We start from the raw sequence: 57,416 nt of genomic DNA on the forward strand, positions 1-57,416 counted from the left end.
TTCCCCGCCGGGTGGTTGGTGTTGTTGGGTGAGTCTGTGTGGGGTTGTTTAAAAACATACACATCCCCCAACACCCCCCCACCCCCCGGGGGGGGGGGGGGGGGTGTGGTGCCCCCCCCCCCCCCCACTTCAGGTGCCGGTAACAGACGCAGCGCCTGTTGATCTACTACTGGTCGCGGTACATCTCGGCGACGAGGAACGCCAGGTCAAGGGACTGGCTGCGGTTCAGACGGGGGTCGCAGGCCGTCTCGTAGCGCTGGTGCAGATCGTCGACGAAGATCTCGTCGCCGCCGCCCACGCACTCGGTGACATCGTCACCGGTGAGCTCGACATGGATGCCGCCCGGGTGTGTGCCGAGACCCTTGTGGACCTCGAAGAAGCCCTTGACCTCGTCGAGCACGTCGTCGAAGCGGCGGGTCTTGTGGCCCGAGGCGGCCTCGAAGGTGTTGCCGTGCATCGGGTCGGTCACCCAGGCCACGGTCGCGCCGGAGGCGGTGACCTTCTCGACCAGCTCGGGCAGCTTGTCGCGGACCTTGTCCGCGCCCATCCGCACGATGAAGGTGAGGCGGCCCGGCTCGCGGTCCGGGTCGAGGCGCTCGATGTACTGGAGCGCCTCCTCGGCCGTCGTCGTCGGGCCCAGCTTGATCCCGACCGGGTTGCGGATCTTCGACGCGAACTCGATGTGCGCGCCGTCCAGCTGGCGGGTGCGCTCACCGATCCACACCATGTGGCCCGAGACGTCGTACAGGTGGCCCGTGCGCGAGTCGACGCGGGTCAGCGCCGACTCGTAGTCGAGGAGCAGCGCCTCGTGGGAGGCGTAGAACTCGACGGTCTTGAACTCCTCCGGGTCGGTGCCGCAGGCCCGCATGAAGTTCATCGCGTTGTCGATCTCACGCGCCAGCTGCTCGTAGCGCTGACCCGACGGGGACGACTTCACGAAGTCCTGGTTCCAGGCGTGCACCTGGCGCAGGTCGGCGTAGCCGCCGGTGGTGAAGGCGCGCACCAGGTTGAGCGTGGAGGCGGACGCGTTGTACATCCGCTTCAGGCGCTCGGGGTCCGGAATGCGGGACTTCTCGTCGAAGTCGAAGCCGTTGACCGAGTCGCCCCGGTACGTCGGCAGGGTCACGCCGTCGCGGGTCTCGGTGCCCTTGGAGCGCGGCTTGGAGTACTGGCCGGCGATGCGGCCGACCTTCACCACAGGCACCGAGGCGGCGTACGTGAGGACGGCGCCCATCTGGAGCAGGGTCTTGAGCTTGTTGCGGATGTGGTCGGCCGACACGGCGTCGAAGGCCTCGGCGCAGTCGCCGCCCTGGAGAAGGAACGCCTCTCCCTTGGCGACGGACGCCATCCGGGCGCGCAGCTGGTCGCACTCGCCCGCGAAGACGAGCGGCGGATACGACTCGAGGTCCGCGATCACATCGCGCAGAGCCTCGGCATCGGGGTACTCGGGCTGCTGCGCCGCGGGCAGGTCTCGCCAGGTGTTGCCAGCGCTCGCGCTGGACTTAGCGTTCACGGTCACCCCCACAACATTACGGGGTCGTGTCGGGCGTCCATTCCCTTGCTCATCAATTGAGACGAACCGCGCTCGATCGACACCTCTCCGGGCGACGGTACGGCGCGTCGCCGGGGCCGCCCGGAGGGGGAAGACCGCTAGTCCACTAGTCCACGTCGAGGCGGTCGCGGTCGATGGAGATCTTCACACCGCCGTGGGTCTCGGTCGTGTCGCCCACGTACTGGTGGATGCGCTGGTGCTTGCCCCACAGCGTCGAGGGGATCGAGGAGTCGGACGTGCTCGACGCGCCGTTCCAGCGGGCGAAGTGGATCACGTCGGGCAGAGTGACGTCCCCCCGGTTGGCGATCAGGTCGGACACCAGGGACGAGGTGTTGCCGTACGCGCCGGAGCGGTAGCCGAGTGCGTGCAGGCGCACGGTGTAGGCGTCGAGGTAGGCGAGCACCTGGTCGGTGATCTTGCCGCCGGGCTCGTAGTGCTCCAGGTCGTTGTAGATCACCGTGCCCTTGCCGAAGCCCAGCGCGGCGGCCTGCTTGACCGCGTCGTCGGCCGCCGCGGTGCCCTGCGGCACCGGGCTGGTGATGGCCGAGCAGCCGCCACCGCAGCTGCCGCCGTCGGCGGAGGGCTGCCGGCCGACGTACAGCGGGAAGAACCGCCAGCCGTGCGTGTACTGCGTCCGCACCCAGTCCGCGGTGAGGTGCTGCTGGGCGCAGGCGCGGTTGAGGCCGCCGATGTAGACGCCGATGGCACCGTACGGGGAGTCGTCGCGCCAGGCGTCCATCGCCGACTGGCTCGGGGCGGTGCAGGCGTCGAAGCCCTCGCCCCGGTAGGAGGTCGCGTCGGTCGGCAGCGCGGCCGCCGCGGGCCGCTCCGCGGGCTCCTCGAGCCGTGCGGCGGCCACGGGCAGTCCGGCGCTGCGCAGGACGTCCTGGATGCGGGTGCGGTCGTATCCGTAGGCGGCGGTGACGGCGATGCGGTCGCCGGTGGCCCGGTAGGTGCGGGCCGTGGGGTTCTCGGTGACGGTCCGGTCGGCGGTGGGAGCGGGCTGGACGAGCAGTGCCTCGGTACGTCCACTGGCCCTGGCCGGGCAGTTCTGGTCGCTGCCGGGCGTGCCGAGGTAGACGGCGTGCCGGTCGAAGCGGACGCAGGTGTCCGGATGTTTCTTCAGGTCCACGATCTGCCAGGAGGCGGGAACGGTGAAGATGTGGCCGCGGTAGGCGACCTGGGTCAGGTCCTCGGAGTCGCTCGGGCGCGGGGCCGAGCTCGCGGGGCCGAGCGGCCCGGCGGCGAGGGCGGCCGCCGCTAGGAGCACGGTCAGGGCGCGGGCGCCGGTCCGGCGGGTCTGGGGCGAACGGGCTGCGTGCATGGCTCTCGTTTCCACGGTGGGTTCGGACTGTCCGGCCGTCCGCGGCCGGTGATCTGTCTGGCCATCCATGGCCGGTGACCGGGCGGTCGGAACGCCATGCGGGGACGGTTCACGCTGTTGCGCACCCCTCACGTCGGGTAATGTGCGGCGCATGTTCGCGCATTCGAACCAGAACTGGTGGTGGACCGCACATCCGGCGGCCCACTGACTGCGCGTAGACAAGACTTCGCGAAGGCCGCCCGAGGGGCGGCCTTCGGTGTTTGCGGACCCGGGTCGTTCCTCTCCGAGATGCACGATTCGAGAGAAGGACCGCACCGATGAATCTGCTCGACCTGCTGGACGATCCCCGTCCCTTCGCCCTCCTGCGCCGCCGGACTCCGGGCCGCGACCACGATGTGGTGGAACTGCTGCTGGGGCCGGTGCGCGAGGTGGAGCGCCTCGCCGACATTCCCGACGAGGGCCTCGCGCTGATCCCGTTCCGGCAGATCCGGGAGCGCGGCTTCGACGTCCGTGACGACGGCACCCCGCTTTCGGTGCTCGTTCCCGAGGAGCGTCACGAACTGCCGCTCGGACAGGCGCTGGAGCAACTGCCGGCGCACGACGTCCGGGTCGAGGGCGGCGGCTTCGACGTCGGCGACGAGGAGTACTCCGGGATCGTCGAACGGGTGCTGCGCGAGGAGATCGGGCGCGGCGAGGGCGCCAACTTCGTTATCCGGCGGACCTACGAGGGACGGATCCCGGGGTTCGGACGGGCCGACGCCCTGGCGCTGTTCCGCCGGCTGCTGATCGGCGAGCGGGGCGCGTACTGGACGTTCGTCGTGCACACCGGGGAGCGGACGCTGGTCGGGGCGAGCCCGGAGGTGCATGTCCGGATGTCCGCCGGGACGGTCGTGATGAACCCGATCAGCGGCACGTACCGCTATCCGGCCGGGGGGCCGACCCCCGAGGACCTGCTCGCGTTCCTCGCCGACGGCAAGGAGATCGAGGAGCTCTCGATGGTCGTCGACGAGGAGCTCAAGATGATGTGCACGGTCGGTGACATGGGCGGGGTGGTGATCGGGCCGCGGCTCAAGGAGATGGCCCATCTCGCGCACACCGAGTACGAGTTGCGGGGCCGTTCCTCGCTGGACGTACGGGACGTGCTGCGGGAGACCATGTTCGCGGCGACCGTCACCGGCTCGCCGGTCCAGAACGCCTGCCGGGTCATCGAGCGCCATGAGGTCGGCGGGCGCGGCTACTACGCGGGCGCGCTGGCGCTGGTCGGACGGCAGCCGGGGGACGGGCCGGACCCAGAGGCCGGGGCGCAGACCCTCGACTCCCCGATCCTCATCCGGACCGCCGACATCGACGCGGCCGGCCGGCTGCGAGTGCCGGTCGGCGCCACCCTCGTACGGGGATCGGATCCGGCGGGCGAGGTCGCCGAGACACATGCCAAGGCGGCGGGTGTGCTGGCGGCGCTGGGGGTGCGGCCCGGCAGGCCGCGCCCGGACGGCGTACGGCCGAAGCTGGGCGACGATCCACGGGTGCGGGCGTCGCTCGACGGGCGGCGGGCCTCGCTGGCGCCGTTCTGGCTGCGGATGCAGGAGCGTTCCCGGGAACTCGCCGGGCACGCGCTGGTCGTGGACGCCGAGGACACCTTCACCGCGATGCTGGCGCATCTGCTGCGGTCCTCCGGACTCGACGTGACCGTGCGCCGCTACGACGGGCCGGGGCTGCGCGAGGCGGTCCTCGCGCACGAGGGGCCGGTGGTCCTCGGCCCCGGTCCCGGGGACCCCTCCGATCCGGCGGACCCCAAGATGCGCTTCCTGCGGGCGCTCACCGCCGAGGTGCTCCGGGGGCACCGGCACGGCGTCCTCGGTGTCTGCCTCGGGCACGAGCTGATCGCGGCCGAGCTGGGGCTGGAGATCGTCCGCAAGGACGTCCCGTTCCAGGGCGCGCAGACCCGCATCGACCTGTTCGGGCGGGCCGAGACCGTCGGCTTCTACAACAGCTTCGCGGCGCGCTGCGACGACGAGGCGCTGGCGGAGCTGTCCGCGCACGGCGTCGAGGTCAGCCGGGCCGCGAACGGCGAGGTGCACGCGCTGCGCGGCCCCGGCTTCGCGGGCGTGCAGTTCCACCCGGAGTCGGTGCTGACGCTGAACGGCGCGGCGGTCGTACGGGAGCTGGCGGGTCAGCTGCGGGGCACCAGCACGTTCTCCGAGCGGCGGCCCTCGGTGTAGTCGAGGACGTTCCTGACGGTGGCGTCGACGATCTGGCCCACGGCGTCGCCGGTGTAGTACGCCTGGTGCGAGGTGACCAGGACGTTCGGGAAGGTGACCAGGCGGGCCAGGGTGTCGTCCTCGACGGTTTCGAGGGACTTGTCGAGGAAGAACAGCCCGGCCTCCGCCTCGTACACGTCGAGGCCGACGCCCGTGAAGCGGCCCTCGCGCAGCTGGGCGACGAGGGCCTGGCTGTCGATCAGACCACCGCGGCTGGAGTTCACCAGGATCGCGTCGTCCTTCATCGCGCGCAGGGCGTCCGCGTCGATGAGGTGCTGGGTCCCCGGCATCAGCGGGACGTGCAGGGTGACCAGGTCGGACTCGGCGAGGAGGCGCTCCTTGGAGACGTAGTTCATGCCGAGTTCGACGCAGGCCGGGTTCTCGGTGATGTCCCAGCCGAGGAGGTTCATGCCGAAGCCGTGGGCGATCCGGGTGAAGGCCTCGCCGATCTTTCCGGTGCCGATGACGCCCGCGGTGCGGCCGTGCATGTCACGGCCCATCAGTCCGTCCAGGCGGAAGTCGAAGTCTCGGGTGCGGTTGGCGGCGCGCACGATACGGCGGTTGACGGCCATGCCGAGGGTCCAGGCGAACTCGGCGACCGAGTAGGGCGAGTAGTACGAGACCCGGGCGACCGTCATGCCGAGGCGCTCGGCGACCTCGAGGTCGATGTTGTTGAACCCGGTGGAGCGCTGGGCGACGAGCTGGGTGCCGCCGGTCGCCAGGGTCTGCAGAACGCGGTGTCCCAGGCCGCAGTTGACGCTGGTGGAGACGGCCTCGTAGCCGGCCGCGATGGGCGCGGTGTCCTCGGTGAGGAAGACGCCGAGGCAGCGGACCTCGTGGCGTCCCGCGAAGGCCTTCTCGATCAAGGGCTTCTCGTCGGACTGGACGCCGAAAGCCAGAATCTCCACCGGTTTCTCCCGTTCTGGGGTATGGGCCGGACATACGACCCATACCCCGGAGCCGCGGAGGAGCCGCCGTCAGCCGAAGAAGACCCCGACCTCTTCGTACAGCTTGGGGTCGACCGTCTTCAGCTTGGCGGTGGCCTCCGAGATCGGAACGCGGACGATGTCCGTGCCGCGCAGGGCCACCATCTTGCCGAAGTCGCCGTCCCGGACGGCCTCGATGGCGTGCAGGCCGAAGCGGGTGGCGAGCCAGCGGTCGAAGGCGCTGGGCGTCCCGCCGCGCTGGACGTGCCCGAGGACCGTGGTGCGGGCCTCCTTGCCGGTGCGCCGCTCGATCTCCTTGGCCAGCCACTCGCCGACGCCGGAGAGCCGGACATGCCCGAAGGAGTCCAGGGTGCCGTCCTTGAGGACCATGTCGCCGTCCTTGGGCATGGCACCCTCGGCGACGACCACGATCGGCGCGTACGACGCCTTGAAGCGCGAGGTCACCCAGGCGCAGACCTGCTCGACGTCGAAGCGCTGCTCGGGAATGAGGATGACGTTCGCGCCGCCGGCCAGGCCCGAATGGATGGCGATCCAGCCCGCGTGGCGGCCCATCACCTCGCAGACGAGGACGCGCATATGCGATTCGGCGGTGGTGTGCAGGCGGTCGATGGCCTCGGTCGCGATGTTGACCGCCGTGTCGAAGCCGAAGGTGTAGTCGGTGGCGGAGAGGTCGTTGTCGATGGTCTTCGGTACGCCGATGACGCGGATGCCGTACTCGTCGCCCAGTCGCGCGGCGACGCCCAGGGTGTCCTCGCCGCCGATCGCGACGAGGGCGTCGACCTCCTGCTTGGCGAGGTTCTCCTTGATCCGGCGGATGCCGTTCTCGTGCTTGAGGGGGTTGGTGCGCGAGGATCCGAGGATGGTGCCGCCGCGCGGCAGGATCCCGCGCACGGCGGGGATGTCGAGCTGTACGGTGTCGCCTTCGAGCGGCCCCCGCCAGCCGTCCCGGTAACCGACGAAGTCATAGCCGTACTCCTGCACGCCCTTGCGGACGATGCCCCGGATGACGGCGTTGAGCCCGGGGCAGTCGCCGCCTCCGGTCAGTACTCCGACCCGCATGGAAAGTCCCTTCGCCATGGGTGGCTGTCGGACTCACGCTAATAGTGATCCAGGTCACTTCGGCATGGTGCGGATGGTCTATTCCGGTGAATTGTCGGCCAGTTGATCAACGCAGATCACCCGAAGGGGGGCCACTGTCCGGGTCAGGCCTCGTCCAGCCCGCGCTCTATGGCGTAGCGGACCAGCTCGACGCGGTTGTGCAACTGGAGCTTGCCCAGGGTGTTCTGCACATGGTTCTGGACGGTGCGGTGGGAGATGACCAGGCGCTCGGCGATCTGCTTGTAGCTCAGGCCCTTGGCGACGAGGCGGAGCACCTCGGTCTCACGGTCGGTCAGCTGCGGGGCCCTCGGCTCGCCGGCGCCCGTGGCGGTGACCGGCTCCGAGGCCAGCCGGCGGTACTCGCCGAGGACCAGGCCCGCGAGGCCCGGTGTGAACACCGGGTCGCCGACGGCCGTCCGGCGCACCGCGTCGGTCAGCTCCTCCGCGGACGCCGACTTCAGGAGGTAGCCGGTCGCGCCGGACTTCACCGCCTCCAGCACGTCGGCGTGCTCGCCGCTGGCCGACAGGACCAGAACGCGCAGGGCCGGATTGGCGCCGACCAGTTCCTTGCAGACCTGGACACCGGGCTTGGCGGGCAGGTTCAGATCGAGGACGAGGACGTCGGGCGCCGCCGCCAGGGCGCGGCGCACGGCCTGTTCGCCGTCGCCCGCCGTGGCGACCACGTCGAACCCGGCGGCCGCCAGGTCACGGGCCACGGCGTCGCGCCACATGGGGTGGTCGTCCACCACCATGACCCTGATGGGGTCCTCGCCCGCCCGCGGCTCCGCCGCCGTCCCGCCCGTCATCGCCGTACCGTCGCCTTCGTCATCGCGTCTTCGCCTTCCCCCGCACGTCCTTCGGCACCTTCAGCTCGACCTCCGTGCCCTGCCCCGGGACCGAGATCAGCTCGGCCGCGCCGCCCAGCTCGCGCAGCCTGCCGCGGATCGACAGCGCCACCCCGAGCCGCCCCTCGCCCTCGGCCTGGGCGAGCCGCCCCTCCGGGATGCCGGGGCCGTCGTCGCGCACCGTCACGATCACCTCGTCGGGTTCGTCCTCGACCAGGATCCAGGCACGGGCGTCCGCGCCCACGTGCTTGCGGACATTGTCCAGGGCGGCACCGACGGCAGCGGCCAGTTCCCGCGCCACGGGCGTGTCGAGCGGCACCGGCGCGCCGGGCTCGGAGAGGGTCACGCGCGCGGTGGCGTACGGGGCGAGCAGGGCGCGCAGGTCGACGGGGCCCGCGGGATCCTCGTCGGGTTCGTCGACGGCCAGCACGACCGCGCCGAGCGCGGCGTCCTCCGACACCCGTGAGACGGGCACCAGACCGCCCGACACCAGCGTGCGCAGCGCGGCCTCCTGCTCACCTGCCATCCTGCCGAGTTCCGCGGCCTCGCCGCCGAGCGCGCTGCCACGCCGCTGCACCATGGCGAGGACCTGGAGCACGCCGTCGTGGATGTCCCGGGCGAGCCGCTCGCGTTCGCGGGTGGCGGCCTCGATCTCCAGGGCGCGGGCGAGGGTGCGCTCGGAGGCGCGGGCGACCTCTACGACGTAGCCGATGGCGATGGAGGCGACCCAGACGAGGATCACGTTGTGCACGGTGTCCCGGGCGAGGCGCTCGCGTTCGATGAGGTTGGCCGCGGCGACGAGCGTGGAGGCGAAGGCCGCCCACCGCCAGCCGCCCTTGATCGCGAAGGCGAGGACGGCGCCCGCCGTCCATATCGACGGCAGCGTCGGGCCGCCCGAGTCGATGCGCGAGGCCGAGTCGGCGACGCGGGTGAGCATGATGCCGGCCAGCGCGATCGTGAGGTCGGCGGCGAGGAACCGCTTGGTGCAGTTGGCCGCGCCGGAGACCCTGCGGAGTGTGGCCAGCGTCCAGACGAGCAGGAACGCGAAGAACGCGACGGCCACCCAGGGGCGGGCGAACGTGTCGTACGCGGTGGCGAAGAGCCCGATCGCGTACAGCACGGTCAGCACCCGGTACCCGGCCAGTGCACGCCACAGCGGCTGCTCGACCGACATCCTCATGACTCTCTCGCGCTTGGCCATGCCCCCCACCCCACACTGCCGACGTCCCTACGGACGCTTCTAGGAGCCGGACCGTTGCCTGTCGGTCGGTTCGGCTTCCCCGGCGGCCTGCCGGCCGGTCGACGGATCGGCCTGTTCCCCGACCCGCCCCTCGACGGCCTGCTCCTCGTTCTGCTCCTCGGCCGCCTGCTCCTCGGCCGGCTCCTCGGCCTGCTCCTCGTCCAGCTCCTCGTCCAGCTCTTCGGCCTGTTCCTCGTCTTGCCCCTCGGCCTGTTCCTCGTCCTGGTCCTCGGCCGCCTGCTCCGCGGCCAGCTCTTCGGCCCGCTCCTTGGCCGCCTGCTTCTCGGCCTGGGCGAGTGCCGCCCTGGCCGCCTTCTCCGCGTCCTTCTCGGCCTTCGCCGCATCCGCGATCTGCCGCTTGGCGGCCGTCGCGTACATGTCGACGTACTCCTGGCCGGAGAGCTTCATGATTTCGTACATGACCTCGTCGGTCACCGCGCGGAGCACGAACCGGTCGTGCTCCATTCCGCTGTACCGGCTGAAGTCCAGCGGCTTGCCGATGCGGATGCCCGGACGCATCAGCTTGGGCATCACCTTGCCCGGCGGCTGGATCTTCTCGGTGTCGATCATCGCGACGGGGATGACGGGCGCGCCGGTGGCGAGGGCCACGCGCGCGAGGCCACCGGGCTTGCCCCGGTAGAGGCGGCCGTCGGGCGAGCGCGTGCCCTCCGGGTAGATGCCGAACAGTTCGCCGCGCTCGATCACGTCTATGCCGCTCTTGATGGCCGCCTCGCCCGCACCGCGCGCGCCGGAGCGGTCAACCGGGAGCTGGCCGACACCCTTGAAGAAGGCGGCGGTCATCCGGCCCTTGATGCCCGGGGTCGTGAAGTACTCGGCCTTCGCGATGAAGGTCACCTTGCGGTCGAGGACCGCCGGCAGGAAGAACGAGTCCGAGAACGACAGGTGATTGCTCGCCAGAATGGCCGGGCCCTCGGCGGGGATGTTCTCGAGGCCTTCCACCCAGGGCCTGAAGGCGAGCTTCAGCGGCCCTCCGATGGAAAACTTCATTGCGCCGTAGATCACCCGAGTGCCTCCTGTGTCGTAGATCAGACCTTAACCCGGAGCACCGCCAAAGGACCCGACGACCCTGGTCGGTGTCAGTACGGTCGCGTACGGTGAAGCACACCTGGAGTCGTTTTCCGCCCAACTCATGAACAGGAGACCGAGGTGCCGGTCCTTCCTGGAGCCGAGCCGTTCCGCCACGAGGGCGGAGAGGTCGGCGTCCTTCTCTGCCACGGTTTCACCGGCTCCCCTCAGTCACTGCGCCCCTGGGCGGAGTATCTCGCCGAGCGCGGTCTGACTGTCGCGCTGCCCCTGCTGCCGGGACACGGCACCCGCTGGGAGGACATGCAGCTCACCGGCTGGCAGGACTGGTACGCCGAGGTCGACCGCGAGCTGCGTGCCCTGCGCGAGAACTGCACCCAGGTCTTCGTCCTCGGGCTCTCGATGGGCGGCGCGCTGGCCCTGCGCCTCGCCGCCAAGCACGGCGACGAGATCAGCGGCGTCGTGGTCGTCAACCCGCTGAACAAGGTGCAGGGCCTCGCCGCGCACGCCCTGCCCGTGCTCCGTCACCTTGTTCCGTCCGTCAGGGGCATCGCGAGCGACATCGCGAAGGAGGGCTCCGTAGAGCTCGGCTACGACCGGGTGCCGCTGCACGCCGCGCACTCGATGCGGCAGCTGTGCGGTGTCGTGGACGCGGAGTTGCCGCAGGTCACCCAGCCGCTCCTGCTGCTGCACAGTCTCCAGGACCACGTGGTCTCCCCCGCCGACTCGGCGCGCGTCCTCGGCCGGGTGTCGTCCACGGACGTGACGGAGATCGTGCTGGAACAGAGCTACCACGTCGCGACGTTGGACCACGACGCGGACCGGATCTTCGAGGAGAGCTACTCCTTCGTCACCCGGCTCGCGCCCGGTGCCGGCAAGGAGGCCGACGCGGGTCAGGTGGGTCGGCAGGAAGGGACGGCAGCCGGTGGCTGAGCACGACGCGGACCGCGGCGATTCCGAGGAGAAGGGCGTACCCGTGGGCGAGCCGCGCGACGGGACTCTCGGCGAGGGACTCGGCGACGCGCTCGGAGAGTCCGCGGGGGACCCGCTCGGAGAGTCGCCCGGTGATGCCCGCGGGGAGTCTCCCGGCGACGGGCAGAGCGTGCCCTTCGACGAGGACGCCGCCTGGCAGTCGATCGTCGAGGGATACGGCGAGGAGCCGCCGGACCCGCCCGGCTCACGGCCGTACCGGTCGGTGGAGGACCTGGCCCTCCCCGAGCCCGGGACGGACGCGGGACCCGAGGCCGGCGGCAAGAGCGCCGGGGACGGCACGGGCGAGGGCGACGACGCCCCGGCTCCGGGGGCCACGCCCGAGCCGGAGGCCTCCTCCGACCGGCCCTCCGCCGCCAAACCCCTCGGCAGCTCGATCGCCTTCGCGCCCGGTGTCGGCGGCCCGCGGGACTACCGCGCGCCCGAGCCGGCCGAGGACGACTTCGACGAGGACGACGAGGGCCATTTCGTACCGCCCGAGCCGCCTCCGCTGCCGGCCGCGGACACGACCGCCAAGTTCGCCTGGCTCGGTGTGCTCGGCGGACCCGCCCTGCTCCTGCTGGCTGTCCTGCTCAGCTGGGACATGACCTGGTGGCTCACCACCCTCGGCATCGGCGGTTTCCTCGGCGGTTTCGCCACCCTGGTGACCCGCATGAAGGGCGACGACGAGGACCTCGACGACCCGGGGCGCGGCGCGGTGGTCTGACCCACCCCCAGGACGCGGGCACTCGGGACGCGGGCACTCCAGTCGCGAGCACTTGGGACGCGAGCATTCAGGACGCGGGCACTTTGAGGGCGGCCAGCACGGGCAGGTGGTCCGTGGCCGCCCTCAGGTCTGTCCCGGTCACGCCGGTGAGGTCGAGCGGCACCCCGCAGCCGAGGACCTCGATGCCGGGCGTGGCGAAGATCGCGTCGATGCGCCGGTCGGGTCCCGCGAACGTCCAGGTGTGCTCCCCGCCCCAGGGACGGGTCGTCCAGCCGTCCTGGAGCGTGCCCGCGAGACGGCGGAACGTGGGTCCCGTCGGGCGTTCGTTGAGGTCGCCGCCCGCGACGGCGTGCGGGGTACCGAGACCGGCGAGACGGTCCAGGAGCATGCCGCTCTGCTGATAGCGCTCGTCCTTCTGGAGCGACAGATGGCAGCTCAGTACGCCGAGCCGGGCGCCCCCGAACCGGACTACCGCCGTGGCGAAGCCGCGACGGTGCAGGCCCGGGGTGAGCGGCAGCAGCACGTCCTCGGTGCGCTCCACGGTGGCCCGCAGGGTGCACAGCAGCGCGGGGCCGGAGGCGGTGGCACCGCCGGACAGGACGACCAGGCCGGAGGCGGCGGCGAGACGCGCGAGCTTCTTGCGCCAGCGGAAGAAGCGCGGCGCCTCCTGGACCAGGACGAGGTCAGGTGCGCAGGCGCTGATCACACGGGCGAGCGCGGCGGTGTCGTCGCGCATCGAGCGGATGTTGTAGCTGAGCACGCGGATGACGGCCGAACCGTCGGATTCGGTACGGGACGCGGGCAGCGGACTGGCGGAGGGGCTGGTCGGCATGGCGATCAAGATACGCGCTGAGAGCCTCCCGGAAGGGGTGAAAGCCCCAGCGCGGCCGGCCCGGGATACGGCGGCGCCCGCCGTCCCGTGGAGGTGCGGCGGGCGCTGCCGTGCGACAGGATGTGCGGGCGCTACATGATCGGGTCGGGTTCCCGGGCCAGGTCCGCCGCTCCGACGAGACCCGCCTTGTTGCCCAGCTGGGCGGCGATCACATCGGCGACCGGGCGCCAGTTGCCGCCGACCAGCCAGCGCTTGTACGAGTTGCGGATCGGGTCGAGGACCAGCTCGCCCTCGTCCGAGAGGCCGCCGCCGACGATGAAGGCGGACGGGTCGAAGAGCGAGGCGAGGTCGGCCAGACCCGCACCGGCCCAGCGGGCCAGCTCGCGGTAGGAGTCCACCGCGACATGGTCGCCCTGGCGGGCGGCCATGGAGATGTGCTTGCCCTCGATGCCGTCCGGGGTGCCGTCACCGAGGCCCAGCAGGATCTCCGCGGCTTCCGGGGTCGCGTTCGCCCGCTGCTTCGCGTAGCGGACGAGGGCGCGCCCGGAGGCGTACTGCTCCCAGCAGCCCTGCGAGCCGCAGCCGCACAGCAGACCGTCCGGCACCATCCGGATGTGGCCGAACTCGGCGGCCACGCCGAAGTGCCCGCGGCGCAGCTTGTTGCCGATGATGATGCCGCCGCCGAGGCCCGTGCCCAGGGTGATGCAGATGACGTTGCGGTGGCCCTTGCCGGCGCCGAACTTGTATTCGCCCCAGGCGGCCGCGTTCGCGTCGTTCTCCACGACGACCGGCAGACCGACACGCTGCTCGACCTCAGCCTTGAGCGGCTCGTTGCGCCAGTCGATGTTCGGCGCGAAATACACCGTCGAGCGCTGGCGGTTCACGTATCCGGCGGCACCGATACCGACACCCACGATGTCGTGACCGGCGCGCGCGCCCTCCACGGCCGAGGCGATGGCGTCAATAATGGCCTGCGGCGTGGTCGGGGTCGGCACCTTGTGGGTCGAGAGAATGTTGCCTTCCTCGTCGACCACACCGGCCGCGATCTTCGTGCCGCCGATATCGACGCCGATGGTGAGTCCCATGAATCCCTCAGTTTCGGTCGAGCCCCGCTACGGCCAACCGTACCCGAGGGGCGATTAGTCCAAGTCGATGTGTTCGCCCGGACCGGACTCGTCGTCGCGGGATCCGGTGCCCCGGGCGGTCCAGCGGCGCTCCTGGTTCTCGACGGCCGAACGGTAGGCGGCGAGCAGTTCGGAGCCCGCGGCCGCGAGGTGGTCGAAGACGTCGGGGTTGCGCTCCAGCACCGGTTCCACGGCGGCCTTGGCCTGCTGCACCACCTGGTTGACCAGTTGCTGGGCGGTTCCGGAGGCGACCGCGCCGAACAGCGGCGACTGGAGCCCGGAGAGCTTGTCGGCGACGGCGTCGACGAGTTTGCGCAGTTCCTCGGCGGCCGAGCCGGGCGGCGGGCCGTGCTGGGCGCGGCGACGGGCCTTCTCCGCGGCGAGGTCCTCCTCGCAGGCCGTCGCCCAGGCGTCGGCGTCGGTGGCGTGCGCTTCTTCGACGCGCACCTCGTCGGCCGTCTCCTCCTGAGCGGCGTCGGATGTGGGGCGCTCTTCGCTCATGGCGGGACTCCTGCCTACTTTTATCGTGCCTTCGACGTTACCCGAACGGGGGTACCCCGTTCACCGTGTCCGGTGCCCCGGATCACGGCACGGTCACTTCTCGCGCGGCCACAGCCCGGGATCGGGCGTGAAGCGGACGCGCAGCTCGCCCTCGCGCAGTGCGGCGCCCGCCACCGAGCAGCGGCGCAGAGCGGAGGGGAGCGGAACGATCCGGTGGAACTGGCCGACGGTGACGACGAGTTCGTCGCCGCGCCGGATGAGGTCGAGTTCGTCGCGTATCGCGCCGGGCAGCGGGATGTGCCAGACGAGCACGCCGTCGTCGGCGAGGTGATCGGTGACGGGCCACTCGACGGGGGTGGGCGCGGTGTTGACGCCGGGCACGGGGAGCGCGGCGAGGTCGTCGGTGCCGCGCGGGTCGTGGCCGCGGTGCGGGACCTGGTGGACCTCGTACGTCTCCTGCCACTCGTCCAGGGCCTTGCGCTGCTGGGCCGCGAGGGCCCCCAGCCAGGCGTCGTTGGTGGCGCCGGGCAGCACCCGGTTGGCGACCAGGCCGTCGACGGGCAGGCCGCGCAGGGCGAGGGCGGTGGCAGCGGTGCGGACGGCGTCGGCGCCGGCCGGTCCGGGCTCGGCGACCAGTCGTACGGTCGTGGCGCGGTCCTCGACGACGGCCTGCACGGCGGCCAGCTCGACGTCCCAGCGCCCTGCCGTCTCGTACAGCCACTCGGCGGGCATGGGCACGCCCGCGAGGCGGCCGAGGACGGGGCGCAGGGCACGGGCCGCCTGGCGCTCCGGCGGGAGCAGGCGGCGCAGATAGCGGCGGAGCTCCTCGGGCAGGGCGAGGAGGGCGAGGGCCTGGGGGGCCGGCGGAAGGTCCACGACGAGCAGGCCGTACGCCTCCGACAGCGCGGCGTCCCGCAGGGCGCGCAGCAGGGCGAGTTCCTCGGCGCCGGGGAGCGGGGTGACTTCCTCGGCGTCCAGCCGGGAGGCGCCGAGCAGGTCGAGGGCGGTGGTGGCCCGCCGCTGGAAGGCGGTGAGGTCGTCGCGGAAGCGGGCGGCGGCGTCGGGTCGCCAGGCGGTGAGGCCGGGGGCGACCTCGACGGGGTCCGGGCCGGTGGGGACGCCGAGGACGGCACCGAGGGTGTCGGTGCGGTCGGCGGTGAGCACCAGGGTGCGGGTGCCTTCCCCCGCCGCCTTCAGCGCGGTGGCCGCGGCGACGGTGGTACGGCCGGTGCCGCCTTGGCCGGTGATCAGGATGGTGCGCATGGGGGTGAACGCTACCGGTGCGGTGGCCTCGGCGGTTTTCGGGTTCCGGTCCGGTGGGTGGGTCGGGGCCGCGCCGGTACATCCGCCCGCATCCGGACGGATCCCGGCGGCGTCGCGAAGTGAGCGCGGGTGGTGATCCGTCCGGCCTGCGGGTATTTGATGCACCGGCACGTCCCCTCACGCCGGATCCCGGCTGCGGGTGCGTCGTGGTGGCCCGTCCGCATTTCAGCCCCGGCCGGGGGCAGTCTTCAGCCCTTCCGGCGTTTGAGGAGCGGGGTCCGGGGCGGAGCCCCGGGTACGGGAAGGGCAGGGGCGGAGGGGGCGAGGAAGGGGTGGGCCGCGCCACGGAAGGGGTGGGCCGCGCCACGGAGGGGGTGGCCCTGCCGACGTGCGGGGTGTGGTTCCGGGGGCTGGGCAAAGTGACGCCCCGGGGTGTGGGGCGTGCTCCGAGAGCCGGGCGCAACGGTGCCCCGGGGTGTGGGGCGGGCGCCCGTGGGTGGCTAGACCGTTTCCTCGACGCGCTTCTTCAGGCCGGCCAGGGCACGGTCGATGATGACCTTCTCGGCCTTGCGCTTGATCATGCCGAGCATGGGGATCTTGACGTCGACGGTCAGCCGGTAGGTGACCTCGGTGGCGCCGTCGCCCGTGGGCTTGAGGAGGTACGAGCCGTCCAGGGAACGGAGCATCTGGGACTTGACCAGGGTCCAGGAGACCTCGTGGTCGCCGGTCCAGGTGTAGCCGAGGGTCTGGTCGTCCTTGATGGCGCCGGCGTCCATGACGAGGCGGACCTGTTCGGCGCGGCCCCGCTCGTCCGTCCCGAGGACCTCCGCCTCCTTCACCTCACCCGTCCAGTCCGGGTAGCGGGCGAAGTCGGCGATCACCGCCATGACATCAGCCGGTGCCGCCTCGATCGTGATGCTCGAACTGGTGTGTTCCGCCATCGCGGTGGCTCCTCCAGATGAGGTCCGGTGAGGGAGGGTGGTGCGCACGTGTGTGCAGCGTGAAGGCTACCGCGCACGGCTGCTGGCGCCGTCACCCCACCCGGCGTTCACCACGGCCTCCGGCTCACCACTCCAGCGCCCAGGGCCGGCCCGACCCGGCGAAGTGCCCCACATTCACGCATTCCGTCGCCCCGACGCGCATCCGGCGGACGAGGGGCTGGTGGACGTGGCCGAAGAGCGCGTAACGGGGGCGCGTACGCCGGATCGCGTCCAGCAGGGCACGGGAGCCGCGCTCGAAGCGGCGCGCCACGGTGTCGTACACCAGCTCCGGCACCTCCGGCGGAATGTGCGTGCACAGCACGTCGACCTCGCCGACCGCCTCGATCTTGGCCGCGTACTCCTCGTCGCTGATCTCGTACGGGGTCCGCATCGGTGTCCGCAGCCCCCCGCCGACGAACCCGAAGACGCGGCCGCCGATCTCGACCCGCTCGCCGTCGAGGACGGTGGTGCCGGGCCCGGCGTACTCCGGCCACAGGGTCGGCATGTCGACATTGCCGTAGGTCGCGTACGTCGGTGTCGGGAACGCGGCGAACATCTCGGCGTACTGCTTGCGCACCGCCTTCTCGATCGCGGCGGCCCGGTCCGTGCCGATGCCTCCCCACAGCCGGGCGCCGAACGCGCGCGCCTCCTCGAAGCGGCGGGCGGTGCGCAGCTCGACGATGCGGTCGGCGTTCTCCACGCCGAACAGGTCCGGGAAGATGCCGCGCGCATGGTCGGCGTAGTCGAGGAAGAGGACCAGGTCACCGAGGCAGATCAGGGCGTCGGCGCCGTCGCCCGCTCGGGCCAGGTCCCGGGCGTTGCCGTGCACGTCACTGACCACATGAATGCGCGTCCTCGGACGGCCGACCGGTGTGAATGCCATGACGATCAAGCGTAGGCCTGTGTGGCAGACGTGAACAGAGGCGGCCGGACCTGCGGTTACTGGCTAGTCAAGAAGGGCGTGGACTACTGTGCGCGAAGGAACGCCAACACGTGTGACGCATAGAACATCTCGCCGGGACCCCCTGTCGAAGAAGCCATACCGGCGGGTAACGTCCGGGCAGTCCAGTCGTACTCGGGATTTCAACAAGCGATCTCTTGAGTACCTGCCCGAGCCTTGGACCGCACCGGCGCGTCACACAGAGTCGTGGCGTCGGCGCCCTATGAGGAGCAGCAGTCTTGCGCGAGTTCAGCCTTCCGGCTTTGTACGAGGTCCCTGCGGACGGAAATCTCACCGACATCGTCCGTCGAAACGCCGCGCAGCATCCCGACGTAGCCGTGATCGCCCGCAAGGTGGGCGGCACTTGGACGGATGTCAGCGCCACCACGTTCCTCGCCGAGGTGCGAGCCGCGGCCAAGGGCCTGATCGCCTCGGGCGTGCGGCCCGGTGACCGGGTCGCTCTGATGTCCCGTACCCGCTACGAGTGGACGCTGCTCGACTTCGCGATCTGGAGCGCCGGCGCCATCACCGTGCCGGTGTACGAGACCAGCTCCGCCGAGCAGGTGCAGTGGATCCTCGGTGACTCGGGCGCGACCGCCTGCATCGTGGAACTGCCGACGCACGCGGCCTCCGTGGAGTCGGTGCGCGACCGGCTGCCCGCCCTCGAGCACGTCTGGCAGATCGAGGGCGGCGGTGTCGAGGAGCTGGAGCGCCTCGGCAAGGACGTCAGCGACGCCACCGTCGAGGAGCGCGGCTCGCTCGCCAAGGCGGACGACCCGGCGACCATCGTCTACACGTCCGGGACGACCGGCCGGCCCAAGGGCTGTGTCCTCACCCACCGCGCCTTCTTCGCGGAGTGCGGCAACATCGTGGAGCGGCTGCGCCCGCTGTTCCGCACGGGCGAGTGCTCCGTCCTGCTCTTCCTCCCGCTCGCGCACGTCTTCGGACGGCTCGTGCAGGTCGCGCCGATGATGGCGCCGATCAAGCTGGGCTGTGTCCCGGACATCAAGAACCTCACCGACGAGCTGGCCGCGTTCCGGCCGACGCTGATCCTCGGTGTGCCGCGCGTCTTCGAGAAGGTCTACAACTCGGCGCGCGCCAAGGCCCAGGCGGACGGCAAGGGCAAGATCTTCGACAAGGCGGCGGACACGGCGATCGCGTACAGCCGCGCGCTGGACACCCCCTCGGGCCCGTCGCTCGGTCTGAAGATCAAGTACAAGACGTTCGACAAGCTCGTCTACAGCAAGCTGCGCGCGGTGCTCGGCGGGCGCGGCGAGTACGCGATCTCGGGCGGTGCCCCGCTGGGTGAGCGGCTCGGCCACTTCTTCCGCGGCATCGGCTTCACGGTCCTGGAGGGCTACGGCCTCACCGAGTCCTGCGCGGCCACGGCCTTCAACCCGTGGGACCGTACGAAGATCGGCACGGTCGGCCAGCCGCTGCCCGGCTCCGTGATCCGCATCGCCGACGACGGCGAGGTGCTGCTGCACGGCGAGCACCTGTTCCAGGGGTACTGGAACAACGAGGCCGCCACCGCCGAGGCGCTCGCCGACGGCTGGTTCCACACCGGTGACATCGGCACCCTCGACGAGGACGGCTACCTCCGCATCACCGGCCGCAAGAAGGAGATCATCGTCACGGCGGGCGGCAAGAACGTCGCTCCGGCCGTGATAGAGGACCGGATCCGCGCGCACGCGCTGGTCGCGGAGTGCATGGTGGTCGGCGACGGGCGGCCGTTCGTCGGCGCGCTGGTCACGGTCGACGAGGAGTTCCTGGCCCGCTGGGCCGAGGAGCACGGGAAGCCGGCCGGCTCGACCGCGGCGTCGCTGCGTGAGGACCCGGACCTGATCGCCGCCATCCAGGACGCCATCGACGACGGCAACGCGGCCGTGTCCAAGGCGGAGTCGGTACGCAAGTTCCGCATCCTCGCCCACCAGTTCACCGAGGAGTCGGGGCACCTCACGCCGTCTCTCAAGCTGAAGCGCAACGTGGTCGCGAAGGACTACGCGAACGAGATCGAGGCAATTTATCGGGGCTGACGCCCCAGCGACGGGCCTCGGCCCCAGGCACGGACACCAGCCGGCCCCCCTTCGCGGGGGTCCGACGGCCTCCGCCTGGTCGCCGGGGCCTTTTGGCGTCCACCCCCGCGGTGGCGGGGCCCTTTGGCGTACGCCCCCGCGGTGGCGGGGGCTTACCGGGCTCCGCCCCGGTAGCGGGGAGCAATCGGCTCCGCCTTGGGGTGGGTGCCCGCCGGGATCCGCCGTGGGGGCGGGTGTAGGGATCGTCGTGGTTGCTCGCGCAGTTCCTCGCGCCCCTGACGGGGCGCCCCGTCAGGGGCGCGAGGAACTGCGCGGCCGGCCCAGGGCGGCCCGCAGCCGCCGAGAGACAGCCAGCGGCACCCCCGTAGACGCTCGCAAGCGCCGAACGACAGGGGGCAGCACCCTCGTGGGCGCAATCGTCAAACGACAGGGGCAAGCGCCCCTGTAGATGCAACGAGGCGGCAGGAGGCAGGGCGCCGAACCACTGTCGGCGTCAGGGGGCCGGGGCCCAGAGACGCGCGTGCCCGCGAGGGGCTAGAGCAGCTCTCTCAGCCGCTCTGCCAGCAGGTCCCAGCGCCATTTCTCCTCGACCCAGGCGCGTCCCCGCTCGCCCATCCGGCGGCGCAGTTCGGGGTCGCCGAGCAGGGTGACGACGCGGTCGGCGGTCTCCTCGGCGGAGCCGCCGCGTACGACCCAGCCCGTCTCGCCGTCGAGCACGGCGTCGGGCGCGCCGCCCGAGTCGCCGGCGACCACCGGAAGGCCCGTCGCCGACGCCTCCAGGTACACGATGCCGAGCCCCTCGACGTCCAGCCCGCCCCTGCGGGTCCGGCACGGCATCGCGAAGACGTCCCCGGCTCCGTAGTGCGCGGGCAGCTCCGACCAGGGCACCGCCCCGGTGAACCGGACCGAGCCGGCGACACCGGTGTCGTGCGCGAGCTTGCGCAGCTCCTTCTCGTACGGCCCGCCGCCGACGATCAGGAGTACCGCGTCCGGCTCCTTCGCCAGGATTCGCGGCATCGCTTGCACGAGGGTGTCCTGGCCCTTGCGCGGGACCAGGCGGGAGACGCAGACGACGACCGGCCGGTCGCTGAGTCCGAGCCGGGCCCGGACCTCCTCGCCGCCCGAACCGGGGTGGAAGGTCCGCTCGTCGACGCCCGGTGGCAGCTGAACCATGCGCGCGGCCGCCTCGGGGGTCAGCGCGGAGGCGATCCGCGAGCGCGTGTACTCCCCGAGGTAGGTGATCGTGTCGGTGGACTCACCGATCCGGCGCAGCAGCGTGCGGGCGGCGGGCAGCTGGGCCCAGCCGGCCTCGTGGCCGTGCGTGGTCGCCACGAGGCGTCGCGCGCCCGCCTTGCGCAGCGCCGGAGCCATCAGACCGAGCGGGGCCGCCGCCCCGAACCACACCGACGTACAGCCGTGTTCGCGCAGCAGGCCGACCGCCCGCCGGGTGGCGCCCGGCGTCGGAAGCAGCATGGTCGTACGGTCCCGTACGACGGTGAAGGGCTGCTCCGCGTCGAACGCGGCGGTCGCCTCGGCGCCCTCGCGGCCGCGCTTCCACGTCGAGGCGTAGACGACGAGCTGCCCGGGGTCCATACGCAGTGCCATGTTGTGCAGAAAGGCCTGGATGCCGCCGGGGCGGGGCGGGAAATCGTTCGTCACGATCAGGGTCTTGTGCATCGTGTTCGACAGTATCGAATCTATACTCACAGCTCCGCACGGCCGCACTTGACGGCCCGCACACAGACCGGCGCGTCACCCTGGGTCCGCGAAGAGCACGGCGGCGACGCACACGGTTTCCGGACGAAGAGGGCCAGGTGGGCATGACGGGGGCACGAAGCTCGAGGTTCCCGATCGGCGTGGCCGTACTGCTGGGAGTCTGGGGCCTGACCAGGCTGATGCTGCTGCTCTTCGTGGCCAAGGTGTACGTCTTCCCCGGCCCGGACGTCACGAGCGACGTCGCCGTGATCTACCACGGCTGGTACGACGTCCTGCGGCACGGCACCTTCCCGCTGAACGACGTCACCTGGCAGTACCCGCCGGCCGCCTCGCTCGCGATCCTCTCCCCCGGCCTGCTGCCGTTCCTCGACTACCAGCACGCCTTCTTCGTGCTGGCCTTCGTCGCCGACCTGGTGACGTTCGGGCTGCTCCTGTACGCGGGCTCGCGCTCCGGCAAGACGCTGCGCGGCGCCTGGGTGTGGATGATCGGGGTTCCACTGCTCGGGCCGACCGTGTACGCCCGCTACGACGTGATGGTGACGGCCGTCGCGGTCGCCGCGCTGCTCGCCGGAGCCCGCCATCCCCGGGTGATGGGGGTGCTCACGGGCTTCGGCGCGATGGTGAAGGTGTGGCCGGTGCTCCTGCTGCTCGGCGCCGTGCGCCGCCGGGCCTGGGTCTCGGCCGCGGCGACGGTGGCCGGGTTCGCGGCGCTGTTCTGGATGACGATGCCGGGCGCGTTCACCTTCCTGACCTCCCAGCGCGACCGCGGCACCGAGGTGGAGTCGCTCGGCTCCCTCGTCTTCCACGTGGCCCGGCACCACGGCTGGAACGGGCGGGTGCTGCTCAACTACGGTTCCGTCGAGTTCGTCGGCCCCTACGTCGACCTGGTGAGCACGGCGGCCCTGTTCCTGACGGCGCTCGCCTTCGGCTGGCTGCTGCTGTGGCGGCTGTGCGCCAAGCGGTTCCTGCCGCACACGCTCGCCGACTCCGCGTTCGTCGCCGTCCTGATGTTCACGGCCACCAGCCGGGTCATCAGCCCGCAGTACCTGGTGTGGCTGGTCGGTATCGCGGCGGTCTGTCTGTGCTTTCGCGCGAGCCGGATGACGGTGCCCGCCTGCCTGGTGCTGCTCTCGTGCTTCGTGACGGTGCTGGAGTTCCCCACCTGGTTCGCGGACGTCGTGGGCAGCACCCCGCTCGGCATCACTCTGCTCGTCGTCCGCAACGGCCTGCTGGTGGTCGCCGCAGTGCTGGCGGCCCGGGTGCTGTGGCGGAGCACGGTCTCCGAGCCCACGCCGGCGCTCCCCGCTCAGGCGGCCCGCACCAAGGAGACCGCGTCCTCCTGACGTCCGGTCCGCCCGGCCCACAGCCACAGGGCCGCGCACTGCACCGTCATGGACAGCGCGAGGGCCAGGCAGATGCCCGGCAGCCCCAGTCCGGACACGGCGTGGGCGAGCGGAAGCTGGACCGCCGTACCGGCCAGCGTCACCCGGAGCAGCACAGGCGCTCCCCCGCTGCCCTCGAAGACCCCGCCGAGGGCGATGAAGCAGGCCATCAGCAGCAGGTAGGGGCCGACGCAGCGCAGGAACAGCACGCCGTCGTGGGCGACCGCGGGGCCGGCGCCGAAGGCCCGCATGATCCAGGGCGCCAGGGCGCACAGGAGTCCCGCGGCGAGCAGGCCGACGGTCCCTGAGACGAGGACGGCCTGCCGTCCGATGGCGCCCCGCTCGTCGTGGCCCGCGCCCCGCGCGTGCGCGGTGTGGATCGAGGCGGCCTGCCGGACCGAGTAGAACGCCATGGTGGCGATGTACATGACCTTGTAGGCGATCGCGTACGCCGCCACCGCCGTCGTCCCAAGGCGGGCCACGATCGCGACCAGCACCAGCGCGCCGCCCTGCCGCACCGTGAAGTCGGCGGACATGGGCAGACCGGTGGTGAGGGTGCGGCGCAGCGCGGCGCCGGTGGCCTCGGCGGGCCTCGCGGTCGCCGCCTCGGACAGCAGGGTGTTCCGGCGCAGGGCCCGCAGGCCCACGACGAGGGCCACCGAGCGGCACAGCACGGTCGAGACGGCGGCGCCCCGGACGCCGTACGCGTGGATGAGGAGCGGGTCGAGGCCGAGGATCAGGCCGTTGGCCAGCAGGGCGAGGCGCATGGGGGTGCGGGTGTCTCCGGTGCCCTTCAGGATGCCGTCGACGAGGTTCTGCGCGAAGAAGACGGCGATGCCGGGCAGGGAGACGGTGAAGTACTGGACGGCGAGGGTCAGCGCGCGTCCGTCGCCGCCGAGCACCAGCCGGGCCAGCGGCTCGCGCAGCAGGTAGCCGCCGAGGGCGATCACCGGTGTGACCGCGGCGCACAGCGCCCAGCCTCCGCGTACGGCCGCCCGGACCGCGCCCGGGTCGCGGGCGCCCCGGGCGTGCGCGACCAGGACGGTGGTGCCGGAGGCGAAGACCAGGGCCACGCCGAGCAGCACGTTCTCGGTGTTCGTCGCGACGGCGACGGCGGCCACGGCGTCCCCGCCGAGCCGGGAGACCCAGACGGTGTTGATGATTCCCGCGGCGACGGAGGCGAGCAGCGAGAGGTAGACGGGGTGGGCGAGCGCTATGAGCTGCTTGCGATGGGCGTTCACGAAGCCTCCCTCGAAACGAGCTACCTCGTTTCGAGGTAGCTCGATAAGAGGTACCATGGACACCTGAACCCCGCAAGGATCAGGACGGCTACGGGGTACGGGGTACGGGCGTCCGTGAGCGGAGCGGGATGCGGGAAAGTGATCGGCGGTACGGCAGACGCGTCGTACCGCGACGACCCACGAGCGAGGAGCCGACCGGATGCTGGAGCTGTCGATCCTGGGCTTTCTGTACGAGGCGCCCCTGCACGGCTACGAGCTGAAGGAGCGCATCAAGGCGCTCAGCGGCCATGTCCGCCCGGTCAGCGACGGCGCCCTCTACCCGGCGATCACCCGCCTCGTCGCCGCGGGCATGCTCGACCAGCACACCGAGCCGGGCAGCGGCGCGGCCCCCCGGCGCATCCTGTCGCTCACCGACAAGGGCCGTGAGGGCCTCCTGGAGCGCCTGCGCCACCCCAAGCAGGCCGAGATCACCGACCAGGTCCGCTTCAACACCCTGCTGGCGTTCCTGCGCCACCTGGACGACCCACGCGAGCAGGCCGCGGTGCTGCGCCGCCGCCAGGAGTTCCTTGAGACCCCGGCGAGCTTCTTCTACCGGGACGGCCGGCCCCTGCGCGCGGAGGAGGCCGACGACCTGTTCCGGCAGGGCATGCTGCGGGTGGCGCGGGCGACCGGCGAGGCGGAGCGGACCTGGCTCGCGGAGGCCGTCCACCGGCTTGAGCGGTGACCAGCCCCACGCGTCAGCCGAGTTGGTCCTCGAGGTACTGCCGCCACAGCCGGGTGAACTGCTCCGGCGTCGTGCGCAGCACGTCCCGCAGGGCGCCCTCGACCGCCCCCGCCCGCTCCCGGTGGTCGCCCACCGCCCGGTAGAAGTCGTTCAGCCGGACCTCGCCCCAGTGGTCGGCGATCAGCCGGCTGGCCATCCAGCCGCCCTCGTAGGCCCGCGCCAGCCGGCCCGCGTCCGAGGTGAACCCGAACTCCGCGTCGTCGGGCAGCGCGGCCGGAACATGCCCCTCGGCCACGGCACGCTCCAGTTCCGGCGCGACCTGCCCGGGCGCCCGCCCGCTGCCGCGATAGCCCGCCCAGTCCGCGTACCCCTCGGAGAGCCACAGCGGGGTGGCGGCCGTGGTGTGGGCGCGGGTGGCGACATGCGTGGTCTCGTGGGTGAGCACGACCTGCTTGCCGAGGTCGCCGAGGACACCGTACGCGTCCGGGTTGACGATGATCCGGTCCGCGGGCGCCTTCGCCGAACCTCCCGCCTCCCCGGTGGTGACCGCCGCGATCCCCCGGTACCCGGACGCCGGAGCCCCGAGCAGCCCGGCCATCCCCTCCAGCGACTTCGGTACGAGGACGACGACGTGCCGCGCCCAGTCCGTGCCCCAGGCCTCCGACACGGCGGGCACGGCACGGTCCGCGAGACCCGCGAAGGAACGCAGCCGCTCACCGGACTGCCCGACCCCGAGGACCAGGCTGTGCTCACCCCGTACGGCCGTCACGGCTCCCTGGTCCCACAGCTGGGCGCCGCCCCTGCCCGCGGGCTCGTCGGACGTGACGCGCCAGGTTCCGTCGGCGCGGGTCAGCCGCAGCGTGCGGTCCACCGTGACCGGTGCGGCGTCGTAGCCCTTGATGCGGTAGCGCAGCTGGGCGTCGGCGGTGGCCCGGTCACCGGTGCGGCGCAGCTCGGTCAGACGGTAGGACCAGTCCGCCAGCGGCACCTCGCGCAGGTTCGCGAAGCCGGTTCCGGCGCCGGCCGACGCCCCGGTGGCCCGGAACGCCGCCGCGTCCCCGTCCAGGACCGCGGTCGCCCGCCGGTCGAGGACCCGCCGCACCTCGGCCGCCGCGGTGTCCGACGGCGCCCGGACGCCGCAGCCGACGAGCACGGCGAGCAGCAGCACCAGGGAGAGCCCCGCTCGCGACGCACACCTTCGACCGGCCATCCTCCCGATCGTACGGTGCCCGCGCCCGCCCGCCGGACCGTCTGCCGGACCCGCCCGGCGCGGGTTCCGGGCCCCGTCAGAGCCGGGTGACGGACGAGATCGGCATCATCCCGACCGGGTCGTAGCGCACCGGGGCGCCCGGATAGGGGGCGTGGATCACCTGGCCGTTGCCCACGTACATCCCGACATGACTGGCGTCGGACCGGTAGGTGACCAGGTCGCCGGGCTGTGCCTGGGAGAGCGGGATCTGCCGTCCGGCGTACCGCTGGGCCTGCGAGGTGCGCGGCAGACCGACCCCGGCGTGCGCATACGACCACTGCATGAGGCCCGAACAGTCGAAGCCGCCGGGCCCGTTGGCGCCCCACACATAGGGGCGGCCGAGCGCCGAACGGGCAGCGGCGACGGCGACGGCCGCGCGCGACGAGGACGGGACGGCGTCACCGAGGCCGGGCAGGCCGGCGCGCGCCGAGCGCGACGCCCGGCCGTAGGCGGCGCGGTCTGCGTACGGCAGCGAGTCGAGCAGTTGCCGCGCCTTGGCCAGTTTGCCCTCGATGACCCGCTTGTTCCCGGCGACGGCCTCGCGGCTGCGCTCCAGTTCGGCGAGTTTCCCGTCGGCCTCCTCGCGCTCCTGGGCGAGGCCGCGCAGGGCCTGCTGGAGGTCCTTGAGTTCGCCGGCCTGCCGGGTGCCGATCCGGTCGAGCGCGGAGGCCTTGTCGAGGTAGTCGTCCGGGTTGTCGGAGAAGAGCAGCGCGAGCGAGGGGTCGAGGCCGCCGGAGCGGTACTGCGCCCCGGCGAGCGAACCCAGCGCGTCCCGCATGGTGTTGACGCGCTCCTGCTGCCGGGCGATCTCGTCCTGTGCCGTGCCGATCTGCTTGCGCAGCGCGTCGCCGCGCTCGTCGGCCTTGTCGTACGCCTCGGTGGCCTTCTCCGCCTGGGTGAAGAGGCGGTCCACCTCGGCCCGGGTGTCGTCCTGCGGTGCCGCGGAGGCGGGCAGGGCGCCGAGTGCGGCGGCCGCCGCGGACATCACGCAGGCGGCGACACCGAAGGCGCCGGCGCCCCGGTCGAAGCCGGTCGGTGCAAGGCGGCGATGGAACCCCACGGGTAGCCGCTCTCCCTTCCGCTGACGGTCCCCCGCCGTCGGGGGATCGCGCCAGACAGTAGTCGCGCGACTACGCACCGGCCAAAGACTCCCGCGGGCACACAAAGTGACGCCCCGCCGGAGACGCAGGTCACCGACGGGGCGTGAGGTCAGCGGGAGTTGTCGCAATTCGCCCGTTTGGGCGGAGCGGCAGGGGCTCCCTGCGGGCGGCGGGCGGCGGACGTTCGTTCCGGACCGCCCGTCCGGATCAGATCCGGACGCCGAACTGGAAGGGCATGTTGGCGATCGACTCGTAACGGACGACCGCGCCGGTGTGCGGGGCGTGCAGCACCTGGCCGTTGCCGGCGTAGAGGCCGACGTGGTGCTGGTCGCCGTAGAAGATGACCAGGTCGCCGACCTGCAGATCGCTCTGCGAGTAGATGCGGGTGCCGGCGTTGGCCTGGGCCTCCGAGGTGCGCGGTATGGTCACGCCGGCCTGGGCGTAGGCCCAGGAGGTGAGGCCCGAGCAGTCGAAGGAGCTGGGGCCGGAGGCGCCGTAGACGTACGGCGATCCGATCACGCTCTGGGCGGCGGCGAACGCGGCGCCTGCGCGGCCCGAGGCGGCCTTGGTGTTGCCGAGGTCGACGCGCTCGCTGGCGCGGGTCGCCCGGTCCTGCTCCTGGGACGCCAGCGCCGCCTTCTCCTGCGCCGTCAGCGAGTTCAGGAGCTTCTGGGCGTCGCCCAGCTTGCTCTGGACTTCCTTCTTCTTCTTGGCGAGCTCGGCCCGGGTGTCGGCGAGGTCCTTGAGCTTCGCGGAGGCCTCGGCACGCTGCTGGGCGAGCGAACGCTGCTTCTCCTGGACCTTCTTGAGCGACCCGACCTGCTGGGCGCTCAGCTGGTCCATGGCCGAGGCCTTGTCCAGGAAGTCGTCCGGGTTCGAGGAGAGGAAGAGCGCCACGGAGGGGTCGATGCCGCCGGTGCGGTACTGGGCGCTGGCCATCGAACCGAGGCCGTCGCGCAGGTCGTTGAGCTCCTGCTGACCGCGGGCGACGTTGTCCTGGAGAGCGCCGATCTGCTTCTGCAGCTTCTGCTGCTTCTCCTTGGCACCGTCGAGCTTCTCAGTGGCCTGCTCGGCCTCCTGATAGAGCTTGTCGACCTTGGTCTTGACCTCGTCCTTGTTGGGCTTCTCGGACGGCGCGGCATTGGCGGCGTTGGCGCTGAGGACAACGGCTGCAGCGGCGGCGGTGGTGAGCACGGTCACACGGGTGCGGCTCGGCTGCTTGGGTCGACGGTGGGACGCCACGAAGGCGAGCTCCTTCTTCCTCCAGCCGCCTGCCGAGAACGCCGACGGGCGGTGCCCCTCCACCGTCACTCCTCATGAGTGATCACCCTAGTTGGAGGTTCGAGGCATGACCCTAGTGACCTTCTTGTGATCAGTTCAAATCCAAACCTGAAAATTCTTTGTCACCGAGCGCATTCTTTGCAATCAACTCACCTGCAGTGATACCCGCTTGACACTACGTCGCGTGAAGGTCCGACTAATTCGGGCATCAGACCCAGAGGTTGCGCATGGTGCGTAGGTGACTCATGCGACTTAGGGCACGGAACGCCGCCCACGCGAAACCCGCGGTCAGGAGCGGAAGATGACGCCCCCAAAGACGCGCGAAAGGCGTACGAAAGGGGGCATGAGTGAGCGTGAGGCAACACAAGGGAGAAAAGGAATGAAAGGGATTGCTCAGCCGCGTGAGAAGCGCTTGAGGAGCACCACGGACGCAACCGGCCGCGCACCCGCCTTGGCGATGCCGTCGGCCACCTCACGGTCGGTCGAGACGACGATGACCGGCCGGCCGGGCGGTTCGGCCCGCACCAGCTGCCGGATCAGCTCGTCCGCCGTGACCCCGGGCTTGGAGAACAGCACCCGCACCCCGCGCGGCGGCGCGAGCAGCACCGGCGCGGCCAGCTCGGCCCCGTCGAAGACACAGGTGACCTCGGCGCCGGTCTGCGCGGCCAGCTGCGAGAGCTGCCCGAGCAGCCTCAGCCGCTGCTTCTCCAGCGGCATCTGGGGATAGCCGGTCTTGGTGACGTTGTAGCCGTCGACGACCAGGTGCGCCTGGGGCAGCGCGAGCAACTGGTCCAGGATCGCGGGGTCGTTCTCGGACAGCGCGCGGGTGGCGATGTCCTTCGGCGTCATCCGCCCCGGTTCGACCGCCTCCACGGTCTCCGCGGGCCGGACGGAGAGGGGAGGCAACGCCAGTTCCCGGCGCAGGCCCTGGGCCGCGTCCAGCACGGTGTCGAGCAGCAGCCGCACGCGCATGTCCTCGACACTGCGCCCCTCGCGGGCCGCCTTGCGGGTGGCCTCCAGGGCGGCCTCGGCCTCCGAGAGGCGCCCCTTGAGCCGCCGGGTCTCGCTCACGGCGGCGGACACCTGGGCCTGGCTCTCCGCCTTCGCCGCGTCCGTCTCGGCCTGGAGCTTGCGCAGGGCCGCCTCGCCGCGCTTGACGTCGCTGAGGGCGCTGCGCAGCTTGCGGTGAAGCGATTCCGCTTCTTTCCTGGCCGATTCCATTTCCGTGCGCAGCCGTTCGGTCTCGGCCCGTGTCTGCCCGCGGGCCTCGGCGAGTTCCGTGCGCAGCCGCTCCAGCTCGGCGCGGTTCTCCTCGTCGGCGCGCTCGGCGTCCGCCCGCAGGGCCTCCTCGCCCGCGGCGGTCACCAGCTTCACCCAGCCCGCGGGACGCAGCACATAGGCCGCGGCCGCCACGTCCAGCGGATCCGCGGCCGGAGGCGGCGCGCCCGAGTCGAGAACTGCGACGAGCTCCGGCTGGGCCTCTCTCAGCTTCTCGGCGATGCGCTGTCTGAACAGCGGGTCCGTCTCCAGCGCCGCGGCCATGGCGTTGCCGGCGAACTTGGCCCGCCGGTTCGGCGCGAATCGGGCGTACTGCCTCAACTGGGCGGGAAGTTCGGCCATGGTCAGCCCGCCGAAGCCGTCCGAGACGATCTGCACGACACGTCGGCGCACTCCGTCGGGCAGCGGACGGTCGAGCACCTCGGCGGTGCCGTCGTCCGGCTCCCCGCCTGTGGTCTCCACCATCCGTTCACCCCAATATCCGTGCGGGGCCCGCTCCGTCAGGAGCCGGCGCCCGGCCTGTCCACGAGTTCGACCTGATCCACCGCGTTGCACCAGCGGCACCGCACCGACTCGATGGTCTCACTGACCACCTCGCGCTCCTCGACCTTCGGCTCACCGGCCAGGTCGAGGTGTACGTACTCGACGACCTTCGAGGAGCGGGTGACGTCGAAACGCGTGAGGTTGCCGCAGAGGGCGCAGCGCCAGCGGGTCTTGGCGTCGGGCAGGGGAACTGTCATAGGGCGGTCGCTTTCCTTCTAGTGTCCGTCCGGCACCGGTCTCCCGGTGCATCTGGCTCGTAACCCTACGGCCTGGCGGGTACTCGACGCTCGGCTGTCCGCGGCGGCGAGGCGGTCTGTGCGCATCGGTGTGGTTACGTCATGCTCTGCACCATGATCGGCAATTGGAGTGCGGCGTTCGGCAGGGCGCTGCGGGGTCAGTCGGCGCCGGTGACGTACGGGCTGATCGTCCTGTGCTGTCTGATCTTCGTGATCGGTCCCGCCTCGGGCCTCGATCCCGCGTACGGCACCGGGGACGAACTGCTGGTCGCCCAGCGGGCGTACTTCCGCCGCTGGGGCGTGGTCCCGGCCGATCTGTTCGGCGGGGCCCCGCGCGAGGCGCTCACCCCCGCCACCGCCCTGTTCATCCACGGCAGCTGGCTCCATCTCCTGGGCAACATGCTCTTCTTCTACGTCTTCGGGCTGATGGCCGAGGAACGCATGGGCCATCTGGAGTTCGCCCTCTTCTACCTGGGCTGCGGATATCTGGCCCTGCTCGGCTACGCCGCCGCCAACGCCACCTCGCAGCAGTCCCTGGTCGGGGCCTCCGGGGCGATCTCCGCGGTGCTCGGCGCGTTCCTGTACCTGTTCCCCAAGGCCCGGGTGACCAGTCTCTTCCCGTTCCTGTTCTTCCTGCCGCTGCGGTTCCCGGCCTGGGTGGTGCTGCCGTTCTGGTTCACCCTGCAGTGGCTGGCGGCGGGCCGCAGCGCCTCGGGCCCCGGGGTCGCCTATCTGGCCCACCTCGTGGGCTTCTCCCTGGGTTTCGTCTACGCGTGGGCCCGGTTCCGCCGCCGTACGGCCGTCGTGCCCGCTCCGGGGCCGCTTCCGGGGCCCCCGGCGGATCAGCCGGGTCAGCTGGACCGCGAGTAGGGTGAGATCCCCAGCAGCGGCCCCCTAGGGAGAGAACCAGCCGTGATCACCGCGATCGTCCTCATCAAGACCAGCGTGGACCGGATCCCCGAGATCGCCGAGTCGATCGCGTCGCTGGAGAGCGTCAGCGAGGTCTTCTCCGTCACCGGCACCTACGACCTGATCGCGATGGTCCGGGTCAAGGCCCACGACGACCTCGCGGACGTCATTCCCGGCAAGATCAGCAAGATCCCGGGCGTCGAGGCGACGGACACGCACGTGGCGTTCCGTACGTACTCCCAGCACGACCTGGAGGCGGCGTTCGCGATCGGCCTCGACTCCTGACCGACGGCAACACCGCCTCCGGGCACGCTCGGTGCGTCAGACCGCCGGGACGCAGCGGCCGCCCTCGGTGCGGTACTGCCAGCGCGCGCCGTCCCTGACGAGCTCGCGCACCGCGCGGACGAACCGCTCGACGTGCTCGTCGGGGGTACCGGCCCCGAAGCTGACGCGGATGGCGTTGAGGGACTTCTCGCCCGGGGCCGCCTCGGGAGCGCCGCACTCCCCCTGGGTCTCCGGGTCGCTGCCGAGCAGCGTGCGGACCAGCGGGTGGGCGCAGAAGAGGCCGTCGCGGACGCCGATGCCGTACTCGGCGGAGAGCGCGGCCGCGAAGTGCGAGCTGTTCCAGCCCTCGACGACGAAGGAGATGACGCCGACCCGCGGGGCGTCGTCACCGAAGAGCGACAGGACCCGGACCTCCGGGACCTCGGCGAGGCCCGCGCGGACGGTGCGGATCAGGTGCTGCTCACGGGCGACGAGGTTGTCGAAGCCCTCCTCGGTGAGCGCCTTGCAGGCCGACGCGATCGAGTAGGCGCCGATGACGTTCGGCGAGCCGGCCTCGTGCCGGGCGGCACTGTCGTGCCACTCCACGTCCACGCCGCCGTCCGTACGCCGGGTGACCTTGCGGCTGGCGCCGCCGCCCGCGAGGTAGGGCTCGGCGGCGAGCAGCCAGTCGGAGCGGCCCGCGAGGACACCGGAGCCGAAGGGCGCGTACAGCTTGTGCCCGGAGAAGGCGACCCAGTCGACGTCGAGGTCCTGGACCGACACCGGGTGGTGCGGGGCGAGCTGCGCGGCATCGAGGACGATACGGGCGCCGTGGGCGTGCGCGGCGGCGGCCAGCTCCCGCACCGGCCACAGCTCCCCGGTGACGTTCGAGGCGCCGGTGACGCAGACCAGGGCCGGTCCGTACGGGTCGCGGGCGGCGAGGGCCTGCTCCAGGGTGGCGACGGCCTCGCCCGGGGTGCGCGGGGCGTTCAGGTAGGTCACCCGGGCGTCGCGCCAGGGCAGCAGCGAGGCGTGGTGCTCGGTCTCGAAGACGAAGACCTGGCAGTCGGCCGGGAGCGCGGCGGCGAGCAGGTTGAGCGAGTCGGTCGTGGAGCGGGTGAAGACCACCTGGTCGCCGGCGCGGCAGTCGAGGAACTCCTCGACGGTCCTGCGGGCGTTCTCGAAGAGGTCGGTGGACAGCTGCGAGAGGTAGCCGGCGCCCCGGTGGACGCTGCCGTAGTACGGCGCGTACGCGGCCACGTCGTCCCACACCCGCTGCAGGGCGGGCGCGCTGGCGGCGTAGTCGAGGGCCGCGTAGGTCACCTCGCCGCCGGTCACGAGCGGGACGGTGACATCCCGGCCCAGAACGGCCAGAGGGGCACAAACGGACTGGTCGGCGGCAACGGTGGAGACAGACATGGCGAGCTCCTGTGAGAGGCAGGCGGGATCACCGCGCGAGCCGGCCGCCCGGAGGCAGGGCTCAGCGCAGGAAAGGGTGAAAAGGGTGTGCGGGGGCGGGGCTCTACGCCCTATCGCATTCGCTTGCTCACAGAAGGCTCCCTCGAACGACCAGGACCCCTGGTTGCATCCGCCCGGAGGGCGGGAGGGGTCCGCGCTTGCCGTAGGCCTCGCTGCCTACGACCTGGTCTTCACCCGGGGCACCCCGCCACGGACGGAGGGTTGCCGGACAGCCGGCCGGGGCCTGATGGCTGTCACTCATGACCTGGTACAGCATCTTGCCAGAGGATCTTCCACGCGCAAGGCGCAGTCCGGATTCTGGACTGCGCCCTGCTCCGTGTCACCGGTGGATCAGGCGTTGCTGGCGGCCACCCAGCGGTCCAGGGTGCGCTTCGCGGCGCCGGAGTCGATCGCCTCGGCCGCCTTCTCCATTCCGTCGCGGAGCTGGTCCGCGAGCGACGCGCCGGTCGGCGACAGGGCCACCAGGGCCGCCGCCGAGTTCAGCAGGACCGCGTCCCGTACGGGCCCCTTCTCGCCGTCCAGCACGCGCCGGGCGACCTCCGCGTTGTACGAGGCGTCGGCGCCGCGCAGGGCCTCCACCGGGACGATGTCGAGCCCGACGTCGCGCGGGTCGAAGCGCTCCTCGGTGACCAGGCCGTCGCGGACCACCCAGACGTGGGAGCCGGCGGTGGTGGTCAGCTCGTCGAGGCCGTCGTCGCCGCGGAAGACCAGCGAGGAGTTGCCTCGCTCGGCGAACACTCCGGCCACGATCGGCGCCATACGGGGGTCGGCGACCCCGACCGCCTGGGCCTTCACCCGTGCCGGGTTCGTCAGCGGGCCGAGCACGTTGAAGGTCGTCCGGATGCCCAACTGGCCGCGTGCCGCCGCCACATGACGCAGCGCCGGGTGGAACTTCACGGCGAAGCAGAAGGTGATCCCGGCCTCCTCGGCCACCTCGGCGACCCGCTTCACCGTGAGCTGGAGATTGACGCCGAGCTTCTCCAGGACGTCCGACGAGCCGGACGCGGAGGACGCGGCCCGGTTGCCGTGCTTGACGACCTTGGCGCCGGTGCCGGCCACCACGATCGAGGACATCGTGGAGATGTTGACGGTCTTCGCGCCGTCGCCGCCCGTTCCGACGATGTCGACGGTGTGTCCGGGCACCTCGATCACATTGGCGTGCTCGTACATCGCCCGGACGAGTCCGGTGATCTCCTGGACGGTCTCGCCCTTGGCCCGCAGGGCCACCACGAACCCGGCGATCTGCGCGTCCGTCGCCTCTCCGCGCATGATGCGGTCCATCGCCCAGGCCGTGTCGTCCGCGCTCTGGTCGCGGCCCTCGAGCAGGCCGTTCAGTACCGCCGGCCAGGAACGGCCCGCCGCGGTGTCGCCTCCAGCGGGGTTCACAGCGCTCATGGTCGCTCCTGGGTTCGTAGGTCACACGGTGGTCGGTGACACGGTCGTAGGTGACGCGGAGTGGATCACCCCGCACCACGGGGTGAGTCCACCCTATCCAGCCCGGGAGACGGCAAAGAGCCCCGTCCATTGCCTGGACGGGGCTCCTGCCGTGGCGAACAGCCGGGGATCAGTGGTGGCCGTGGCCGCTCGTGATCTCCTTGTACTCCTCGACGGTGGGCTTGGGGATCTGGTTGTCCTCCCCGTAGAAGCCCTGGCTCATCTTGGCGCGCAGCTTCTTCGCGCCCGAGACCTTGCGCTCGACACCGTTCTCGTCGACCGTCGGGCCGATCTCGGCCGGCTTGTACTGGTCGTGCGCGGTGAGCGTGTGCAGCGCGTCCTGGCTGAGCGGCTCGTGGACCTCGATGAACTCACCGTGCGGCAGACGCTTGATGATGCCCGACTCGCGGCCGTGCAGCACCTTGTCCCGGTCCCTGCGCTGGAGGCCGAGGCAGATCCGCTTGGTGGCGATGAAGGTGAGCACCGGCACGACGAAGAAGGCGATGCGCACGAACCAGGTGATCGAGTTGATCGCCAGGTGGAAGTGCGTGGCCCAGATGTCGTTGCCGCCGCCGACGAGCAGCACGAAGTACCAGCTGATCCAGGCGGCACCGAACGCGGTCCGGGTCGGGACGTTGCGCGGGCGGTCCAGGATGTGGTGCTCGCGCTTGTCGCCGGTGACCCAGGACTCGATGAACGGGTAGACCGCGATCGCGACCAGGACCAGCGGGAAGATCACCAGCGGGATGAACACGCCCAGGACGAGCGTGTGACCCCAGAGGTTGATCTCCCAGCCCGGCATGACACGGATCAGGCCTTCGGAGAAGCCCATGTACCAGTCGGGCTGGGCACCCGTGGACACCATGTCCGGACGGTACGGACCCATCGCCCAGATCGGGTTGATCGAGGCGATCGCCGCGATGGCCGCGATGACACCGAAGACCAGGAAGAAGAAGCCTCCGGCCTTCGCCATGTAAACGGGCAGCAGCGGCATGCCGACGACGTTGTTGTTCGTCTTGCCGGGACCCGCGTATTGCGTGTGCTTGTGGTAGAAGACCAGGATCAGGTGGCCCACCACCAGACCGAGCATGATGCCCGGCAGCAGCAGCACGTGCACCGAGTAGAAGCGGGCCACGAAGTCGCCGCCCGGGAACTCGCCGCCGAACAGGAAGAACGACAGGTACGTGCCCACGATCGGCACGGACAGGACCGCGCCTTCCATGAAGCGGACACCGGTGCCGGAGAGCAGGTCGTCCGGGAGCGAGTAACCGGTGAAGCCGGTGAACATGCCGAGGACGAACAGCAGGAATCCGAAGACCCAGTTGACCTCACGCGGCTTGCGGAACGCACCCGTGAAGAACACGCGCATCATGTGCACGAACATGCCGGCGAGGAAGACCAGCGCCGCCCAGTGGTGGATCTGCCGGATCAGCAGACCACCGCGCACATCGAAGGAGATGTGCATGGTCGAGTTGAACGCCTCGGACATCAACTGGCCCTGCAGCGGGATGTAACTGCCGTGGTACTCCACCTCGTTCATCGACGGGTGGAAGAACAGGGTCAGGTACACACCCGTGAGGATGATGATGATGAAGCTGTAGAGGCAGATCTCACCCAGCATGAACGACCAGTGGTCGGGGAAGATCTTGCGCATGTTGGACTTGGCCAGGGAGTAGATCCCCAGACGGCCGTCGGCCCAGTCGGCGACCCGCTCACCGGCGGGCGCCTTCTCGCGCGAGGAGCGCGAGTCGGAGGTGGTGGTAGTGCTCATCCGCGCTCCCAGAATGCAGGACCGACGGGCACCTCGAAGTCGCTGAGCGCTTCGAGGTAACCCTCAGCGTTCACACCGATGCGCAGCTGCGGCAGGGCATGACCGGCCGGGCCGAAGATGACTCGGGCGCCGTCGGAGAGGTCGAAGGTGGACTGGTGGCACGGGCACAGCGCGTGGTGCGTCTGCTGCTCGTACAGGGAGATCGGGCAGCCGACGTGGGTGCAGATCTTCGAGAAGGCCACGATGCCGTCGTAGGACCACTCGAGTTCCTGCTTGTCCTTGATGTTGTCCGGCTGGAGCCGGATGATCATCAGGGCCGACTTGGCGATCTCCTTCTGGAAGTCCTCGTCGGACACCTCCAGGCCCTCGGGCTTGGCGAAGGTGAGCGAACCGACGGCCACGTCCGAGGGACGCAGCGGCTCGTTCGTGTTCATGTTGACGAGGAGCTTGCCCTTGGACCACAGCGTGTGGCGCAGCTTCGTGCCGGGCAGCGGGCCGAGGTCGCGCAGCAGCATGACGCCGGAGAGCGGGAACAGTGCCAGCGCGCCGAACATCGTGTTGCGGATCAGCTTGCGGCGGCCGAGCGCGGACTCCTTGGCACCCTGCTTGAAGTCGGCCAGGACCTTGGCCTTGACCTCGGGCTCCGCCTCGATCGCGTGACGCTCGTCGGCGATCTCCACGTCGGACATCAGGGTGCGGGCCCAGTGGACCGCGCCCGCGCCGATCGCGAACAGCGCCACACCGAGCGTCATGCCCAGCGCGAAGTTCAGCGCGCTGATGTGCCCGAGCGGGAAGACGAAGACCGACTTGTCGTTCGGGATCGCCACGTACGAGGCGATGAAGCCGACGGTGGCCACCATCGAGAGCACGAACAGCATCGCGACAAGGCGCTCGGACCGCTTGGCGGCCCGCTCGTCGATGTCCTGGATGCGGTGCTCGTGGGGCGGCAGCCCCGGGTCCGCGAACGGGTTCTGCTCGTCCGCGACGGCTACCGCGCCATGACCACCGTGCTCGGTGTGGTCGTCGGAGGCCCGCTCAGCGGGCACGTTCTCTTCTGGAATGTCTTGGCTACTCATGACTTCTTGGCCTTTGCGGTCCGAGCGGCGACCCAGACGGCGACGGCGACCAGGGTTCCGAGACCGAAGACCCAGCCGAACAGGCCCTCGCTGACCGGCCCGAGGCCGCCCAGCTCAAGACCGCCCGGGCTCACGGTGTCGTCACCGTTGACCGCTTTGAGGTACGCGATGATGTCCTGCTTGTTCTTCTCCGTCAGCGTGGTGTCGGGGAAGGACGGCATGTTCTGCGGGCCCGTCTGCATGGCCTCGTAGATGTGCTTCGGGTCGACACCCTCCAGGCTCGGCGCGTACTTGCCGTGCGTCAGCGCGCCGCCCTTGCCGGTGAAGTTGTGGCACTGGGCGCAGTTGGTACGGAAGAGTTCACCGCCGTTGGCGATGTCCGCGCCCTCGGGGCTGACCTGGCTCTTGGTCGGAATCGTGGGGCCGGCGCCGAGCGAGGCGATGTAGGCCGCGAGCTGGTCGATCTCGGCCTGCGAGTAGATGGCCTTCTTCTTCGGGATCTGAGCGCCCGGCTGCTGGGCCGGCATACGGCCGGTGCCGACCTGGAAGTCGACCGCCGCGGCGCCCACACCCACCAGGCTGGGACCGTCGGAGCTGCCCTGACCGCCGGTTCCGTGGCAGCTTGCGCAGCCCACGGAGTACAGCTTCTTGCCCTCGGTGATACCGAGGGACTGGGCGGTTTCATCGGCCTGCGCCTTGCCCGCGGGAGCGAACGCGGCGTACAGCCCCCCGGTGGCCGCCAGCGCGAGGAGTAGGACGACGACCGCCGCCAGCGGATGGCGTCGTCGTGCGGAGAGCTTTTTCACGGATTACCCCGGTGTCAGGATCTTCTGCGTCGGTGCTTCTGGATGTTTCGGGCCTGGGCCCGATTACTTGATCAGGTAGATCGTGGCGAAAAGGCCGATCCAGACGACATCGACGAAGTGCCAGTAGTAGGACACGACGATGGCGGCGGTTGCCTGCTCGTGAGTGAACCTCCGAGCCGCGTAGGTGCGACCGAGGACCAGCAGGAAGGCGATGAGGCCGCCCGTCACATGCAGTCCGTGGAAGCCGGTGGTCAGGTAGAACACCGAGCCGTACGGGTCGGAGGAGAGCGAGAGCCCGTCCTTCTTGACCAGTTCGGTGTACTCGAAGACCTGACCGCCGATGAAGATCGCACCCATCATGAAGGTGACGATGAACCACATCCGGAGCTTCTTCACGTCCCCGCGCTCGGCGGCGAACACGCCGAGCTGACAGGTCAGGGAGGAGAGCACCAGGATCGTGGTGTTCGTCGCCGAGAACGGAAGGTTGAGATGGCTTGCCATCGCCTTCCAGTGATCCGGCCCGGTCACCGATCGCAGGGTGAAGTACATCGCGAAGAGGGCCGCGAAGAACATCAGCTCGGAACTCAGCCAGATGATGGTTCCGACGCTGGTGAGGTTCGGCCGATTGACCGACGGGTGCGCGTGCCCGGTTTCTACTGTCGTTGCTGTCGCCACGACCGACATTATGTCGGTCGCTTATCCCGCCCTCACCCCGGGGGGTGCCGTTCGGGGTGTTGACGGGGTGTGTCCAGCCCGTATGGCCCATCGAAGCCCTGTCCGAACCGGTGTTGACGAGGTGTTCAAGGGAGTAGCATCCGCGCATCGGGCCGGGGACGATCAGCCCGATCGCTTGATGTCCGTACGACGCTGACGTCTCGGAGGAAGAATGCAGCCGACCGCCACGGTGCTGGTCTACAGCGACGACTCCAACACCCGCGCACAGGTGCGGCTCGCCACCGGGCGCAGGCCCGCACCGGACGTTCCCCTCGTCGAGTTCATCGAGTGCGCGACGCCGGCCGCCGTCATCAGGGAGCTCGACAAGGGCGGCATCGACGTCTGCGTGCTGGACGGCGAGGCGGTTCCGCTGGGCGGCATGGGGGTGTGCCGGCAGATCAAGGACGAAATCTTCAACTGCCCGCCCGCGCTGGTGCTCATCGGGCGCCCGCAGGACGCCTGGCTGGCCACCTGGAGCCGCGCGGACGCCGCGGTGACCCTGCCGGTCGACCCGGTGGAGTTCGCCGCCTCACTGGCCTCCCTGCTGCGTCGCAGGAACCTTCAGAGCGCCTGAGGAACCCGCGCCCCGCGAGGGGCGCGGCCTCACACGCTCTCGGGACGCAGCCTCGCGCGCTGGGCCGGGCTCGGGGCGTCCGGGGATCCGCCCACCAGGGCGCTGCCCGCGCGCCAGTTCTTCCAGCCGAGGTTCCAGTCGCCGAACCCGTTGCCGAACGCGTCCATCGTCTTGCCTTCGGAGTTGACGACCTTGACGATGTCGCCCTCGTTGAACGTGTTGAAGAACCACTCGGCGTTCTCGGTGCTCATTCCGGTGCAGCCGTGGCTGACGTTGGCGTACCCCTGCGAGCCGGTCGACCAGGGCGCGGCGTGCACGTACTCGCCGCTCCAGGTGACCCGTGTCGCGTAGTACACGGGCAGGTCGTAGGAGTCCGAACTGCCCTCGGCGATACCGATGCTGGTCCCGCGCATCCGTACGAAGTACTCCTTGCCGAGCACGACCTTGACGCCGTTGCGGGTGTCGAAGCCGGGCTTCCCGGTGGTGACGGGGATCTCCTTGATGTCCTGGCCGTTGCGGTAGACCGTCATGGAGTGTGTGGCGGCGTCGGTCAGGGCGATCAGGCGGTCGCCCGTGGTGATCTTCACGGGCTTGGCGTCGCCGCCCCAGAGACGTTCGCCGATCCTGACGCCGGCGAGGTTGCTGTGCGCCGTGATGGTGGCGTGGACGGGCCAGTAGTCCTTCGGGCGGTAGTGCAGCGTCTTGTCGTCCACCCAGTGCCAGGCGCCGTCCACCGCGGGGGTGGAGTCGACTCTGAGGGCGCGCTCGACGACGGTGCGGGCCGCCTTGTCCTTGACGGGGGCACTGAGTTCGGCCGTTATGGGCTGGCCGACGCCGTACTTGCCCGTCTTGGGCCCGAATCCGACGTTCAGCAGCTTCTTGGCCTTGGGCGTGCTGGTGTCGAAGCCGATGACCTTGCGGCCGGGGGCGCCGTCCTCGTCCTCGGTGCTCACGCGCACTGTGTAGTGGGCGCCTGCGGCGAGGGGCGAGGTGCTGTGCCAGCGGCTGCCGTCGGCGGCCAGTTCGCCCGCGACATAGCGTCCTGACGCGTCCGTGGCGGTCACGTCGGTGATGCGTCCGGCGTCACTCTCGGAGGTGATTTCCAGGGGCTTGTCGGGGTCCACCTTCGTCGACTTCTTGCTGTCTCCGGAGAGGCCCTTGAACGAGATCTGTCCCGCCGCGTCGTACGGCTTCGCCGAGAGCGGGTGGCCGTCGGAGCCGCAGGCGGTGGCGCCCGCTCCGAGGGCGACCACCAGCGCGGTGCAGCTGACGACCGTGCGGATTCGCGGTGAGTGGTTCATGAGCTCACGTTATGAACGCTCGTCAAGCACGGCGCGCCGAGTGAGCCGAGTGAGGGACGGAAGTCGCGGCAAACGAGGGAGCCCGGACTCTCCTGACGGAGTGTCCGGGCTCCCGGGCGTTCAGCGCGTGCTACTGGGTGCGGTTCTCACCGTGGTAGTACTCGAAGACCCAGCCCCACAGGCCGAGCACGATGAGCGGGGCCGCGAAGTAGAGCAGCCACCAGCCGAAGACGACGGACGTGAAGGCGAGCGCGCCACCGACGGCGAGCGAGAGCGGCTGCCAGCTGTGCGGGCTGAAGAAGCCCACCTCGCCGGCCTCGTCCGCGACGTCGGCCTCCTTGTTGTCCTGCGCCAGCTGGTCGACCCGCCGGGCCGTGAAGGCCAGGTAGTAGCCGATCATCATGCTGAGACCGAAGCCCATGAAGAGGGCCGTACTACCGGCCGGCTCCTTGGACCACACGCCGTAGACGATCCCCATGATGAGGAGGAATGCGGCCAGCCAGAGGAACATCTTGCCTTGGACCTTCACTTGCCCTCCTCCTTGCCGCCGCCGAGGGACGCCGAACCGTGACCGGCGTTCTCGAGCTGGTCGAGAGCGGCGATCTCCGGGTGGTGCAGGTCGAACGCCGGGGATTCACTGCGGATCCGCGGCAGCGTGAGGAAGTTGTGCCGCGGCGGCGGGCAGGAGGTCGCCCACTCAAGCGAACGGCCGTAGCCCCACGGGTCGTCGACCTCGACCTTCTTGCCGTACTTGGCCGTCTTCCACACGTTGTAGAGGAACGGCAGGACCGACAGGCCCAGCAGGAACGAGCTGATCGTCGAGATCGTGTTCAGCGTGGTGAAGCCGTCGGCCGCGAGATAGTCCGCGTAACGACGCGGCATGCCCTCGGCACCGAGCCAGTGCTGCACCAGGAACGTGCCGTGGAAGCCCACGAACAGCGTCCAGAAGGTGATCTTGCCGAGACGCTCGTCGAGCATCTTGCCGGTCATCTTCGGCCACCAGAAGTGGAAGCCGGAGAACATCGCGAACACCACGGTGCCGAACACGACGTAGTGGAAGTGCGCCACCACGAAGTACGAGTCGGACACGTGGAAGTCCATCGGCGGCGAGGCCAGGATGACGCCGGTCAGACCACCGAAGGTGAACGTGATGAGGAAGCCGACGGCCCAGAGCATCGGTGTCTCGAAGGACAGCGAGCCCTTCCACATCGTTCCGATCCAGTTGAAGAACTTCACGCCGGTCGGTACGGCGATGAGGAACGTCATGAAGGAGAAGAACGGGAGCAGAACGCCACCGGTGACGTACATGTGGTGCGCCCACACGGTCACGGAGAGACCGGCGATCGCGATGGTCGCGCCGATCAGGCCCATGTAACCGAACATCGGCTTGCGCGAGAACACCGGGATGACTTCGGAGATGATGCCGAAGAACGGCAGGGCGATGATGTACACCTCTGGATGGCCGAAGAACCAGAAGAGGTGTTGCCAGAGCAGGGCTCCGCCGTTTGCCGCGTCGAACACATGCGCACCGAATTTTCGGTCCGCCTCCAGCGCGAACAGCGCCGCCGCGAGGACGGGGAAGGCCAGCAGCACCAGGACCGCGGTGAGCAGCACGTTCCACACGAAGATCGGCATACGGAACATCGTCATGCCGGGAGCGCGCATGCAGATGATCGTGGTGATGAAGTTGACCGCGCCGAGGATGGTGCCGAAGCCGGAGAAGGCCAGACCCATGATCCACATGTCCGCGCCGATGCCCGGCGAGCGGACCGCGTCCGACAGCGGGCTGTAGGCGAACCAGCCGAAGTCGGCCGCACCCTGCGGGGTGAGGAAGCCGCCGACGGCGAGCGTCGAGCCGAAGAGGTACAGCCAGTAGGCGAACATGTTCAGCCGCGGGAACGCCACGTCGGGCGCGCCGATCTGGAGCGGCATGATCCAGTTCACGAAACCGGCGAACAGCGGCGTCGCGAACATCAGCAGCATGATCGTGCCGTGCATCGTGAACGCCTGGTTGAACTGCTCGTTCGTCAGGATCTGCAGTCCGGGACGCGCCAGTTCCGCACGCATCAGCAGCGCCATGACGCCGCCGATGAGGAAGAACGCGAACGACGTCACGAGATACAGCGTGCCGATCGTCTTGTGGTCAGTGGTGGTGAGCCACTTGATCACGACGCTGCCGGGCTGCTTGCGCCGTACCGGCAGCTCGTTCTCGTACGAGTCTTCGGCTGCGGCGGCACCCTGGGGTTCGTTGAGGATGCTCACAGGTTGTTCGTCTCCCGGTTCTTCTCGTGGCCCGTCTGCTCAATGCCGGCCGGGACGTAACCGGTCTGTCCCTTGGCCGCGAGCTGCTTGAGGTGGGCCTCGTAGCGCTCGGGGGAGACGACCTTCACGTTGAAGAGCATCCGGGAGTGGTCGACGCCGCACAGCTCGGCGCACTTGCCCAGGAAGGTGCCCTGACGGTTCGGGGTCACCTGGAAGGAGTTGGTGTGCCCCGGGATGACGTCCTGCTTCATGAGGAACGGCACCACCCAGAAGGAGTGGATGACGTCACGCGAAGTGAGGACGAACCGGACCGTCTTGCCCTCGGGGAGCCAGAGGGTCGGACCGGGGTTGCCCGTCTGCGGGTTCTTCGTGGCGGGCGTGCCGACGTCGTAGACACCGCCGGCGTTCGCCGGGAAGTCCTTCTTGAACCGGTCCGGAATGGCGGCCAGGTTCGGGTCGGTCTTGGCGTTCCCGGAAGAACCGGGGACGTTCTCGATGTAGTTGAAGCCCCAGCTCCACTGGAAGCCGACCACGTTGACCGTGACGTCGGGCTTCGGGCTGAGGCTGAGGAGCTTCGTCTCGTCACGGGCGGTGAAGTAGAACAGCACCGAGACGATGATGAGCGGGACCACCGTGTACAGCGCCTCGATGGGCATGTTGTACCGGGTCTGCGGAGGAACTTCGACCTTGGTCCGGCTGCGCCGGTGGAAGATGACGCTCCACAGGATCAGGCCCCAGACCAGCACGCCCGTAGCGAGCGCGGCCGCCCACGAGCCCTGCCAGAGGGAGAGGATCCGAGGAGCCTGCTCCGTGACCGGGGTGGGCATACCAAGGCGGGGGAAGTCTTCCCAGTTGTACGAGCAACCAGTGGCTGTCGCCAGGACCAGGCCCGCAGTCATTGCCTGCAGCAGCTTCCGCCGCATCGGGCGCCGCGGCGAGCGGTCGGAGCCGTTGGGACTCACGTAGCGCCTTCCCGAGAGTCTCGCCCGCGCTGTTGGCTGCGGCCTTCTCGCTGGTCCGGTCGCCGCCCTGCGTCGGGCAGGGGTTTGGATGTTTATGCGGACCAAACCCTACTGGACGCTATTTGGGGTCGCGCGGGGAGGGTGCCCAACGCGCCGCCCGACTCCCCGAAGGAGTGCTGTTTCTCCTGCAAGGCCCTGTCGGAGCACCTGGAATGCCCCAGTCCGGATGGCTTCTGACGCCCCCTTGGGAGCACGGGCTAGCGTGGTGGCGTGTCCTACTTCGACGCCGCGTCCGCGGCTCCGCTGCACCCCGTCGCCCGACAGGCCCTGCAGGCCTCGCTCGACGAGGGGTGGGCCGATCCCGCCCGCCTCTACCGTGAGGGCCGGCAGGCCCGGCTGCTCCTCGACGCGGCACGCGAGGCGGCGGCCGACGCGGTGGGCTGCCGCCCCGACGAACTGGCCTTCACCGCCTCCGGCACCCGCGCGGTGCACTCCGGGATCGAGGGTGCCCTGGCGGGTCGGCGGCGCGTCGGAGACCACCTGATCGTGTCAGCCGTCGAACACTCGTCGGTACTCCATTCGGCAGACGCCCACGAGGCGTCGGGCGGTGCGGTGGCCCGGGTTCAGGTCGACCGCGGGGGGCGGGTGTCCCCCTCTTCCTACGCCGCCGCCCTGCGCCCCGACACCGCGCTGGCCTGCCTCCAGTCCGCCAACCACGAGGTGGGCACGGAGCAACCGGTGGCCGAGGTGGCACAGATGTGCCAGGAGGCGGGAGTGCCCCTGCTGGTGGACGCGGCGCAGTCGCTGGGCTGGGGGCGGGTGGAGGGTGCCTGGTCCCTGTTGACGGCAAGTGCCCACAAATGGGGCGGCCCTTCGGGCGTCGGGCTGCTCGTCGTGCGCAAAGGGGTACGGTTCGCGCCCCAAGGCCCCGCGGACGAGCGGGAGTCGGGGCGGGCGGCGGGGTTCGAGAACATCCCGGCGATCGTGGCCGCGGCGGCTTCGCTGCTTGCCGTCCGCGCGGAGGCGGCCGGGGAGGCGGTACGGCTGCGTGAACTGACGGAGCGGATCCGCGCGCGGGTGCCCGCACTGGTGCCGGACGTCGAGGTGGTCGGCGACGCGGTCCGCCGGCTCCCGGGGATCGTCACCTTCTCCTGTCTCTATGTCGACGGAGAGACCCTGCTCCACGAACTGGACCGCTCGGGCTTCTCGGTCTCCTCGGGCTCGTCCTGCACGAGCAGCACCCTCACCCCCAGCCATGTCCTGAAGGCCATGGGCGTCCTGAGCGAGGGCAATGTGCGGGTGTCGCTGCCTCCCGGCACCTCGAACGAGGACGTCGACCGCTTCCTGTCGGTCCTCCCGGGCGTGGTCGCGGGGGTCCGCGAGAAGCTGGGGGCACCGACGGCGGTGACGAAGGTCCCCGCCTCGGTCGACACGCTGGTGGTCGACGCGCTGGGCCGGCGCTGCCCGATCCCCGTGATCGAGCTGGCCAAGGTCATCGGGGACGTGCCGGTCGGCGGCACGGTCCGGGTCCTGTCCGACGACGAGGCGGCCCGCCTCGACATCCCCGCGTGGTGCGAGATGCGGGGCCAGGAGTACGTCGGGGAGGAGCCGGCGGACCACGGCTCGGCCTATGTGGTCCGCCGGCTGTCCTAGCTGTCCCAGCTGTCCTGGAACCCGACCCGCGAGCCGGGCCGGAACCTCCACCCGGGCGGGGCGGGCTCCCGCCTCCGCCGGGGCGAGCCGGGCCCTGGCCTCCGCGCGGCGGAGGCGGGCCCGGACCGTGGACCAGGAGAACCGTGGCCTAGGAGAGGTGCGTCCGGACCTCGGTGGCGGCCTCGTGGCCGTACGCCTTGGTGAAGCGGTCCATGAAGTGGGCGCGGCTCAGCTGGTACTCCTGGGTGCCGACCGTCTCGATGACCAGGGTGGCGAGCATGCAGCCGACCTGGGCGGCGCGCTCCAGGGAGACGCCCCAGGCGAGACCGGAGAGGAAGCCGGCGCGGAACGCGTCACCGACACCCGTCGGGTCCGCCTTGAGCTCCTCCTCGGGGCAGCCGACCTCGATCGGGTCGTCGCCGGCGCGCTCGACACGGACACCGCGCGAGCCGAGGGTGGTCACCCGGTGGCCGACCTTGGAGAGGATCTCCTCGTCGGTCCAGCCCGTCTTGGACTCGATGAGTCCCTTCTCGTACTCGTTCGAGAAGAGGAACGTCGCGCCGTCCAGCAGGATCCGGATCTCGTCGCCGTTCATGCGCGCGATCTGCTGCGAGAAGTCGGCGGCGAAGGGGATCGCGCGAGAGCGGCACTCCTCGGTGTGGCGGAGCATCCCCTCGGGGTCGTCCGCGCCGATCAGGACGAGGTCGAGACCGCCGACCCGGTCCGCGACGGCCTTGAGCTCGATGAGGCGGGCCTCGCTCATCGCGCCCGTGTAGAAGGAGCCGATCTGGTTGTGGTCGGCGTCGGTGGTGCACACGAAGCGCGCGGTGTGCAGCACCTCGGAGATGCGCACGGAGGCGGTGTCGACACCGTGCCGGTCCAGCCAGGCGCGGTACTCGTCGAAGTCGGAGCCCGCCGCCCCGACCAGGATCGGACGGGTACCGAGCTGGCCCATGCCGAACGCGATGTTCGCGCCGACCCCGCCTCGGCGGACATCGAGGTTGTCGACCAGGAAGGAGAGGGAGACCGTGTGCAGCTGATCGGCGACCAACTGGTCGGCGAAGCGGCCGGGGAAGGTCATGAGGTGGTCGGTGGCGATGGAGCCGGTGACTGCGATACGCACGGCTAGGACACGCTCCTGCGAGGGGAGGGGATTGACACTTAACGCTACCGGGTCCGCACACGACCCCTGAAGGGCCAAAACTACCCGATAGTAGATCTTTCTTCGTGACGGCAACGGTGCATACGGTTCCGGTATGACGAACCTCAAGGTCCATGACACCGCTCCGCTCGGCCCGGTCAGTGACCTGGAAGGCGATCTGGCGTCGCTGCGCGGCGACTGCGCCCGGATGGCCGGCCACTGGTCGGCTCCCGCACCGGTCCCTCCCCTCCACGTCTCCCTCTCCCTCATCCACGGGGTGACCGTCCCGCCCACCTCGGCACGGCTGCTGGACGCGATGTCCGACTACGGCGACTGACCGGCGCCGACCGTTCGGCGCCGCCGTACGGGTGACAGTCCCGGCGGCGCCGAACGGGTGAAGACGGAGTGCGCCCGCAGGGAACCGTGCGCTCCCCCGCTGCGTCCCAACGCTGTCCCTCGTATAGGGGATGCGCTATACGACCCTGGAGAGCCCGTCATTTGACAGGGCCGGGTCATGGGAATGCAGTGGAGCCGAAGGAGCGATGCGGTGAGCACCGAGCGACCCGACAACGACGCGACCGATCCCGTCGAGGGTCACGCCAGGGGTCCCGTCGAGGGCCCCGCCGAGGACGCCGTCGCGGGTCCCGCCGACGCGGCCGACGAGACGGTGGAAGGTTCCGTGGACGGGACCACTCATGGGACCGGCGCGGATTCCGGCGAGGTCCCCTCCGACGTGACCGTCGAGGGGACCGCCGAGGCTTCCGTCGAGCGTCCCACCGAGGGCGCCGTCGAAGGCCCCGGCGAGCGTTCGCCCGAGGCGGCCCCCGGAGATCCCGGCGACGGATCCACCGGCGGAGCAGCCGAGGGGTCCGGCGCGGGTCCTGCGGAGAACTCCGCCGAACGCGGCATCGCCGGTTCCGACGCGGGTCCCGGCGAGGCCGCCGTCGGAGGTCACGCGAAGGGCCCCGGCGACGCTTCCGCCGAGCCTCCCGGCGAAGATGGCGCCGAGCGTCCCGTCGAGGATCCCGCCGAAGCAGCTGCGGAGACTCCGGCCGACAGCGGCGTCGCGGGTTCCGCGGAAAGCGGCGTCACGGGTCCCATCGAAGGTGCCGTCGGGAGTCCCGCCGAAGGACACGCCGAAGGGCACGCCGACGGGCACGCCGAGGGCACGCTCGACGGGTACGCCGAAGACACTGCCGACGGGCACGCCGAAGGCACGCTCGACGGGCAGGCCGAAGACACTGCCGACGGGCACGCCGAAGGCACGCTCGACGGGTACGCCGAAGGCACCGTCGAAGACACTGCCGTCGGGCACGCCGAAGGCACGCTCGGCGGGCACGCCAAGGGTGTCGTCGTGAGTCCGGCCGACGGTTCCCGCGACGGGCACGCCGGGGATTCTCTCGGAGGTGCCGTCCCGGAGATCGTCGGAGGTCCCGTCGAGGGTGCCGCGGCCGGTGGGGTGCGTCGGCGGCGGAGCCCGGCGGTCGTCGCCTCGGTCGTCGCCGCAGTGCTGCTCGTCGGGGGCGGCGGCGCGTACTTCGCCGCGACCGCGTCCGGCGGCGGCCGTTCCGGTGCGCCCGGCGCCGACGGCAATCCCCCGCCGCTCGCCCTCGACGGCTACGCCGCGAACACCGGGGCCACGGGCGGTACCGCCGGCATCGCTCCCGGCGAGCCCAACCCCTACGGCGCGACCTACCGCGCGGACGGCACACTCCCCACGGGTCCGAACTCGGCGCACGTCCAGTGGGCCGAGGGCAGCGTGACCCGGGCCGAGGTGGCCCGGCTCGCGAAGGCCCTGGACCTGGCGGGCACACCCCGGCTCGTCGGGGACGCCTGGACGGTCGGCACCGCCAAGGACGGCGCCGAGCCGAACCTGCGGGTGAACGCGGACGCCCCGGGGACCTGGACCTTCAGCTCCTACATTCCGGGGACCGACAACTGCGCCAAGGGCAAGATGTGCCGGCCGATCGGCTCCGGTTCCCTGACCGAATTCGCGCCGCCCCCGGTGAGTGAGGCGGCGGCCAGGAAGGCGGCGGCGCCCGTGCTGAAGGCGGTGGGCCAGGACGACGCGAAGCTGGACGCGAGCCAACTCATGGGCCGCGTGCGGGTGGTGAACGCCGACCCGGTGGTGGGCGGACTGCCCACCTACGGGTGGACGACCGGCCTCCAGATCAACGTGGACGGTCATGTCATCGGCGGCAGTGGCCAGTTGAAGACGCCGGTGGAGGGGGACGCGTACCCGGTCGTCGGCGCGCGGAAGACGCTGGACCTGATGAACGGGTCGGCGTCGGCAACGGGCGACCGGCGCATGGGCATCGGCGGCTGCGCCAGCCCCGTACCGCTGAAGGACCGGGACGAGATGCCGTGCGAGCACCCGACCCCGGCACCGAGGCCGGAGTCGGTGACGGTCGTGAAGGCCACCTTCGGACTGGCGGCGCACCGCGCGAACGGGCGGCAGGCACTGGTGCCGTCCTGGCTGTTCGAGGTGCGGTCGCCCGGCGCGGACAACACCTACACCGTGACGCATCCGGCGGTCGCCCCGAAGTTCCTGGCCTCGCCGGCCTCCTCGGCGCAGCCGAGTCCGGACCCGACCGTGCCCCCGAACGAGCCGTCCTCGCCGGCGGCCACCCGTGACGTCGACGTCCAGGGCTACACCGCGGACGGCAAGGACCTGACGGTCAGCTTCACCGGCGGAGTGTGCGCCGACTACACGGCGTCGGCGAGCGAGAGCTCCGGCAAGGTCACCGTCACCGTGACGGAGAAGCCCTGGAAGAACAGGATCTGCATCCTGATCGCCAAGATCTACGAGAAGACGGTGCACCTGGACGAGCCGCTCGACGGCCGCACGGTCGTGGGGACGGACGGCAAGGCGATCCACCACGGGAGTTTCGACACACCCGAGCCGTCCGGAGCGACGTCGGGGGGCGCCCGCTAGCGGCTGCCCGGCAACGGCTGCCCGGTCCCGGACACACCGTCCCGGATACGCGAAGGCGGCGTCCCCGTCGGAGGGGGACGCCGCCTTCGTCCGTACTCGGCGGTACGCACGCGTTCGGCCGGAGCCGTGAGCCGCGGGCTCGGCTCAGTGGCAGTCGGGGCCGGCTGAACACGCCCGGAATGATCTCGGGCCCCGCCGGTCCCGGACTAGCTGAAGGAGTCGCCGCAGGCGCAGGAGCCCGTCGCGTTCGGGTTGTCGATCGTGAAGCCCTGCTTCTCGATGGTGTCGACGAAGTCGATCGAGGCGCCGCCCAGGTACGGGGCGCTCATGCGGTCGGTGACGACCTTCACACCGTCGAAGTCCTTGAGGACATCGCCGTCGAGCGAGCGCTCGTCGAAGAAGAGCTGGTACCGCAGGCCGGAGCAGCCGCCGGGCTGAACGGCGACGCGCAGCGCCAGATCCTCGCGGCCTTCCTGGTCGAGCAGGGCCTTGACCTTGGCCGCGGCGGCGTCGGACAGGATGATGCCGTCGCTCACGGTGGTGGTCTCGTCCGATACGGACATCTGCTTCTCTCCCGGGTTGTACGGAGACTGCTTGCCGACGGTTGCAACCGGCGGGGCCGCGGATTCATTCCGGGGCCGAGCTCATGTCTTTTGCCTTCTCTCTTCATGCTCGCACATACGCCCGCGCACGCACACCGACCTGTGGAGAACCCCACGGACACCGGGGTGTCACCCGCCGGAGAGGCGACCGGGATTCACGTCACATGGACGCTATGGCCATCGTCAACGTGACGTGAAGCGGTTATGATAGATAGCGTCAATTCGACGAAAAGGCATCGTTCCGCCGGGCCCGCTCCCTTACGAGCCCGGCGAGCCGCAGAAACAGAAAGGGTGCGTGTCGTGACCACCGCCCAGACCCAGGACCTCGACGTACAGCCGACGCCCCTCGCTCTGCTGCTGCTCGGCCGCCAGGCCGACCCGAAGAGCGAGCGGGGCGTCGAGTGCCCCGGCGACCTGCCCTCTCCGTCCGACCCGGACCTGGTCGAGCGCGCGCGTGCGGCCAAGGAGAAGCTCGGCGACAAGGTCTTCGTGCTCGGCCACCACTACCAGCGCGACGAGGTCATCCAGTTCGCGGACGTCACGGGTGACTCCTTCAAGCTGGCCCGCGACGCGGCGGCCCGCCCGGAGGCCGAGTACATCGTCTTCTGCGGTGTGCACTTCATGGCGGAGTCCGCCGACATCCTCACGGGCGACGCCCAGAAGGTCGTCCTGCCGGACCTCGCCGCGGGCTGCTCGATGGCCGACATGGCCACCGCCGAGCAGGTCGCCGAGTGCTGGGACGTGCTGACCGAGGCCGGCATAGCCGAGCAGGTCGTGCCCGTCTCGTACATGAACTCGTCCGCGGACATCAAGGCGTTCACCGGCAAGCACGGCGGCACGATCTGTACGTCGTCGAACGCCCAGCGGGCCCTTGAGTGGGCCTTCGAACAGGGTTCGCAGGTGCTGTTCCTGCCCGACCAGCACCTCGGCCGCAACACCGCCGTCCGCGACCTGGGCATGTCCCTGGACGACTGCGTGCTCTACAACCCGCACAAGCCGAACGGCGGGCTGACCACGGAGCAGCTGCGCGACGCGAAGATGATCCTGTGGCGCGGCCACTGCTCGGTGCACGGCCGCTTCAGCGTGGACTCGGTGAACGACGTGCGCGAGCGCATCCCCGGCGTCAACGTCCTCGTGCACCCCGAGTGCAAGCACGAGGTCGTCGCGGCGGCGGACTACGTCGGCTCCACGGAGTACATCATCAAGGCCCTGGAGGCCGCCCCGGCCGGCTCCAAGTGGGCGATCGGCACGGAGCTGAACCTCGTACGGCGTCTGGCGAACCGTTTCGCGCCCGAGGGCAAGGAGATCGTCTTCCTCGACAAGACGGTCTGCTTCTGCTCGACGATGAACCGCATCGACCTGCCGCACCTGGTGTGGACCCTGGAGTCCCTCGCCGAGGGCAACCTCGTCAACCGCATCGAGGTCGACAAGGAGACCGAGGCGTTCGCGAAGCTGGCGCTGGAGCGCATGCTGGCACTGCCGTAGACCTGGCGGCTCGAAGGCAAGGGGCGCCCCTCGGTCATGAGGGGCGCCCCTTGCCGTCGAGCCGCCGGCAGTGCCGTCAGCAGTAGAGGTTGGCTCCCGGCGTGACGCCGAGGATCGATGTGAAGCGCTGGTAGGCGTCCACGCGGCTCTGCACCTGTGCGGGGTTCCTGCCGTCGCACTCCAGCGAGCCGTTGATGCTGCGGATGGTCTGGCCGAAGCCGGCGCTGTTGACCATCGCGTTGTGGGGGGTCATGGTGCCGGGGCCCGACTGGGTGTTCCAGTACCAGAGGCCGGTCTTCCAGGCCACGGCCGAGTCGTTCTGGACGAGCCAGGGGTTGCCGAGCAGGTCGATGCCGAGCGCGTCACCCGCGGCCTTGTAGTTGAAGTTCCAGCTGAGCTGGATCGGGCCGCGCCCGTAGTACGCCGCCTGGCCGGCCGGGCAGCCGTAGGACTGGCTCCAGTCGCAGTAGGTGGGGTAGTTGGCGGTGTTCTGCTCCACCACGTAGACGAGTCCGCCGGTCTCGTGGTTGACGTTCGCGAGGAACGCCGCGGCCTCCTGCTTCCTGACCGTGTCGCTGCCGGTCGTGGTGAAGGCGGGGTAGGCGCCGAGCGCGGCGGTCAGGCCGCTGTACGTGTAGAAGGAGTTCCGGTTCGGGAACATCTGGTTGAACTGGGCCTCGGAGACGACGAATCCGCTCGGGGTGCCGCCACCGGTGGCCGGAGCCGTCCACTTCTGGTTCGCGCCGCCGGTGCAGGTCCAGATCTGCAGCCGGGTGGAGTTGGCCGAGTTGTTCCCGGTGACGTCGGCGCACTTGTCGGCCTGGGGGTTCACGATGTCCCGGGCGGCGGTGACGACCCACTGCTGGTTGGGGCCGCCGGTGCAGTCCCACAGCTGGAGCTGGGCGCCGGAGGCGGTCGAGTTGCCGGTGACGTCCAGACACTTGCCGAGCGCCCGGATCGTGCCGTCCGCACCGACGTTCCACTGCTGTGCGGCGGTGCCGTTGCAGTCGTAGAGCTGGACGGCCGTGCCGTTGGCGGTGCCCGCGCCGGCCACGTCGACGCACTTGCCCGCGAGGCCGCTGATCTGCCCCGTGGCGGCCGCGGCGGGCGAGGCCGGGAGCACGCTCAGCAGTCCGAGGACAAGGGTGCCGACCGCGGCGTACGCCGCTCGTCTCCATTTGTTTTGCATGCCCATGTCATACCTTTCGCCGATGTGCGCCCTGAACGTTCCGGTGGGGGGCCGAAAGAGAGGTGTTCATCAGTTGTTTTAAGGCGCAAGCAAAGCCGCGTCAAGGCTTTGGTATGGACCAATTCCGGAGGGCTCGGGTGCGGCCGGGATCCCGGCGGCTCCGGTGTGGCCGAAAAGCGGCGGGCCCCCGCCCCGGCGCGTGAACGCCGGGGCGGGGGCCCGTTACTGGAACCGGATCAGACTCCGGCCGGCTCCGGGGACTTGTCCTCGTCGCCGACGGCGCTCTCGCCGGACTCGCCGGACTCGGCTTCCTTCTTCGCCGAATCCCGCTTCGCCGCCCGCTTCTTCGCCCGGCGCTCCTTGCGCAGTTCGAGCATCGCGTAGAGCGTCGGAACGAGCAGCAGCGTCAGCAGCGTCGACGTGATGAGACCGCCGATCACGACCACCGCGAGAGGCTGCGCGATGAAGCCGCCCTCGCCGGTCACGCCCAGCGCCATCGGCAGCAGCGCGAAGATCGTCGCCAGCGCCGTCATCAGGATCGGGCGGAGCCGGTGCCGGCCACCCTCGATCACGGCCTCGACCACGCCGTAACCCTGCGCGCGGTACTGGTTGATGAGGTCGATCAGCACGATCGCGTTCGTCACCACGATGCCGATGAGCATCAGCATGCCGATCATCGCGGGGACGCCCATCGGGGTACCCGTGACGACGAGCAGACCGATCGCGCCGGTCGCCGCGAACGGGATCGACACCAGCAGGATCAGCGGCTGGACCAGCGAACGGAACGTCGCCACCAGCAGCATGAAGACGATCGCGATCGCCGCCAGCATCGCCAGGCCGAGGTTCTTGAACGCGTCGCTCTGGTCCGAGGAGACACCGCCGATCGCCGCCGTGGCACCGGCGGGCAGCTTCAGCGTCTTGAGCTTCGCCGTGAGATCCGCGCTGACCGCGCCGGTGTTGTCACCGGTCGGCTTGGCCGTGATCGTGGCGGCCCGCTGGCCGTCGATGCGGGTCATCGAGACCGGCCCGTCGACCAGCTTCACGTCGGCGATGTCACCGAGCTTCACCGCGCCGAGCCGCAGCCCGCGCAGCTCCTGGAGCGTGCCGACCGGCTCGGCCGTCTTGATGACGACGTCCCGCTCGGTGTTGTCCAGGATCGCCTTGCCGCTGGTCGTGCCGCGGACCGCCTGGGTGACGGCCGCGCCGAGCGTGGCCTCGTTGAAACCGGCCGCCGCCGCCTTGGAGTTGGCCGTGACCGAGATGCGCGGCACGCTCTGGGAGAGGTCGCTCGTGACGTCGGTGACGTCGTCGAGCTTGGCGACCTCGTCGCGGACCTGGCCGGCCGCCTTGCGCAGCACGTCCCCGTCCGCCGCCTTCACGACGACCTTGAGATCCTGGCTGCCGAACCCGTTGCCGGCCGAGACCGTGAGGGTGCCGGCGCCGGAGAGCCCGCCGAGCCCCTTCTGGATACGGGCCTGGACGTCCTTGGAGGACGCGGAGTCCTCCAGCATGACCTGGTACGACGCCTGGTTGGTGTCCGTACCGCCGCCGAAGGCCGCCAGGAAGCCGGACGAACCGATGGTGACCTGGTAGTCCTTGACGCCCTTGACGCCGGCGAGGACCTTCTCGACCTTCCGCGTCTGCGCGTCGGTCGCGGCCAGGCTGGTGCCCGGCTTCAACGCCTGCTTGACGGTGAGGACTTCCTGCTCGCCCTGGTCGAAGAAGTTCGTCTTCAGCAGGGGCGCCATGCCGAACGTGCCGACGAGGATCGCGGCCGCGATGAGCAGGCTGGTCAGCCGGCGACGGGTCGCGAAGCGCAGGACGGGGACGTAGAAGCGCTGGAGACGGCTGCGCTCCTCCTTCTCCTCGGCCTGGCGCCGGGCCTCCTCGGCGTCCGCCGGGGTGCCCTTGGGGGCGCGCAGGAACCAGTACGAGAGAACCGGGACGACCGTCAGCGAGACGAGCAGGGACGCGAGGAGCGCCGCCGTGACCGTCAGGCTGAAGGAGCCGAACAGTTCGCCGACCATGCCGCCGGTCAGACCGATCGGGAGGAAGACGGCGACCGTGGTGAGCGTCGAGGAGGTGACCGCGCCGGCCACCTCGCGGACCGCGGTGAGGATCGCCTCCTCGCGCTCCTCGCCGTATCCGAGGTGCCGCTTGATGTTCTCCAGGACGACGATCGAGTCGTCGACGACCCGGCCGATCGCGATGGTGAGCGCGCCCAGCGTCAGCATGTTGAGCGACAGGTCACGGGTCCACAGCACGACCAGGGCCAGCACCACGGACAGCGGGATGGACACCGCGGTGACCAGCGTCGAACGGATCGACGCGAGGAAGAGCAGGATGACCAGGACCGCGAAGAGCAGGCCGAGGGCGCCCTCGGTGGTCAGCCCGTGGATGGACTTGGAGACCGCCGGTCCCTGGTCGCTGACGACGGTGATCGCCGACCCCGCGCCCAGGTCGGCCCGCAGGCCGGGCAGCTTCTTCTTGACCGCGTCGGAGATGGCGACCGCGCTGCCGTCGTGGGACATCGTGACGGTCACGGCGAGGCTCGGGCGGCCGTCGGTGCGCGTGATGGAGTCGGCCTTGGCCTGCTCCTGCTGGACCGTGGCGACACTGCCGAGGCGCACCGGCTTCTTGCCGGGCAGCCCCGTGACCATCAGGTCCTGGATCTGCTTCAGCGAGGTGAAGCCGCCGCCGACCCGCACGGTGCGGTTGCTGCCGCCCTCGTCGAAGGAGCCGGCCGGAACGGTCGCCCCGCCCGCCTGGAGAGCCTGGCCGAGGGCGGCCGGGGTGAGACCGGCCTTCGCCAGCTTCTTGTCATCGGGCGTGACGGTGACCTGGAGGTCCCGCACACCGGCGACATCGACCCGGCCGACGCCGTCGATGCCCTCGAGGGTGGGGACGACCGTGCGGTCGAGCCGGTCGGCCAGGGCCTGCTGGTCCTGGCCGGAGGTGACGGCGAGGACGACGGTCGGGATGTCGTCCGTCGAACCGGCGATGACCTGCGGGTCGACGCCGTCCGGGAGCTGGGCGCGGGCCCGGTTGACGGCCTGCTGGACATCGGCGACGAGCTGCTTGGTGTCGTTGCCGTAGTCGAAGGACGCCATGATCACGGCGTTGCCCTCGCTCGCGGTGGAGGTGACACCGGTGATGCCGTCGACGGCCTGGAGGCTGTTCTCGACGGGCTCGACGACCTGCTTCTCGACCACATCCGGAGACGCACCCTGGTACGGCGCGAGCACGGACACCACGGGCAGTTCGATGGTGGGCAGCAGCTGCTGCTTGAGCTGGGGGATCGCTATCGCCCCGAAGACGAGCGCGATGATCGACATCAGCCCTATGAGGGCCCGCTGCGCGAGGCTGAATCTGGACAGCCAGGACATGGGTGGTGGGTCTCTCTTCTGTGGTTCGAGCGGAAAGCGGGGTACGGGGGAACCCCCCACGTCACACCCTGGGCCATGAACGGGCGACGATCCGTAGCCCCTGGGTCCATTTCCTAACCGGGAACCTACTCCAGGCGCAGTACGCGCAGGTAACGCTCAGTCCACCCTCGGGCGTACCAGGCCGGACTCGTACGCGATGACGACCAGTTGTGCCCGGTCACGGGCGCCGAGCTTGGCCATGGCCCGGTTGACGTGTGTCTTCACCGTGAGGGGACTCACTTCGAGGCGCTCGGCGATCTCGTCGTTGGAGTGGCCCGCGGCGACCTGGACGAGCACCTCGCGCTCGCGCCCGGTGAGCGCGCCGAGCCGCTCGGAGCGGGCGGCGCCGCGCCCGTCGTCCGCGCCGTCGCCCTGCGCGAGGAACCTCGCGATCAGCCCCTTGGTCGCCGCCGGGGACAGCAGCGCCTCACCGCCCGCGGCGATCCGGATGGCGTTCAGCAGTTCCTCGGGCTCGGCGCCCTTGCCGAGGAACCCGGACGCGCCGGCCCGCAGCGACTGCACGACGTACTCGTCGACCTCGAAGGTCGTCAGCATCACGACCCGTACGTGAGCGAGGCCCGGGTCGGCGGTGATCAGCCGGGTGGCGGTGAGGCCGTCGGTCCCGGGCATCCGGATGTCCATCAGCACCACGTCGGCCCGCTCGTCCCGGGTCACCGCCACGGCCTGGGCGCCGTCGGACGCCTCCCCCACGACCTCCATGTCCGGCTCCGAGTCGACCAGCACGCGAAACGCGCTGCGCAGCAACGCCTGGTCGTCGGCGAGCACGACACGGATCGTCATACGGGGTCCCCCAGGGCAGGCGCGTGGTTCTTGACCGGAAGGATCGCATGGACGCGGAAGCCGCCTCCGTAGCGGGGACCGGCCGTGCAGCTCCCGCCGATGGCGGTGACCCGCTCCCGCATGCCGAGCAGCCCGTGGCCGCCGCCCTCCTGCGGGGCGGCGTCCTCTCCGGGGTTGTTGCCGCTTCCGGGGCCGTTGTCCAG

General features: G+C 70.5%; 49 protein-coding genes, 1 pseudogene and 1 riboswitch (1 of these 51 running past the window's edge). Of the genes and pseudogenes, 14 read left to right on the forward strand and 36 right to left on the reverse strand.

Annotated features, from left to right (window positions below):
* Positions 1–166: 166 nt before the first annotated feature.
* Together ACFYR3_RS02065 and ACFYR3_RS02070 are read right to left on the reverse strand one after the other, a co-directional pair.
* On the reverse strand, positions 167–1,519 hold the full coding sequence (locus tag ACFYR3_RS02065) for a class II 3-deoxy-7-phosphoheptulonate synthase (protein ID WP_328555993.1): 1,353 nt from the start codon (positions 1,517–1,519) through the stop codon (positions 167–169).
* A gap of 139 nt (positions 1,520–1,658) precedes the next feature.
* Positions 1,659–2,876, reverse strand: coding sequence for a glycoside hydrolase domain-containing protein (locus ACFYR3_RS02070; protein ID WP_389281056.1), 1,218 nt, complete (start codon positions 2,874–2,876; stop codon positions 1,659–1,661).
* 151 nt (positions 2,877–3,027) lie between these two features.
* On the opposite strand from ACFYR3_RS02070, the gene ACFYR3_RS02075 reads away from it, so the two are divergent.
* Both ACFYR3_RS02075 and ACFYR3_RS02080 read left to right on the forward strand, forming a co-directional pair.
* Complete coding sequence (locus tag ACFYR3_RS02075; protein ID WP_101392327.1) at positions 3,028–3,084, forward strand: trp operon leader peptide; 57 nt, start codon at positions 3,028–3,030, stop codon at positions 3,082–3,084.
* 109 nt (positions 3,085–3,193) lie between these two features.
* On the forward strand, positions 3,194–5,095 hold the full coding sequence (locus ACFYR3_RS02080) for an anthranilate synthase family protein (protein WP_389281058.1): 1,902 nt from the start codon (positions 3,194–3,196) through the stop codon (positions 5,093–5,095).
* On the opposite strand, the gene ACFYR3_RS02085 is transcribed toward ACFYR3_RS02080, so the two are convergent.
* From ACFYR3_RS02085 to ACFYR3_RS02105, 5 genes and pseudogenes are all read right to left on the reverse strand, one after another.
* Positions 5,047–6,042 (reverse strand): 2-hydroxyacid dehydrogenase, encoded by a 996-nt coding sequence (locus tag ACFYR3_RS02085; protein WP_389281060.1) that lies wholly within the window; start codon positions 6,040–6,042, stop codon positions 5,047–5,049. The genes ACFYR3_RS02080 and ACFYR3_RS02085 overlap by 49 nt on opposite strands.
* Positions 6,043–6,111: 69 nt before the next feature.
* Complete coding sequence (locus ACFYR3_RS02090; protein ID WP_355850499.1) at positions 6,112–7,140, reverse strand: 6-phosphofructokinase; 1,029 nt, start codon at positions 7,138–7,140, stop codon at positions 6,112–6,114.
* A 143-nt stretch (positions 7,141–7,283) separates the two neighbouring features.
* A complete protein-coding gene (locus tag ACFYR3_RS02095) occupies positions 7,284–7,931 on the reverse strand; it encodes a response regulator transcription factor (RefSeq protein ID WP_355850535.1) in 648 nt (215 codons plus the stop codon).
* Between the two features lie 73 nt (positions 7,932–8,004).
* Complete coding sequence (gene macS, locus ACFYR3_RS02100) at positions 8,005–9,225, reverse strand: MacS family sensor histidine kinase (protein WP_389281063.1); 1,221 nt, start codon at positions 9,223–9,225, stop codon at positions 8,005–8,007.
* Between the two features lie 261 nt (positions 9,226–9,486).
* A pseudogene (locus ACFYR3_RS02105) lies at positions 9,487–10,272 on the reverse strand (lysophospholipid acyltransferase family protein); the annotation flags it as partial.
* Positions 10,273–10,431: 159 nt separating this feature from the next.
* Here ACFYR3_RS02105 and ACFYR3_RS02110 point away from each other — a divergent pair.
* Both ACFYR3_RS02110 and ACFYR3_RS02115 read left to right on the forward strand, forming a co-directional pair.
* Complete coding sequence (locus ACFYR3_RS02110) at positions 10,432–11,241, forward strand: alpha/beta hydrolase (RefSeq protein WP_389281065.1); 810 nt, start codon at positions 10,432–10,434, stop codon at positions 11,239–11,241.
* Positions 11,234–12,004 (forward strand): hypothetical protein, encoded by a 771-nt coding sequence (locus ACFYR3_RS02115; protein WP_389281067.1) that lies wholly within the window; start codon positions 11,234–11,236, stop codon positions 12,002–12,004. The genes ACFYR3_RS02110 and ACFYR3_RS02115 overlap by 8 nt, the downstream gene beginning before the upstream one ends.
* A 67-nt stretch (positions 12,005–12,071) precedes the next feature.
* Here ACFYR3_RS02115 and ACFYR3_RS02120 read toward each other — a convergent pair whose 3' ends face one another.
* From ACFYR3_RS02120 to ACFYR3_RS02145, 6 genes are all read right to left on the reverse strand, one after another.
* Entirely contained in the window at positions 12,072–12,836 is a 765-nt protein-coding gene (locus ACFYR3_RS02120) for an endonuclease/exonuclease/phosphatase family protein (RefSeq protein WP_355850508.1), read from the reverse strand.
* A 131-nt stretch (positions 12,837–12,967) separates the two neighbouring features.
* The gene (locus ACFYR3_RS02125) at positions 12,968–13,921 is read right to left on the reverse strand and encodes an ROK family glucokinase (protein WP_355850511.1); all 954 of its coding nucleotides are present in this window, start codon (positions 13,919–13,921) and stop codon (positions 12,968–12,970) included.
* A 54-nt stretch (positions 13,922–13,975) separates the two neighbouring features.
* Complete coding sequence (locus tag ACFYR3_RS02130) at positions 13,976–14,461, reverse strand: DUF5304 domain-containing protein (protein ID WP_356783903.1); 486 nt, start codon at positions 14,459–14,461, stop codon at positions 13,976–13,978.
* A gap of 93 nt (positions 14,462–14,554) precedes the next feature.
* Positions 14,555–15,724, reverse strand: coding sequence for an ArsA-related P-loop ATPase (locus tag ACFYR3_RS02135; RefSeq protein WP_356783902.1), 1,170 nt, complete (start codon positions 15,722–15,724; stop codon positions 14,555–14,557).
* 500 nt (positions 15,725–16,224) lie between these two features.
* The gene (locus ACFYR3_RS02140; RefSeq protein WP_355850519.1) at positions 16,225–16,665 is read right to left on the reverse strand and encodes an SRPBCC family protein; all 441 of its coding nucleotides are present in this window, start codon (positions 16,663–16,665) and stop codon (positions 16,225–16,227) included.
* 124 nt (positions 16,666–16,789) lie between these two features.
* Positions 16,790–17,545 (reverse strand): metallophosphoesterase, encoded by a 756-nt coding sequence (locus ACFYR3_RS02145; RefSeq protein ID WP_355850541.1) that lies wholly within the window; start codon positions 17,543–17,545, stop codon positions 16,790–16,792.
* A gap of 338 nt (positions 17,546–17,883) precedes the next feature.
* Between ACFYR3_RS02145 and ACFYR3_RS02150 the strand changes: the two genes are divergently transcribed.
* Positions 17,884–19,680, forward strand: coding sequence for an AMP-binding protein (locus ACFYR3_RS02150; RefSeq protein ID WP_355850522.1), 1,797 nt, complete (start codon positions 17,884–17,886; stop codon positions 19,678–19,680).
* Between the two features lie 534 nt (positions 19,681–20,214).
* Here the strand turns inward: ACFYR3_RS02150 and ACFYR3_RS02155 are convergent.
* Complete coding sequence (locus tag ACFYR3_RS02155) at positions 20,215–21,357, reverse strand: glycosyltransferase family 4 protein (protein ID WP_356783900.1); 1,143 nt, start codon at positions 21,355–21,357, stop codon at positions 20,215–20,217.
* Positions 21,358–21,500: 143 nt separating this feature from the next.
* Here ACFYR3_RS02155 and ACFYR3_RS02160 point away from each other — a divergent pair, with 143 nt between their 5' ends.
* Positions 21,501–22,739, forward strand: a complete 1,239-nt coding sequence (locus ACFYR3_RS02160) for a glycosyltransferase 87 family protein (protein ID WP_389281071.1) — start codon at positions 21,501–21,503, stop codon at positions 22,737–22,739.
* On the opposite strand, the gene ACFYR3_RS02165 is transcribed toward ACFYR3_RS02160, so the two are convergent.
* Positions 22,703–24,019, reverse strand: coding sequence for an MATE family efflux transporter (locus tag ACFYR3_RS02165; protein WP_389281073.1), 1,317 nt, complete (start codon positions 24,017–24,019; stop codon positions 22,703–22,705). The genes ACFYR3_RS02160 and ACFYR3_RS02165 overlap by 37 nt on opposite strands.
* A gap of 199 nt (positions 24,020–24,218) precedes the next feature.
* On the opposite strand from ACFYR3_RS02165, the gene ACFYR3_RS02170 reads away from it, so the two are divergent.
* On the forward strand, positions 24,219–24,743 hold the full coding sequence (locus ACFYR3_RS02170; RefSeq protein WP_355857366.1) for a PadR family transcriptional regulator: 525 nt from the start codon (positions 24,219–24,221) through the stop codon (positions 24,741–24,743).
* Between the two features lie 13 nt (positions 24,744–24,756).
* On the opposite strand, the gene ACFYR3_RS02175 is transcribed toward ACFYR3_RS02170, so the two are convergent.
* The 5 genes from ACFYR3_RS02175 to ACFYR3_RS02195 all read right to left on the reverse strand — a co-directional run bounded on the left by ACFYR3_RS02175 (position 24,757) and on the right by ACFYR3_RS02195 (position 30,391).
* Positions 24,757–25,953: a hypothetical protein gene (locus ACFYR3_RS02175; protein WP_355857369.1), complete on the reverse strand. Its 1,197-nt coding sequence runs from the start codon at positions 25,951–25,953 to the stop codon at positions 24,757–24,759.
* A 76-nt stretch (positions 25,954–26,029) separates the two neighbouring features.
* Positions 26,030–27,052 (reverse strand): NlpC/P60 family protein, encoded by a 1,023-nt coding sequence (locus ACFYR3_RS02180; protein WP_355857372.1) that lies wholly within the window; start codon positions 27,050–27,052, stop codon positions 26,030–26,032.
* A 247-nt stretch (positions 27,053–27,299) separates the two neighbouring features.
* Positions 27,300–28,334, reverse strand: a complete 1,035-nt coding sequence (locus ACFYR3_RS02185) for an NlpC/P60 family protein (RefSeq protein WP_355857419.1) — start codon at positions 28,332–28,334, stop codon at positions 27,300–27,302.
* 432 nt (positions 28,335–28,766) lie between these two features.
* On the reverse strand, positions 28,767–30,116 hold the full coding sequence (locus ACFYR3_RS02190; RefSeq protein ID WP_355857375.1) for an NYN domain-containing protein: 1,350 nt from the start codon (positions 30,114–30,116) through the stop codon (positions 28,767–28,769).
* Between the two features lie 35 nt (positions 30,117–30,151).
* Positions 30,152–30,391: a hypothetical protein gene (locus ACFYR3_RS02195; RefSeq protein WP_261706939.1), complete on the reverse strand. Its 240-nt coding sequence runs from the start codon at positions 30,389–30,391 to the stop codon at positions 30,152–30,154.
* Positions 30,392–30,544: 153 nt separating this feature from the next.
* On the opposite strand from ACFYR3_RS02195, the gene ACFYR3_RS02200 reads away from it, so the two are divergent.
* Entirely contained in the window at positions 30,545–31,300 is a 756-nt protein-coding gene (locus tag ACFYR3_RS02200; RefSeq protein ID WP_389281076.1) for a rhomboid family intramembrane serine protease, read from the forward strand.
* A 42-nt stretch (positions 31,301–31,342) separates the two neighbouring features.
* Positions 31,343–31,624 (forward strand): Lrp/AsnC ligand binding domain-containing protein, encoded by a 282-nt coding sequence (locus tag ACFYR3_RS02205; protein WP_326788250.1) that lies wholly within the window; start codon positions 31,343–31,345, stop codon positions 31,622–31,624.
* Between the two features lie 36 nt (positions 31,625–31,660).
* Here the strand turns inward: ACFYR3_RS02205 and ACFYR3_RS02210 are convergent, their stop codons facing one another.
* From ACFYR3_RS02210 to ACFYR3_RS02235, 6 genes are all read right to left on the reverse strand, one after another.
* Positions 31,661–33,022 carry an aminotransferase class V-fold PLP-dependent enzyme gene (locus tag ACFYR3_RS02210; protein ID WP_389281078.1) on the reverse strand — a complete coding sequence of 454 codons (1,362 nt, stop codon included), beginning with the start codon at positions 33,020–33,022 and terminating at the stop codon, positions 31,661–31,663.
* Between the two features lie 188 nt (positions 33,023–33,210).
* Positions 33,211–33,327, reverse strand: a riboswitch (SAM riboswitch).
* Between the two features lie 85 nt (positions 33,328–33,412).
* The gene (trpD, locus tag ACFYR3_RS02215) at positions 33,413–34,477 is read right to left on the reverse strand and encodes an anthranilate phosphoribosyltransferase (protein WP_355857385.1); all 1,065 of its coding nucleotides are present in this window, start codon (positions 34,475–34,477) and stop codon (positions 33,413–33,415) included.
* Positions 34,478–34,646: 169 nt separating this feature from the next.
* Positions 34,647–36,287 (reverse strand): cytochrome bc complex cytochrome b subunit, encoded by a 1,641-nt coding sequence (locus ACFYR3_RS02220; RefSeq protein WP_355857388.1) that lies wholly within the window; start codon positions 36,285–36,287, stop codon positions 34,647–34,649.
* On the reverse strand, positions 36,284–37,363 hold the full coding sequence (locus ACFYR3_RS02225) for a Rieske 2Fe-2S domain-containing protein (RefSeq protein ID WP_389281079.1): 1,080 nt from the start codon (positions 37,361–37,363) through the stop codon (positions 36,284–36,286). The genes ACFYR3_RS02220 and ACFYR3_RS02225 overlap by 4 nt, the downstream gene beginning before the upstream one ends.
* Complete coding sequence (locus tag ACFYR3_RS02230; RefSeq protein ID WP_389281080.1) at positions 37,360–38,169, reverse strand: c-type cytochrome; 810 nt, start codon at positions 38,167–38,169, stop codon at positions 37,360–37,362. The genes ACFYR3_RS02225 and ACFYR3_RS02230 overlap by 4 nt, the downstream gene beginning before the upstream one ends.
* A 63-nt stretch (positions 38,170–38,232) precedes the next feature.
* The gene (locus tag ACFYR3_RS02235; RefSeq protein WP_389281081.1) at positions 38,233–38,853 is read right to left on the reverse strand and encodes a heme-copper oxidase subunit III; all 621 of its coding nucleotides are present in this window, start codon (positions 38,851–38,853) and stop codon (positions 38,233–38,235) included.
* Between the two features lie 202 nt (positions 38,854–39,055).
* Here ACFYR3_RS02235 and ACFYR3_RS02240 point away from each other — a divergent pair, with 202 nt between their 5' ends.
* Complete coding sequence (locus ACFYR3_RS02240; protein ID WP_389281082.1) at positions 39,056–39,457, forward strand: hypothetical protein; 402 nt, start codon at positions 39,056–39,058, stop codon at positions 39,455–39,457.
* A 29-nt stretch (positions 39,458–39,486) separates the two neighbouring features.
* Here ACFYR3_RS02240 and ACFYR3_RS02245 read toward each other — a convergent pair whose 3' ends face one another.
* The 4 genes from ACFYR3_RS02245 to coxB form a co-directional block, all read right to left on the reverse strand.
* Positions 39,487–40,758, reverse strand: coding sequence for an Ig-like domain-containing protein (locus ACFYR3_RS02245; protein WP_389281083.1), 1,272 nt, complete (start codon positions 40,756–40,758; stop codon positions 39,487–39,489).
* 130 nt (positions 40,759–40,888) lie between these two features.
* Positions 40,889–41,287, reverse strand: a complete 399-nt coding sequence (locus ACFYR3_RS02250; protein ID WP_389281085.1) for a cytochrome c oxidase subunit 4 — start codon at positions 41,285–41,287, stop codon at positions 40,889–40,891.
* Entirely contained in the window at positions 41,284–43,020 is a 1,737-nt protein-coding gene (gene ctaD, locus ACFYR3_RS02255) for a cytochrome c oxidase subunit I (protein WP_389281087.1), read from the reverse strand. The genes ACFYR3_RS02250 and ctaD overlap by 4 nt, the downstream gene beginning before the upstream one ends.
* Positions 43,017–43,982 (reverse strand): cytochrome c oxidase subunit II, encoded by a 966-nt coding sequence (gene coxB, locus ACFYR3_RS02260; protein ID WP_389281089.1) that lies wholly within the window; start codon positions 43,980–43,982, stop codon positions 43,017–43,019. Before coxB ends, ctaD begins: the two co-directional genes overlap by 4 nt.
* Before the next feature lie 270 nt (positions 43,983–44,252).
* Here coxB and ACFYR3_RS02265 point away from each other — a divergent pair, with 270 nt between their 5' ends.
* Positions 44,253–45,635 carry a cysteine desulfurase/sulfurtransferase TusA family protein gene (locus tag ACFYR3_RS02265; RefSeq protein WP_389281091.1) on the forward strand — a complete coding sequence of 461 codons (1,383 nt, stop codon included), beginning with the start codon at positions 44,253–44,255 and terminating at the stop codon, positions 45,633–45,635.
* Between the two features lie 148 nt (positions 45,636–45,783).
* Here the strand turns inward: ACFYR3_RS02265 and ACFYR3_RS02270 are convergent, their stop codons facing one another.
* Positions 45,784–46,758 (reverse strand): carbohydrate kinase family protein, encoded by a 975-nt coding sequence (locus tag ACFYR3_RS02270; protein WP_355857412.1) that lies wholly within the window; start codon positions 46,756–46,758, stop codon positions 45,784–45,786.
* Positions 46,759–46,891: 133 nt separating this feature from the next.
* Here ACFYR3_RS02270 and ACFYR3_RS02275 point away from each other — a divergent pair, with 133 nt between their 5' ends.
* Positions 46,892–47,113 carry a hypothetical protein gene (locus ACFYR3_RS02275; protein WP_328555959.1) on the forward strand — a complete coding sequence of 74 codons (222 nt, stop codon included), beginning with the start codon at positions 46,892–46,894 and terminating at the stop codon, positions 47,111–47,113.
* Between the two features lie 210 nt (positions 47,114–47,323).
* Complete coding sequence (locus ACFYR3_RS02280) at positions 47,324–49,711, forward strand: hypothetical protein (RefSeq protein ID WP_389281093.1); 2,388 nt, start codon at positions 47,324–47,326, stop codon at positions 49,709–49,711.
* 206 nt (positions 49,712–49,917) lie between these two features.
* On the opposite strand, the gene ACFYR3_RS02285 is transcribed toward ACFYR3_RS02280, so the two are convergent.
* Complete coding sequence (locus ACFYR3_RS02285) at positions 49,918–50,274, reverse strand: iron-sulfur cluster assembly accessory protein (RefSeq protein WP_261706957.1); 357 nt, start codon at positions 50,272–50,274, stop codon at positions 49,918–49,920.
* A gap of 339 nt (positions 50,275–50,613) precedes the next feature.
* On the opposite strand from ACFYR3_RS02285, the gene nadA reads away from it, so the two are divergent.
* The gene (gene nadA, locus ACFYR3_RS02290; protein ID WP_355857416.1) at positions 50,614–51,798 is read left to right on the forward strand and encodes a quinolinate synthase NadA; all 1,185 of its coding nucleotides are present in this window, start codon (positions 50,614–50,616) and stop codon (positions 51,796–51,798) included.
* Between the two features lie 76 nt (positions 51,799–51,874).
* Here nadA and ACFYR3_RS02295 read toward each other — a convergent pair whose 3' ends face one another.
* The 4 genes from ACFYR3_RS02295 to ACFYR3_RS02310 all read right to left on the reverse strand — a co-directional run.
* Positions 51,875–52,987, reverse strand: a complete 1,113-nt coding sequence (locus ACFYR3_RS02295) for a glycoside hydrolase family 19 protein (RefSeq protein WP_389281096.1) — start codon at positions 52,985–52,987, stop codon at positions 51,875–51,877.
* A 236-nt stretch (positions 52,988–53,223) separates the two neighbouring features.
* On the reverse strand, positions 53,224–56,373 hold the full coding sequence (locus ACFYR3_RS02300; RefSeq protein ID WP_356783630.1) for an efflux RND transporter permease subunit: 3,150 nt from the start codon (positions 56,371–56,373) through the stop codon (positions 53,224–53,226).
* 156 nt (positions 56,374–56,529) lie between these two features.
* The gene (locus ACFYR3_RS02305; protein ID WP_355845441.1) at positions 56,530–57,213 is read right to left on the reverse strand and encodes a response regulator transcription factor; all 684 of its coding nucleotides are present in this window, start codon (positions 57,211–57,213) and stop codon (positions 56,530–56,532) included.
* Positions 57,210–57,416: the 3' end of a histidine kinase gene (locus tag ACFYR3_RS02310; RefSeq protein ID WP_355845438.1), read on the reverse strand. The gene runs 1,062 nt beyond the window's last position; 207 of the gene's 1,269 nt are visible here — the last part of the coding sequence; its start codon lies off the right edge, out of view; it ends in the stop codon at positions 57,210–57,212. Before ACFYR3_RS02310 ends, ACFYR3_RS02305 begins: the two co-directional genes overlap by 4 nt.

The sequence above is a fragment of the Streptomyces sp. NPDC005784 genome (genome assembly GCF_042871525.1).
Taxonomy (GTDB): Bacteria; Actinomycetota; Actinomycetes; order Streptomycetales; family Streptomycetaceae; genus Streptomyces.

Coding starts and splice junctions, on each gene's coding strand:
- ACFYR3_RS02070 (WP_389281056.1), bottom strand. CDS start 2,876: ATGCACGCAGCCCGTTCGCCCCAGACCCGCCGGACCGGCGCCCGCGCC.
- ACFYR3_RS02080 (WP_389281058.1), top strand. CDS start 3,194: ATGAATCTGCTCGACCTGCTGGACGATCCCCGTCCCTTCGCCCTCCTG.
- ACFYR3_RS02090 (WP_355850499.1), bottom strand. CDS start 7,140: ATGCGGGTCGGAGTACTGACCGGAGGCGGCGACTGCCCCGGGCTCAAC.
- ACFYR3_RS02095 (WP_355850535.1), bottom strand. CDS start 7,931: ATGGTGGTGGACGACCACCCCATGTGGCGCGACGCCGTGGCCCGTGAC.
- macS (WP_389281063.1), bottom strand. CDS start 9,225: ATGGCCAAGCGCGAGAGAGTCATGAGGATGTCGGTCGAGCAGCCGCTG.
- ACFYR3_RS02120 (WP_355850508.1), bottom strand. CDS start 12,836: ATGCCGACCAGCCCCTCCGCCAGTCCGCTGCCCGCGTCCCGTACCGAA.
- ACFYR3_RS02125 (WP_355850511.1), bottom strand. CDS start 13,921: ATGGGACTCACCATCGGCGTCGATATCGGCGGCACGAAGATCGCGGCC.
- ACFYR3_RS02130 (WP_356783903.1), bottom strand. CDS start 14,461: ATGAGCGAAGAGCGCCCCACATCCGACGCCGCTCAGGAGGAGACGGCC.
- ACFYR3_RS02135 (WP_356783902.1), bottom strand. CDS start 15,724: ATGCGCACCATCCTGATCACCGGCCAAGGCGGCACCGGCCGTACCACC.
- ACFYR3_RS02140 (WP_355850519.1), bottom strand. CDS start 16,665: ATGGCGGAACACACCAGTTCGAGCATCACGATCGAGGCGGCACCGGCT.
- ACFYR3_RS02155 (WP_356783900.1), bottom strand. CDS start 21,357: ATGCACAAGACCCTGATCGTGACGAACGATTTCCCGCCCCGCCCCGGC.
- ACFYR3_RS02160 (WP_389281071.1), top strand. CDS start 21,501: ATGACGGGGGCACGAAGCTCGAGGTTCCCGATCGGCGTGGCCGTACTG.
- ACFYR3_RS02170 (WP_355857366.1), top strand. CDS start 24,219: ATGCTGGAGCTGTCGATCCTGGGCTTTCTGTACGAGGCGCCCCTGCAC.
- ACFYR3_RS02175 (WP_355857369.1), bottom strand. CDS start 25,953: ATGGCCGGTCGAAGGTGTGCGTCGCGAGCGGGGCTCTCCCTGGTGCTG.
- ACFYR3_RS02190 (WP_355857375.1), bottom strand. CDS start 30,116: ATGGTGGAGACCACAGGCGGGGAGCCGGACGACGGCACCGCCGAGGTG.
- ACFYR3_RS02195 (WP_261706939.1), bottom strand. CDS start 30,391: ATGACAGTTCCCCTGCCCGACGCCAAGACCCGCTGGCGCTGCGCCCTC.
- ACFYR3_RS02200 (WP_389281076.1), top strand. CDS start 30,545: ATGATCGGCAATTGGAGTGCGGCGTTCGGCAGGGCGCTGCGGGGTCAG.
- ACFYR3_RS02210 (WP_389281078.1), bottom strand. CDS start 33,022: ATGTCTGTCTCCACCGTTGCCGCCGACCAGTCCGTTTGTGCCCCTCTG.
- trpD (WP_355857385.1), bottom strand. CDS start 34,477: ATGAGCGCTGTGAACCCCGCTGGAGGCGACACCGCGGCGGGCCGTTCC.
- ACFYR3_RS02220 (WP_355857388.1), bottom strand. CDS start 36,287: ATGAGCACTACCACCACCTCCGACTCGCGCTCCTCGCGCGAGAAGGCG.
- ACFYR3_RS02225 (WP_389281079.1), bottom strand. CDS start 37,363: ATGAGTAGCCAAGACATTCCAGAAGAGAACGTGCCCGCTGAGCGGGCC.
- ACFYR3_RS02235 (WP_389281081.1), bottom strand. CDS start 38,853: ATGTCGGTCGTGGCGACAGCAACGACAGTAGAAACCGGGCACGCGCAC.
- ACFYR3_RS02240 (WP_389281082.1), top strand. CDS start 39,056: ATGCAGCCGACCGCCACGGTGCTGGTCTACAGCGACGACTCCAACACC.
- ACFYR3_RS02245 (WP_389281083.1), bottom strand. CDS start 40,758: ATGAACCACTCACCGCGAATCCGCACGGTCGTCAGCTGCACCGCGCTG.
- ACFYR3_RS02275 (WP_328555959.1), top strand. CDS start 46,892: ATGACGAACCTCAAGGTCCATGACACCGCTCCGCTCGGCCCGGTCAGT.
- ACFYR3_RS02285 (WP_261706957.1), bottom strand. CDS start 50,274: ATGTCCGTATCGGACGAGACCACCACCGTGAGCGACGGCATCATCCTG.
- ACFYR3_RS02295 (WP_389281096.1), bottom strand. CDS start 52,987: ATGCAAAACAAATGGAGACGAGCGGCGTACGCCGCGGTCGGCACCCTT.
- ACFYR3_RS02300 (WP_356783630.1), bottom strand. CDS start 56,373: ATGTCCTGGCTGTCCAGATTCAGCCTCGCGCAGCGGGCCCTCATAGGG.
- ACFYR3_RS02305 (WP_355845441.1), bottom strand. CDS start 57,213: ATGACGATCCGTGTCGTGCTCGCCGACGACCAGGCGTTGCTGCGCAGC.